The following is a 57671-nucleotide window of genomic DNA, read 5'->3' as shown; positions in this document are numbered from 1 at the left end:
CCCCATATAACGGCCATGCTGACGTGTCATAATTTCAAGGATAACACTTGTCTCACCATATTGGCGTGTGCCAAGTATAATGGCTTGTTCTTTCCATTTCATTTTATTTTAGAAAATCCAATCCCATTTCACGATAACGTTCTGGATCGCTGTCCCAATTATCACGCACTTTCACAAAGAGAAAAAGGTGAACTTTTTGATCCATGATTTCCATTAATTCCTTACGTGCTGCTTGACCAATTGCTTTAATTGTATCGCCTTTTGCTCCTAAAACAATTTTTTTCTGACTATCACGCTCTACATAGATGACTTGATTAATTTTAACGGAACCATCTGAACGTTCCTCCCAGTTTTCTGTTTCAACTGTTGAAGAATATGGAAGTTCATCATGAAGGCGAAGAAAAAGCTTTTCGCGCGTTATTTCAGCAGCAAGATGGCGCATGGGCATATCTGAAATTTGATCCTCTGGATAATACCATGGCCCCTCCTGCATCATGTTACTCAACGCGTGAAGCAAGTCCTTGCAACCAGAACCATTGAGAGCAGAAATCATAAATGTTTGCAAAAATGCAACACGCTCATTAATTTTGGCAGTTAACGATAAAAGAGATTCTTTAGCAACTGTATCAATTTTATTAAGGACGAGGATTTTATCCTGTTTAATGTCTTTTATAATATCTAACATTGTATAAACATCATCTGATAGACCATTTTGAACATCAATCAAAACTAAAAGAACATCAGCACTTTTAACACTTCCCCACGCAGTCGATACCATCGCACGTTCTAATGGTTTGTGAGGACGAAAAACACCTGGTGTGTCAACCAAAACAATTTGCGTATTCTCATGAATGACAATACCACGGACCAAAGCCCGTGTTGTTTGTACCTTATGAGTTACAATTGAAACCTTTGTCCCAACTAATTGATTTACTAATGTCGATTTGCCAGCATTAGGCATCCCAATAAGTACCACAAAACCAGAACGCGTTTTCATAGCGTCACCCATGATCATTTTTTCCTATTGTTTTCCATACACCTTCACGGCGTAAAATCTTCTCCGCTGCCATTCTTTCGGCATATCTCTTAGAACTACCCTGCCCAATTTCTGGAGCAAAACCAGCAACATTTACCTCTACCATAAAAACAGGATCATGATCTGGACCCGAACGTTTGATAATTTGATAATGTGGTTGTGCATTGCCCTGCATATGAGCCCATTCCTGTAACTCTGTCTTGGCATCACGTCGACCAGCATTCATCTGTTTTGCCCGACTTTGCCAATATCTTTGAATAAAAGGGCGAACGCTCTCCAATCCTCCATCTAGGTACATCACAGCAATCAAAGCTTCTACCACATCAGCATGCATATTGATGAGTCGACGCCCCTCGAAGTTTCTCATCTCGAAACCCACGTGAATCATTTCAGGCAAACCCATTTCTCGTGCAATATCGGCACATGTATGTGCATTCACCAAACCGTTTAAACGTACCGATAATTCACCTTCACTTGCCTGTGGGAAAAATTGATACAGCATTTCTGCAATCAAAAGCCCCAGAACCCTATCCCCTAGAAATTCCAGCCGCTCATAATTTCCCTGTTCCGAATCTTGGACACTAGAATGTGTTAATGCTCTTTTTAATCTCTCTTCATCTCTAAAGCGATGCCCCGTCAGCTTCTCCAGCTGATCAATCATTGGACGCTTCATTATTGATTCCTTGCTGTACAAGCGGTAAATCACGAACCTTATTGATAAAAGAAAATAAACGATTCCAACGTATATCAAATGGCCAACGCCAAATCTGCCAAGCACTTGAACCATTCCTGATAGAGAAAAAAATCACACTTGCTCGCCCAATAAGATTCTCCTCTGGCACATAGCCCACATCTAAACGACTATCGTCGGAATTATCACGGTTATCACCCATCATAAAATAATGCCTCTGTGGCACTTCAAAAACTTTCGTGTCATCAACTTGCGGAATAAAAGCTAAATCAAGTGTATCGTAGCTGACACCATTCGATAGTGTCTCACGATAGACGTCAACAGGGTGATTCACCTCTGTTATATCAGAATTATCAATCTTCCCCATAAAACGACGAGAAACAGCCTCATCATTAATATAAAGAACACCTTGACGAACTTGTACACGATCACCTGGTAGTCCAACAACACGTTTTATATAATCAATATTCGGATTACTCGGTAAACGAAAAACCACAACATCCCCACGCTGAGGCTGAGAGGACCAAATACGCCCCGAGAAAAGAGGGGGAGAAAAAGGTATGGAAAAATGAGAATATCCATATGCATATTTAGAAACAAATAGATAATCTCCCACAAGCAACGTAGGACGCATGGAACCGGAAGGAATACTGAAAGGCTGAAAAAAAAGTGTCCGAATAAGCGCTGCTAAAAACAGAGCCTGTATCAAAACCCAAATAAATTCAAGAAGCCCGCCTTTTTCTTCCTTTGTATACATTTTCTCTTTCTGGATCATTACAGATCACCTTCCCATCACAAATATAATTCATTCTCTATCATAATGTTCAAATAAAAAAAGCACAATCTCTCATACTATCTATCCACGCGGAAGTGCTTCGATAATAACAAATGCCTGAGCCCAAGGAAAATCATCTGTTATACTTAGATGAATGACAGCTTCATAAGAAGGAGGCAATAATTTTTGTAATTGCAGTTGCGCACGATCCGTTAATTTCATAATCGGTTTGCCGGATGGCAAATTAATAACCCCCATATCTTTCCACCCCACACCACAAGCGATTCCCGTCCCTAAAGCCTTAGCACATGCTTCTTTGGCCGCAAATCTTTTGGCGTAAGAAGAAGATCTTTTTTGAAGATTTTCAGATCTGATCTGTTCAATGTCGGTAAAAATACGTTGAACAAAACGATCACCATAACGGATCAACATTTTCTCAATGCGTCTTATATCAACCAGATCATTTCCAAGACCAATGATCATAAAAGATTACTCGACTTTTTTTTGCTATAAATGCTTTTTTTGATAATTTTTTTGTATCGCTTTTGTTGAAAGCGGGCAATGGCTCTATAAACACCTATATAAGATAAGCTGCTAAAAATAACACCTAAAAGAGTACCACCTAAAATCATCGGTCTCATGATTGAAACCCATGCCCCCTTGAAAAGCAAAGATACATTTGACAGTGTCAAACCATCAAACAGAGCGCGAATTTGCGAAAGAGAAATCTCATCTACATTGCTAAAAAATGATAAACAGAAATAGCCTATCTTATAATCGGCCATAACAATAAGCAAAAATGTAAGGGGATTAGAAAAAACCGTTCCAGTGATTGCTGCTGCAAAATTTGCCCGTAAAACCCAAGAAAAAAATATTGCTAAAACAATATGCATACCAAAGAGAGGCGAACAAGCTAAAAAAATCCCTATAGCAAATCCTAAGGCAACCTTATGTGGCGTTGCTGATATACGCAAAATACGTTTACGTATGTAGCTAAATGAGCGAGAAAATGAACGACGTGGCCATAACCAAAGTCGAATACGCTTTATAAAATCTATTGGTTCTCGACGACGAAAAAGCATATGATTCTCAATATACATCCTATGACAATGAAACAATTTGTACAATTCAAACGGATTTCTTTTAGTTTTTTTGCCTAAAAAACAATAGAAAGACAATTAAATATTCCGACTTCCTGGTTTGATCGCTGGGAGTGCTGCAAGTTCAGCAGGAAGCGCATCATGAGCGTAAGAAGCTATCTCATATTCAGCAAGTGCAATCAAGGGAACTCCAACATCAACTTTACCACCAGAACGATCAAGAATACACGCACTCGCCAAAACATCTGCTCCCGCAGCAACCAAAGCCTCAACCGTTTCACAAATAGAGAGACCCGTTGTAACAATATCTTCAACAATCACAACCCGTGCTCCCTTTTTTATTTCAAAACGACGCAACTCAAATACGCCATTTACACGCTCTACCCATAGAGAAGGAATACCAAGATGGCGTGAAGTCTCATAGGAGGGAATAAGACCACCAATCGCAGGACCAACAACATAATCAATATGCCCCTCAATCGATTCTCTGATTTTTGCGGCCAATCCACGACATAACTTCTCTGTCAAATCAGCATGCATAAATACTTTTGCCTTCTGCATATAAATAGCACTATGACGGCCTGAAGTTAAAATAAAATGTCCTTCCAAAATAGCATCTGCTTGTTTAAAAATAGTAATCACATCTTGTGTATTCATCGCAAAATCTCTCTTTTTCATCCATGAACCCGCCGTACTGCACTCACTGAACCTGCCTCTTTTAACTGAGAAAAAATACGATTCAAATGTTTTAAATCCCAAACTTCCAGATCCATCATAATTTCTGTGAAATCTGGTGCTGTATGAATAAGAGATAAATTTTGAATATTGGCATCATTAGCAGAAATTACTTGGGTAATTTCTGCTAATGAACCAGGGCTATTAACAGCCAAAATATTAATTCGAGCTGGAAAACGTTCACTCATTTGGGCATCAATATCCCAGCGAACATCAATCCATCGTTCTGGCTGATCATCATAGGCCATCAAAGCCGAAGACTGTATTGGATAAATGACAATCCCCGCCCCTGGTTGCATAATGCCAACAATCCGATCTCCTGGAACAGCTCCTTCAGGAGAAAAACGTACAGGAATATCACCACGGGTTCCTCGAATAGGTAATGCCTTAGATTGACGATTTTCTGCAGTTGCATCCTTTTCATTTTCCGGAACCTTAAAAATCATACCTTGAGCGTTTTCAATGTTAAACCAACCTTCTTCCCCAGGCTTAAAAGATGACTTTTGTACGACACGGTGATCTTGATAATCAGGATAAACTGCTTTAAACACATCTGTTGACGGCAACTCACCACGTCCAACAGCAGCCAATACGTCTTCCACATCTTTGCGTGCCAAACGTGGCAAAACTTGTTTAAGAATATCTTTTGAAAATTGTTTTCCCATATACTCAAATGAACGCTCAAGTATACGATATCCCAAACCTGAATATTGCTTCCGTACAGCCGCACGGGTTGCGCGGCGAATGGCTGAGCGTGCTTTGCCAGTTACCACAAGAAATTCCCACGCTGCTGGTGGAATTTGAGCTTGTGAACGTATAATATCAACTTCATCACCATTTTTTAATTTTGTCATTAAAGGCATAATGCGACCATTGATTTTTACCCCAACACAAGAATCACCAATATCAGTATGGACTGCATAAGCAAAATCAATAGGGGTCGCGCCTTTGGGAAAGGCAATCAATCGACCTTTCGGCGTAAAACAAAAAACTTGATCTTGAAAAAGCTCAAGCTTGGTATGTTCTAAAAATTCTTCTGGATTATCTCCATCTGACAAAGATTGAATCGTTTGGCGCAACCAAGCATAGGCATTGGTTTCGTTCGATAACTTCGCAGTTGAATAATTGGAACCATGATCTTTATAAATGGAATGTGCTGCAACGCCATATTCAGCAATTTCATCCATAGCAGCAGTTCTAATCTGTAGTTCAACGCGTTGCCTTGAGGGACCTACAATTGTTGTATGAATAGAACGATAATCATTCTGCTTTGGTATAGAAATATAATCTTTAAAACGACCAGGTACCATGGGCCATGTCGTATGGATAACACCAAGAGCACGATAACAATCATTTACTGTGTCAACAATAACGCGAAAGCCAAAAATATCGGATAATTGTTCAAAAGATAATGCCTTACTTTCCATTTTACGAAAAACGGAATAAGATTTTTTCTGACGGCTTTTAACATCTGCTTTAATGCCATTCTCGAAAAAGAGCTTTGCTAGTTCATTTTCAATCCTAGAAAGCAAATCACGATTACGCTTTGATAATTCAGAAAGTCGATTGGTTATCGTACGATAACCTTCTGGATTCAAATAAAAGAAAGAGAGATCTTCTAACTCTTCGCGCATATCCTGCATACCCATACGACCTGCAAGGGGCGCATAAATATCCATCGTCTCTTCAGCAATACGTCGGCGCTTATCGTCACGCATAACACCAAGGGTACGCATATTATGAAGACGATCAGCAAGTTTTACTAAAAGAACACGGACATCATCAGAAATAGCAATAAGAAGTTTACGCAAATTCTCTGCTTGTACGGCTTTCTTCGATACAAGGTCAAGCTTATTAAGTTTTGTAAGCCCTTCAACCAACTTACCAATTTCAGATCCAAAAAGTTGGTCAATTTCTGCTCGGGTAGCACTTGTATCTTCAATAGTATCATGCAAAAGAGCAACAGCAATTGTTGCTTCATCCAACCGCATATCTGTTAAAATAGTAGCAACTTCTAAAGGATGAGAAAAATAAAGATCACCCGAAGCACGTTTTTGATGACCATGCTTTCGCATTGCATAATCATAGGCTCTCTTTAACAGAGCTTCATCCACGTCAGCCTTGTAACGTTGAACACGCCCAACAAGCTCACACTGACGCATCATACGAGTATATCCTTTATATTTTCACAATTTAATCCTTATTGAATATGAATATTCTGTCAATAAAAGACAAGAAAAATAACCGCTACCGCATGACACAAGTATATTTGCTTTTGTAATACAAACTGCCGCAATTAATAATCGTCACTCTTCTCTGGAACAACCAAACCTTCAATGCCCGCTAGAAGTTCTTCTTCGGACATATGGTCGAATGAACTCCCCTCTTCCTCCATTGAGGCTCCAAAAATACTCTCAGATTCACCCGAATGCGTAATAAACTCACTCGCCATTTCTGGCTCATCCACTTCTACATGCTTTTGCAATGAATGAATAAGATCTTCTTTCAAATCGGCAGGCGATAATGTCTCGTCTGCTATTTCACGTAAAGCAACCACTGGATTTTTATCATTATCACGATCAACCGTAATTTGTGCACCCTGTGAAATCTGACGTGCCCTATGCCCAGCTAAAAGCACCAGCTCAAAGCGATTATCGACTTTATCAACACAATCTTCTACTGTTACGCGGGCCATTTATGCTTCTTTCTTAATATTAAAAAACTTCATAATGTGTATACAGTATATACAATAAACAAAATAAAACACAAGAAAAACAATGCAGGTTTTCATATTTTTTGCTCAAAGAGCTCATTTAAAACTTCTTGAAAGCTTTATAAAAATACACAACCTCTCTAACTTTGTTATAAGTATCATTTTAGAATAAGAAACTTAAAGAATGCTGGTTTCAAACAAAAACTATACTTGTTTGTTCAAATGATTCTCTCCTTTTGGGAGTACATCTTTTAGAATTATACGAGCCATTCAACTTATTAAAAGTCTTTTGCTCTCATGATAGTTGTCTTTACACATCATAATAATGTATTCATTAAAAACTGAACTTTTATTCCATTCGCGTCGTATTTATCCCTCTCTTATTTATCGGATAAATCACTTAAATGATTATGACTCTTTGAAAGCTAGAAGCAAGATTTCATATTCAAGTTTGTTATTAAATCATGCATTTGTATTCATTATAGTTGTTCACAAAGATAAGATCCGTCATATACCTTATAAATAACTCAAAAGAATTTTTATAAAAAGTGATGAATAGCTCCCTATGAATTGTCAATCAACATTGCTGTGCCCAGAACCGCCACAAAATTGCAATTTATGCCCACGCTTGCATAAATTCATCTCTGACTGGCGCATAAAAGAACCAAGCTGGCATAATGCACCGGTGCGTCCATTCTTTCCTTATAAAGGTGCTGCTACAACGCGCCTTCTCATTGTTGGTCTTGCTCCTGGATTACGTGGAGCAAACCGAACTGGACGCCCGTTTACTGGCGATTATGCTGGACATTTGCTTTATTCCACTTTGAAAAAATTTGGTTTTGCCCAAGGAGACTTTGAAGAAAGAGCCGATGACAGTCTTGAATTAATTGATGCAGCAATTGTTAACTCAGTTCGTTGTGTTCCACCAGAAAACAAACCTACTGGTGAAGAAATTAATACGTGCCGATATTTCTTTTCACCTCTTTTAACAAATCTTCCCAAGCTTAAAGCTGTTATCACCCTTGGTACCATTGCACACCACTCAACACTTCGTGCCCTTAATGCAAAAATTCTAGCTCATCCCTTTGGACATGGAGAAATAAACAACATTGGTAGATTGCGCATTTTTTCAAGCTATCATTGTTCACGCTATAATACCAACACTGGTCGCTTAACGGATGCTATGTTCCATCAGGTTTTCGAAGCAGTAAGAACATATCTGGATCAATGCTGAAATCTCTTTCGTCATGCTACAAAAAGAATATACAAACAAATCTGTTATCCATAGCTTTTTAAAAGTCTTGCTTTTTCACGTCCCCAATCCCGTTTTTTCTCTGTCTCGCGTTTATCATGAAGTTTTTTTCCACGTGCCAGAGCAATTTCTAACTTAGCACGTCCTTTTTCATTAAAATAGAGTTTGAGAGGAACAAGTGTCATTCCTTCACGAGAAGTTGCGTTAAAAAAACGTGCCATTTCACGTCTTGAAATTAATAATTTACGCAAACGACGAGGCTCATGATTAAAACGATTAGCTTGCGTATATTCAGGAATATAGCTGTTTACTAACCATAATTCTCCATTTTCAAAGCTCGCATAACTTTCAGCAATATTGGCATGGTTAGAACGCAAAGACTTCACCTCTGCTCCCTGTAATACCAGACCAGCCTCAAGATTATCGAGAATTTCATAATGAAAACGAGCTTTACGATTATCAGCAATTATTTTTCGTACTGGCGCGTTCTTTTTTTTGTTCATGGCTACACTTTATTCTTTAAGCAAACCTGCATGTTGTAAAGCTGCATCAATAATCTTCTTGGTGGTATCGGCAAGTGGAACAATCGGTGAACGAACTATGCTACCACAAATCCCTAATTTTGCAGCAGCATATTTAATACCGGCAGGACTTGGTTCAATAAATACTGCACGATTGAGAGGCATGAGCCGATCATTTAATTCGCGTGCTGTCTCATAATCACCACGCAAACAAGCCGCATGAAGCTCTGCACACAGCTTTGGAGCAACATTGGAAGAAACCGAAATACACCCCACCCCCCCATGTGCATTAAAACCTAATGCTGTACAATCATCACCAGAAAGCTGTATAAAGTCTTTACCACATTTTTCTCGTTGTTCACTCACACGTTCAATTTTGCTCGTCGCATCTTTGACACCAATGATATTTTTAAAATCTTGGCACAGATCTCTCATCGTTTCCACGCTCATATCGATAACAGAACGACCAGGAATATTATAAATTATAATAGGTATAGAAATAGCCTTCGCAATGGAAGAAAAATGCGTGTACAAACCAACCTGATTAGGCCGGTTATAATAAGGAGTGACAACCAAAACAGCATCTGCACCCGCTTTCTCAGCATGTTGCGCAAGCTCTACAGCTTCACTGGTACTGTTTGATCCTGCCCCTGCTACAACAGGAACACGCTTAGCAACCTGTTCAACACATAATTCTATAACCCTTTTGTGTTCTTCATGACTTAAAGTCGGCGATTCACCGGTTGTTCCAACAGGACTTACACCATTAATACCTTGTACAATCTGCCACTCAACAAAATTGCAAAATGCTTTCTCATCAATAGTGCCGTTATCATCAAACGGTGTGATAAGCGCAGTTACGGCTCCCTTGAGCATGATAAACTCCCTCTAATGTTCTCTTGTTATTTTTTGAATAGCCTTTTTAAATTATCCCATGATAGAACATAATCTGGCTCTGTTATTGAAGCAAGATGAATTTCACAATAGCGCTCACTCGGTTTAATATGTATCTTCTTCAATTCTGATACCTCTATAAAAGATCAGCCTATGTTAACTCGTTTTTCACGCTTCTCTTCTAAAAATCTTGAGCGTTTCTCAAAAACAAGGTTTCAAGGTTTTTTCTTTATGCGTACCCTTTTTGCCCTCTTTTTTTTACAGACCTTTACTGTACTTATACTGGCAACCACCGTTTCATTTTCAAGTGTATGGGCACAAACACCCCTTTTGCATAGAAAAGTACCAATCCCTTTGGGGCGCCCCACCCCCTTTGTTTCCAAAAAAGAAAATGCAAAACCTCTTAGACAATTACACACGGCACCCCATAATTTTCCTGCACCTAATAATAATTCTAATCTTCAACAACTTAAAGCTGGTTTAGATGCACTTTTAAACAATAATATTGCAAAAACCATAAATCTGCGTAATTCACTGGTAAAGAATAGCCTTGATCGTCATATTTTGACATGGGCGATCGCTATATCAGGTCAAGCCAATATACCAAGCTCTGAAATATTCAATGCAATAAAAGAGCTAAAAGGGTGGCCTAGTATAGATATTATGCAACGTAATGCTGAACGTGCTTTTATTAATGAAAATAATTTCACCCACGCCATCCTTCAAAAATTTGCTCATCATCCCCCCTTAACAGCACAAGGCATGGCTCGGTTTTCTAAAGCGCTTATTGCAACTGGACAAAGCACTCGTGCGCGACAAATTATTGCCCCATGGTGGCATAACACAAAACTCAATGCAAAAGAAGAAGAGCTGATTCTTAAAAATGCCAGTGTTGTGCTAAAACCTATCGATCATTTAAAACGTATGCAATTTATGCTTTATGCTCATCGCTTTGATTCAGCAGAGCGTGTTGCAAAATTAGCTCGTGCTCAATCTCTTTTTAATGCTTTTGTAGCCGTTGAAAAAAATGATCCTAAAGCCACGCAAAAATTACGCGCTGTGGAGAGAGCATGGCAAAAAGACCCTCTTTTACAATTTGCTCAAATTCGCCATCTTAGACGAACTGGACAATATGATATAGCTGCAACACTTATGATGAGAATATCAAAGAATGCATTAAACCTGATGAACTCTCAAGCATTATGGAAAGAGCAACGCGCCCTTTCTCGAGAAATGCTTGATTTAAACAAACCTCAAATCGCTTATCAACTCGTTACTATGCATCATGGTATGACATCTTTATTGACAGTGGATGCTGAATTTCATGCAGGGTGGTATGCACTAAGGTTTCTTCACAATCCTAAATTGGCAATGCACCATTTTTCACGTATTCCTCAATTATCTTCTGCACCTCTTTCAGTATCCCGTGGCTACTATTGGATGGGACGAGCAGCAGAAACCCTAGGTGAACATAAAAATGCCCAGAGTTATTTTCATCGTGCTGCACATTTTGGGGCAACTTATTATGGTCAATTAGCAGCCTCATGGCTTAATCAAAAAAAGCTTGACATTTCTTTTCCCAAGCCAACAGCTACTGAACGACAACGTTTTAGTGCACGAGAAGCTATTAAAGCAATTCAACGTCTTGAAGAAGCAGGCTATGCTCATTTAGCTAAATTCTTTTATAGAGAACTTGGTAAAAAAATAGAAAGTCCTGGAGAGTTAGCTCTTCTGGCTGTGATGGCTGAAAAAAATGGTGACTATTATACCAGCCTCAAAATCGGGAAAACGGCTGTTTATCAAGGGAAAAATGTTGGTGCACTTTCCCATCCTATAGGTGCTATACCAACCTCTGCTAAGGTTTCTGGTGCAGAACAAGCGCTTGTTTATGCCATTGCACGTCAAGAAAGTGAATTTAATCCAACTGCCATATCAAAAGCAGGCGCACAAGGTATACTTCAATTGCTGCCGACCACAGCAAAAACACTTGCAAAGAAGTATTCAATTATATGGTCACCCAAAAAATTGAGCAGTGATGCCAGTTATAACGCTATATTAGGGGGCTATTTTCTCAATGAACAATTGGAACGTTTTAATGGCTCCTATATACTCACTCTTATCGGTTATAATGCAGGCTCCCGTCGTGTTGATGAATGGATAAAACGTTATGGTGATCCTCGGAGGCAATCCCTTGATAAAGTTATCGACTGGATTGAACGCATTCCCTATACAGAAACACGTAATTACGTCATGCGTGTCATGGAAAATTATGGGGTTTACAAAGCCAGGCTGACGGGAAAAACAGACATAAAGGCCTATCTTCTTTCCGGCCGATGAAATGAAATAACTCCAATTTGCCCCCAAAATGCTTACTCTCGTTTTTCATCATATATGTTACAATATTGTAGCAATTATAACATAAGGTATGAAGAGAATTAACCCGCGTTCTTTGAAAATCAGTTAAATATCAATGACACTCTTATAATTTTGTTCACTTTTGATGGAGGGGGAGGAGGAAAAGAGCCTACACGCTGAAGTGCTTTCATCGCTAATCGATCAAGTTCTGGATCACCTGCAGAAGCGACAACACGACTCGAAAAAACACTTCCCTGTTCATGCACTCTAAATTCTAATGTCACTGTCCCTTTTGTACGACTGATACGCTGTCCTACAACGTAACTTTTTTGCTTTTCTAATTGTGCCTGTACCTTTGTCAACCACTCTCTTAACAATGCATCTGCACGCGCTGTTGTATCACCGCCCTGAGCAGCGATAGACGCGCGGATAGCCTTCACAGCGGGCTGTTTTACCACCGCCTTTTGTGGTATTGCTTTTTTATCACGCGCTTTATGCTCACCTTTTTGAGGTAAAGGCTCCTCCAAAGATTTGAGAACCGTAAAATCATCCTTTTCTAGAGTATGCTGAAGCTCTTCCGGTCGAACCTCATCTACTTCTTCTAATGTTTCTGACTCCTGTAATATTTCTGACTCCTGCTCTGACAAATCAGACGACAACTCTTCTGGCTCTGTGCTAACATTCGCTAGATCTTTATCAATATCTAGCGAATCCGTTTCAATATCGGAATAAAGAGGCTCTTGAACAAACGTCAGCATAATCGGGAGTGAGAGCATACCCTTCCCCACACCAGTATCGCAAAAGTAAAACTGTGCTCCCAATGCCATATGCAAAGAAAAGGCGCAAATAAACCCACCAATCCAAAGAGTTAATAACCGCCTTGTATTTGTAAAAATCATTGTTTCTTCCGCTGATAGTTTAAACTTAATATCGGTATTACCTTCATTAAAACAGGCTCTTTTGAAATTGCAACTTTTTTTTCTTGACTGATTTTGTCATGTTTAATATGGTTTCACCGTGGTTTTGTGCTGAAGTCAAATCACTCTTGCTTGACAGGCTAATTTGTTATCGGTAAGTCAAGCGTTTTTGTATGTGAAGTTTCAAACCAGAGAGGGGTCGTTTTAAGAAAAGGTTATGATGTGTTATGCGAATAAGACGAAAAAATATCCATAAGAGCTGCATAATTTTAAGTGCATTGTCGGTCTGTATCCCTTCATTTGTTTTTGCACAAAACAGTAATAAAAATGATCTGATTGAGCTTAAACCAATTGTTATTAAAGGGAAAAAAGACTCTTCGGATTCAGTAAGTATTCTGACCAGTCGTAACACCGCTAAGGATATTAATGGAAAACAAATAAGTGATGTTCATGATATTAGTCGTCTTGATCCGTCTATCACTTACAATACAGATAAGAATAGTTTTGTGCTTCGTGGTTTAGATGCACAGCGTGTGCTTACCACAATGGATGGTATTGTTGTTCCATGGCTTGATGATATATTGCGTAAAAATCGTGGAAGTAGTGGAAATACAACGTTTGATTTTAGTGCCCTTTCCGCATTTGATATTATTCAAGGATCAGATTCTAGTCTTTATGGATCTGGTGCTCTGGGAGGGGTCGTTGCTTTGCGTACTCTTAATCCTGAAGATCTCATTACTGGAGAAAAGAGTTGGGGTAGTCTTATAAAGGGCGGTTATGATTCTGTTAATAATAGTTGGCGTGTGAATCAAGCTTTTGCTGTACGTAATTATCAAACATTTTTGCTTTTCCAAGGTTCTTATACAAAAGGTCATGAACGCAAAAATATGGGGACCGTCGGGGGATATGATGAGCGCACACGTAAAAATCCCACTGATTTTGACCAAAATAATTTCCTTTTTAAAGTTCATCAATACTTTAATGACAATCATAGACTTGGTTTTACAGCCGAACGCTTTCATTATAATAGAAACACCCATTTATTAAATATAGGCAAAAGGTATGTTCCAGGTTCTGCTTATGAACAAGACAATAAACATCGTGAACGTCTTTCTTTGTCTTATAATTACAATGGCAATGGGGATACGTTTTTTGATGCATTTCATGGGAAACTTTATTGGCTAAAACAATCAAATAATGATATTACAACTGGCGTTCGTGTTAGAGCTCCAAAAGGAGACTATTTAAGGGATAATCTTGTCAATAATACTAATTATGGTTTAAATGTTGATGCCCACAAACAAGTGAATATTGGTACTGTAAGCCACACATTAAAGCTTGCCACAAATGCTTTGTCATCAAAGTGGCATCATTATTTGCTAGGCAAAGATAATTGTCATTTGAAAGAAAATGAACGCGGATGTCTCTTTGTTCCTGCTAACCGATCAGATTCACCAGATACGCATAGCTATAATTTTGGTTTAGCTTTTGAAAATGAAATTGGTTTTGCAGATAATCATTTCCGTGTAACACCTGGAGTTCGTTACGATTGGTATAAGTATATCCCTCAAAAAACTTCTTCTTATGAGAAAGCTCTCATTTCAGATCCTTTTCCTCCTGAAAGAAATGGGGCACATTTTTCTCCTAAGTTACGCATAGAATGGGACGTTCGTAATCAAGTAACATTGTATGCTCAATGGGCACAAGCTTTCCGTGCGCCACGTGTTTCAGAACTTTACGTCTCTTATATCAAACCTTCTGCTTATTATGTAAAAGGAAATCCTGATCTTAAAGCGGAAACAAGCAATGGATATGATGTCGGACTACGGTATGGAGATGCGAATTTTGGTGGTTCACTCAGTGCTTTTGTTAATCAATATAAGGACTTTATAGATGCTATCGATATAGGTCCATCAGAAGAATTTATGTTTGCACGTCGACATTATATGAATCGTTCACGTGTACGTATTTTGGGTGCTGAAGCAAAGGTACATTTGGCTCTTTATAGTGGTTTCCATAGCAACTTCTCTCTTTCTTATTCGCAAGGAAAAGATCTTGATAAAAATGAGTACCTTAACTCAATTTCGCCTTTGAAAGCGGTTATCAATTTAGGATATGGGCAAGAAACTTGGGGAACGGATGCTGTACTTACTGTAGTAGCCAAGCGTGACAAAGTTTCTGGAAAATCTGACTATCAGAAAGTTCCTGGCTATGAAGTTGTTGATGTATCAAGTTGGTGGAAACCTTTTGGTGAAAAGGGGCCAATTATAAGAGCGGGTGTTTATAATCTTTTCAATAAAAAATATTGGAATATATCAGATCTTCCCTCGGGTGATAGTTCGACACCAAAAGACTATTATAGCCAGCCTGGTCGTAATTTTAAAGTGTCGTTTATGCAAAAGTTTTAGTCGCTTCTGTTGACCATGAGATCAATGGGAAATTGTATCAGTAAAGGGATGAATTATTGTGTTTCTATTCTCATTGTTCTTTAAATTACAAAGACTTGGAAGGAGCGCTTTCACTCCTCTCGGTTTATTAATTTGGGGTTGTTCTGCTGTTGATAATAAGGGCTTATTTGCAATGGAGTGAAACATTCGTTGAGAATGGGGCAATCCATTGCCTTAGAATTGTGAAATTTAAAAAGTTAACTCTGTACAAGTAATATTAAGGAAAGTCTATGTCATATACAGCTGAAATGATTATTCGTTTGCGTGAAGAAAAAAAAGAAATGCGAAACCGCGATTTTGCGGTTTCTATTGGCATATCTGAAGCAGAACTTGTTGCTGCTTATTGTACAATTGGAAAAGCAAAAAGACTCAAAGCTGATGTTGCAACTTTCTTAGAAAACGCTCCTCAGCTTGGAACGATTATGGCTTTGACACGTAATGAACATGCTGTTCACGAAATTACAGGATGTTTTGAAAAAGTTGTTCAACATGAACACGTCCCTATCACACTTGGTGAAATCGATTTGCGTATTTTTTCAAAACAATGGAAATTCGGTTTCGAGTATGAAGTGATTGTTCTTGGAAAACCTACAAAGAGTTTGCAATTTTTTGATCAATATGGTGTCGCTATTTTAAAACTCTATGCTAAAGACACAACGAATATGGAAGAATGGGGTAGACTTATTGAACAGTTGCTTCATGAGGACCAATCATCTGTTCTTGATGTCCTTCCTGCTTCTACTCCAATCCAATATAACACAACAGAGTTGGATGTTGAGAAGTTCCAAGATCGTTGGAGGAATATGACCGATGTGCACCAACTTCATAAGATTATTTCTGAGTTTAAAATTAATCGACATGATGCTGTAAAATATGCAGGTCGTGAGTTTGCTTATGAATTAAAGGTGGAAGCTGTTGAGATGATGCTCGAAAAAGTTGCAGAGCAGGAAATACCTATTATGTGCTTTGTTGGTAACAGGGGATGTATTCAGATTTTCACTGGGCAAGTGAAAAACATTAAGCAGGTGGGACCGTGGCTTAATATTCTCGATCATAAATTTGACCTGCATTTACTTGTTTCCGGTATTGAAAACGTATGGTGTGTTCGCAAACCTACCAGTGATGGTTCTGTCAGTTCACTTGAAGTTTTCGATAAAAATGGTGAAATGATTGTTCAATTCTTTGGTATGCGCAAGGAGGGACAGAAAGAACGTGAGGATTGGCGCTCATTATTGAATAGTTTGCCCTCATGTCAAGAAGCAATAATCGCGTAGGAAGGTAAAATCAAAGATGGCTATACTTTTCTTACGGAGCTTCTTCAGTATTTTGATACTGCTTTCTTTTTTTGTTTTTTCTCAAACAGTAATCGCTGAGCCTACAACACACTTTTCTGAAAATGCAAAAATCGTTTCTATCGGTGGTTCTCTTACAGAAATCGTTTACGCGTTAGGAGCTCAAAATCAACTTGTAGCTCGTGATAGTACAAGCGTTTATCCGCAAGAAGCACTCAAACTTCCTGTCCTTGGATATATGCGTGCCTTATCACCTGAAGGGGTTCTCTCGCTTGCTCCAGAAGGCATATTGCTCATTGAAGGAAGTGGTCCTGCTTCAACAATTGATATTCTTAAAAAAACTTCTATCCCTATAGTGATTGTACCAGAAAACTACTCTCGTGAAAGTGTTATAGAAAAGATTCGCATCGTTGGAAAAGCCATTCATCGTGAAGGACAAGCAGCTGCATTAATTGAAAAAATAAGCCGTGATTTTGTAGATAATGATGCACTTTTAGCAAAAGTAACAAAACCAAAGCGTGTCCTTTTTGTTCTATCTGTACAAAATGACCGCGTTATGGCATCTGGAACAGATACAGCAGCCGATGGTATGATAAAGCTTTCAGGTGGTATCAATGCCATCTCCGATTATAAAGGATACAAACTGCTCAATAGTGAAGCGTTATTGAAAGCAAACCCTGATGTTATCTTACTTGTAAAGCATGGTGGAAAATCCACTAACATTGAAAAGATTTTAGCTATACCAGCAGTTCAAGCAACGACTGCTGCGAAAAATCATGCCATCGCACAGATGGATGTTATGTATCTTTTAGGATTTGGTCCGCGTACTGCAGATGCATCAAGAGAACTTATTAATATATTTTATGGTGCAAAACAAAATGGTAAGAGCTGATAGAAATGTTAGATGATATATCCATAATGTATGCACCTGAGACAAAACAGAGTAAAAAAATCAACTGTACAAATTTGAAAACGATTGTCTTACTAGGTCTCATTATATTCCTTCTCTTAAGTATTTTGGGTGGACTTTTGAATGGTGCTTCAAAGGTTTCTCTCTTTGATTTCTTTCATATTATGCTTACACAAGATTTTTCAGTAAGTAGTAAAACGCGTGATTATCTCATATTTGTTGATATTAGGCTTCCCCGTGTTATCTTAGGGTTATTGATTGGAGCATCTCTAGCTGTTTCTGGTGTTCTCATGCAGGGACTTTTCCGCAACCCTCTCGCAGATCCTGGAATTATAGGTGTATCAGCAGGTGCTGGTCTTGGTGCTGTTTTGGCAATTGTTATCGGTATCGCCTTCCCAGTTTCATTAGCATCTTTTTTAGAGCCTTATAAAGTTATCATAGGTGCCTTTTGTGGCGGGCTTCTCTCAACAATTGTTCTTTATACAATAGCAACACATCACAGTTGTACTTCTATTGCGACCATGCTTCTTGCCGGTATCGCTCTTGGTGCTTTAAGCAGTGCTGTTGTTGGAACATTGCTCTTTATCGCAAATGACCAACAATTACGTGATATTACTTTTTGGAATCTTGGTTCTCTTGCGGGTGCAACATGGCTAAAAGTTTGGCTTATTCTCCCTTTTATCTGTGTTGGTCTGCTTTTTTCTCCCCTTTTATCACGCGCACTTAATGCTCTTGCACTTGGAGAAGCCGTTGCTGGTCATATTGGTTTCCATATCCAGCGCGTTAAAAACATTGCCATTTTCCTTGTTGCTCTCATGTGTGGTAGCGCTGTTGCTGTCAGTGGTGGTATTGGTTTTATTGGTATTGTTGTTCCACATATTTTACGTCAACTTATTGGTCCAGATCACCGCTACCTCATCCCCTGCTCTGCTCTTTTGGGAGCAGCATTGCTTATTTTTGCTGATACCTTTGCGCGTTTAATTGTTGCTCCAGCAGAATTGCCAATTGGAATCGTTACAGCACTTGTTGGCGCTCCTTTCTTCTTGTGGATCCTTATACGCAAACGAGGAGCAAATTTTTCATGATTGAAGCAACACATATTTGCGTTCAACGCGGAAAAAAACAAATACTCAACCACATCAATTTTCAAGCAAAAAATGGTGCTCTCACTGTTATTATCGGTCCCAATGGCTCTGGCAAAAGTACTTTCATTAAAGCATTGAGTGGAGAGATTCCCTACAGTGGAAAAATGACTTTAAATGGTCATGATGTTAGCCAAACAAAAACGTCTGAAATGGCAAAGATGCGTGCCGTGTTACCACAATCAACAGTGCTTGCCTTTCCATTCTTAGTCCATGAAGTGGTTGCGCTTGGTCTCTCTGTAAACCAATGTACTATTTCCAAAGTTGAATTGCAAAATCTTACCCAAAAAGCTTTAGACCGTGTTGGTCTTGCTGACTATAGCACCCGATATTATCACCAACTATCGGGAGGAGAACAGGCTAGAGTGCAATTGGCTCGTGTCCTTTGCCAAATATGGGAACCGGTTTATCGTGGAATTCCTCGTTGGATGATCTTAGATGAACCTATTGCAAGCCTCGATATTCAACATCAAATTGTCGTTATGGATATTGCCAAGAATTTTTCCCGTTGTGGTGGTGGCGTTCTTGCTGTTCTCCACGATCTCAATCTTGCCGCACATTATGCAGATAAAATGATATTGCTAAAGCAAGGAGAAATTCATTGCGAGGGAAGTGTCTCTACTGTTTTGACAACACAAAACCTCCGTGAGGTTTATCACTGTGCTTTAAATGTTTCTGAATTACCTAAAGCAGATGTACCATTCATACTCCCTCAAACTGCATCCTGCCTATGACAAAATGTTCAATTTTTTTAATTAAAAAATTAAGCCATATGACAATATGACAAGTTGAAATATACAGATACGTTAAGAAGTCATTTTGTTTTAAATTAGCAACTACTTTTCATTAATACTTTGATTTATAAAATGATTGCTTTTTGTATTGAATGAGAGCATCAAATATCAGCATGTTTCTTTGTTTTTATCCTTGTTCATAATTAAAAGACACCACTTCACACATCATACAAGAAAAGAATGTGTGCGTAAAAAACTTTTGAGAAAGTACTTAATATTACCCTCTTATGAACCGTCTTAATGTAAAATAAGACGCATCTGGAAATTGAAAAAAGAAAATAATCTATCACATAAGAATAATTGCCGATTCATGATGAACTGCGCATTTGAAAAAACTCCATATATTTGACAATATAAAAATTAAAAACTTAACTGAAAACGCTGCACAAACTTATGATGGTGTGCGGATAAATTAATCAAGCTCATATATGGTAATGCTATCCTTTATAATGATATCTCTGTCATGGTAAGAATAAGTATATGGAATCTCACATCATTAACGCATCTTTATCATCTGATAATATTCCTTTATCATGATCTGAATCTTGAATTTTAAAATAAAACATATTGCTAATTAAATTCTTGAACGCAGAGAGCTCTTCTTTCTAAAATATTTCATTCAAATCTGTATCTTTTTATAAAAGCAATTTGTATTAACAAATAAAACAATTGTATTTGCTAGTTACGTGCTTTATCAAATGATACACTACTGAGGCTATTTCTGATATGTAAATAGAGATAATCGTAGTGGGTTGGTCAAGAAAAATAATAACTAAAGTTATTATAATAATAGCTAAATTGGTAATAATGTTTTAGTTTATGAAAATACCATAATGAAAAATGCGCTTTTATACGGATCATTCCCTTTGCCATAAATTCGAAGGGCTTTTATAAACTTTTTCGTACGCTCGTATTAACAAAAAAATGTAATTTTAAGTGTTTTTTCTTGTAATAGGTTCCACATCTCACCACGTAACCTCTAAAATGACCAACCTAAAAATCGTTAAATATCGTTTTTAGCATTCTCAAATATTTCAATGAATGACATATGAATCATTTATGGCTTGCATAGCAAATGACGCCGATTTGCTCCGCATCATTTGCTATCATCAATAGCGGATAGTTTATTAATTATCCAAAAACCTCATGATTTTATAGCATAAACAACTGTTGCATTAACAGGTCGCGTTTCTGTTTCACCTGTCGAAGAAATGGTTATCTTATGGGTGTGCGCACCAGCCGACTGCGTCCTGCCTGTCATGACTTCATAGTGATAAAAGGGATTCCTTCTACCAATGTCATTGGCACTCCATCCAACTCCATTATATTGAAAGTTATGCGTATGCCCACCTGCTTCCTCAATGGTGCAAATATGCGTATGTGATTTTATGCTATCTTGTTGCTCATCTGCAAACTGTCGATTTGTATCTAGACCACGACCATCATCAAAACCACGTAAAAACAACCCTCTAAAGTCTGGAACTTTAAAGGTTGTATTGCTGTCTTTTCCCCATTTATCGCCTATTGCCTTAAACAATTGCGGATAATCTTTACGCTCATATGTTGCACCATCGCATAAAAGCCAACCCTTTGATACCTCTTGCATAGCAAATGTCGCAATAAATCCTGAGGGAAAAGTTTCTACCTTTGGTGGCGGAAGAGGTGTAGGGTTTAGGAGATACCAGCCATCATGATCTTTTATTGAAATGTTGCCATTATATACCATTTCATAAATACCATTTGTTTGTAGTTCTCCACCTTCTAATGGTATAATACCTGTATCGCTAGCTTTATAGATGTGCTTTTCTCCTATATTATTAACGATTATTTTCGTCATGCCAATGTTTACACCACGGGCTTTAAAACGTATGATGATATCATTCTTGTATTTCTCTATAGGTGAAACTGTCTTTAACGTGATTAATGTTGTTTTGTCTTCTGCATTAATCATAAAATTTGAATCAATAGAGCCACCATTATCCGCAAGATATTCACGTATACGCTGCATCATCGCCCGTGCACTATCATTGACAGAACTAGGTGGTTGACCTTCCGCCCAATTAATAATGCTATCTGAATGCGCATTTTCATCAGCCTTTAGCGACCAATCATAAATATTAGACATTATATCCCCCCATTATTTTAATAACCTTTCTCGTCTTTTGCATCAGAATGCAGCTCTCCTGTTACCATTCGTTGATACATCACATATTGCTGCTCTATCCGTGTTTATTCATTTATTTGTCTTTCTGCCCTCCAATTCAATAAATCAAATCCACCACAGTTTTTTATAACACTAACACCAATACATTCACTTGCAACGTGATGACATCTTAGGCATCACCACTGTTGTTGCACTGTGGTTATACAGCTTCATTTGTCAGTCTTGCGTGTTTGTAAAATGTGTAAATATTGTTCACAAAATCCCTTATTGTGGATTTCATACGATCATCTTTAAAATGTCATGGTTTGTTAAATTTATATAAAATACTGACGTATTTGAAAATACATTCAATTTTTATTGTTTTTAGTAGCTTTATGTTTTTTCATAAAAAAATATTTTATACTATCTCTCGTTATGTTTCCTCGCTATGCTTTGAATAAACAACCTCTGTTTTTTATCTGTAGTTGTAAAACTTTCAAAGTTTGTTTTTCTTCATTCTCATCGCAACTGTATTGTTATCTATATCAAGAAAACTTAAAATTCTGCTTTGGACTCTTTGCATGCCTCATCATTTTGTATTGACATGCAAATACCTCTTTTAAACACTTTGTTCCATTAAGTTTGTTCCTAAAAATGTTTGTGAAATAAATATCAGCACTCTTTTGAGCGCCTCCTGTTCATAGTCTAGCACATCATAGATGTATATGGCATTCAATATTGTAAATTCTCCATATTTCAACTTAACTTGGAAAAATATATATTCAATATACTCATGATGTATCAAATATCTTCATCAAACCTGAAGGATAAATTTCTTTACATAAATTGGAAAGCGCCAAATCTGCGCCTCACCCCTTTGTAAAACGCGCATCACTGACTTTTGAAAACACCCCGCTGTAACCACCTACTCGCTCCCCATACTTAGTACGATTACCTATTTGTATTATTCTATTATATATAGTTTTTTTTTGCAAGAGCAATAAATCCATCTGGACAGAACCTTACAATTGTAAGCATTCTCCCTCCTTATAGAAATATTTCACCAAACTGTTTTAATAACTAATCATATTTTAAGAAACCAATATAGAAACATACCTTCCATCAATGAACTGACAGTATTATGATCATGATTTGAAAGATAATACATCACTTTGAGAATTCAATTAACAATTTTATGCTTTATAAGAATATTTCAAAAAAATGTAGTTATTAATTGTCAACACAAAATCTATATATTGTGTTTTTATATTAAAACGTCTCATATAGTGTATATAAGAAAAATGTACTTTATATTGATATAAACAATAAAACTAAAAAATATAGTTATTAATAAAATTTTTATTAATAATCATAAATAATAATAAAATAGTATTATATATTTTTATAAAAATAATACTAATTTAAAAATAAGCTCTACTGTCTTGGTAATTATTCATAAATATTAATAAGAAAAAATAATTTTTCTAGAATTACTAATAATAAAGCATTTATTATTTTACAATAAATTCTTGAATTGAATTTTTGTTTATACAAGCCTTTAATATTGTTTTTTCTACTTCATAGTAGCTGCTTTCATTTCTAACAAATATAGAAAAATCGTTAAAAACATATCTTTACGATTGACAACACAAACAATTAAGCCAACCATATCCTTGCGAATAAAAATTCTTTAAATGGGGGGAACGCAAATGTTATAATTGTAATCAATTTCTTCAATCAAGTTTCTTCATTTTTATTTGCAGCATCTCGATATAAAAGCAGTATTATATCTCTCCTTTGTTCAAATGTGCGTGCTAATAATTTGCATATATCACCCTTAATACTGCAACTTTTTTTGAACTTTGTGTCTATAAGGAAAAAAATTATGCAGAAAAAGATTCCATCAATTAATTGCAGCCCCTTTCCAGCTTCACGTAAAGTGTATCAACAAAGCCCTCTTTTTCCTGATGTGCGTGTTCCATTACGACAGATTTCCCTGACCAATGACAGCGGTGAAGAACCTTTAAACATCTACGATACTTCCGGCCCCTACACCGATCAAAATATGATCATTGATATTACAAAAGGCTTGCCCGCAATTGGCTCACCTTGGCTTGCTAAACGCGCTGATACTGAATCTTATCCTGCACGATCCATCAAACCTGAAGATAACGGATTAACCTATGATACGCCTTCCACACCAAGCTTTGAACAAAAGCGTCCTATCTTGCGAGCCCAAAATGGCAAAGCAATTACACAAATGGCATATGCACGTGCTGGTATTATTACCGAAGAAATGGAATATGTCACTATACGAGAAAATGAAGGAAGCATAATAAAAGATCAGAAAAACATGCTCTCAAATGAAAAATTTAATGGATCAATACCCCAATTTTATACTGCCGAATTTATTCGCAATGAAATTGCCCATGGGCGTGCTATTATTCCTAAAAACATTAATCATCCAGAGTGCGAACCAATGATTATTGGACGTAATTTTCGTGTTAAAATTAATGCCAATATTGGTAATTCAGCCGTGACATCCTCTATGGCAGAAGAAGTTGATAAAATGGTTTGGGCCACTCGTTGGGGAGCTGATACAGTAATGGATCTCTCAACAGGGCGAAATATTCACAATATTCGTGAGTGGATTATTAGAAATTCACCTGTTCCAATTGGGACAGTTCCTCTTTATCAAGCACTCGAAAAAGTACAAGGTATTGCTGAACATTTAACATGGGATATTTTTCGTGATACCCTTATCGAGCAAGCAGAACAGGGTGTTGATTATTTTACTATTCATGCGGGCTTAAGATTAGCATTTATTCCTCTCACCATTGACCGCGTAACAGGTATTGTTTCACGAGGTGGTTCTATTATGGCAAAATGGTGTCTCCATCATCATAAAGAAAGTTTTCTCTATGAACATTTTGATGAGATTTGTGATATTGCACGCACCTATGATATCTCTCTTTCCTTAGGAGATGGATTGCGCCCTGGTTCCATTGCCGATGCCAATGATGAAGCTCAATTTGCTGAACTGGAGACTTTGGGAGAATTGACAAAAATTGCTTGGGAAAAAGACGTACAGGTTATGATTGAAGGACCTGGACATGTTCCCATGCATAAAATCAAAGAAAATATGGAGCAACAATTAGAACTCTGTCATGAAGCACCTTTTTATACTTTAGGCCCACTTACCACTGATATTGCTCCTGGTTATGACCATATTACATCAGCAATTGGAGCAGCTATGATCGGATGGTTTGGAACAGCTATGCTCTGTTATGTAACACCTAAAGAACACCTAGGACTCCCCGATAAAAATGATGTTAAAACTGGCGTGATCACTTATAAAATTGCTGCCCATGCCGCAGATCTTGCCAAAGGATTACCTAGAGCACAATTGCGCGATAATGCTCTTTCACGTGCAAGATTTGATTTTAGATGGCATGATCAATTTAACCTTTCTCTTGATCCAGATACAGCCTGTACCTTTCATGATGAAACCATGCCTAAAGAAGCTCATAAATTGGTACATTTTTGTTCCATGTGTGGACCAAAGTTCTGTTCTATGCGTATTTCCCATGATATTCGTGATACAGTCGTGAGAAAAACAAAAGATGAAGGTATGATTGCTATGGCAGAGAAATATCAAAAGAATGGTGACCTTTATATGGAAGTCGCGCCTCTTCAAAAAAAGAGAGTAAACAGTTGAAAAATATTCTTATCAAAGGTGCAGGTGTAGGAGGGTTAACAGCTGCCTGTATGTTACAACAAAGGGGTTTTTCTGTTACTGTCTCAGCCCCCCCTCATTCTCCTATAGGGACTGCCAGTTGGTATGCCGGAGGAATGCTAGCGCCTTACTGTGAAAGAGAAAACGCTGCACAAATTGTCGAAGACATCGGCATACAAGCTATAGAATGGTGGCATAAAATACTTCCTCATCTTGTTATACAAAAGGGTACTTTAGTGGTTGCACCAGCACGAGATAAGGGAGAACTTGAACGATTTTCAGCGCGTACACATAGCCATAAAATTCTAAATGGTGAAGAAATAGCACATCTTGAACCAGATCTTGCAGAACGTTTTAATAACGCACTTTTTTATGAAAATGAAGCACATCTTGATCCTCGTAAAGCACTTATCACTTTAAAAGAAGATCTTATAAAAAATGGAACATGTTTTGTTGATGTGGAAATATCTGAAACAGATTTTGATCTTATCATTGATGCAACTGGAATAGCACGTTTAGGAAAAGACAAAAAGTTACGCGGCGTACGTGGTGAAATGCTTCTCATACGTAGCAGAGATATTAAAATTTCTCGTCCAATTCGTCTCCTTCATCCACGGTTTCCTCTCTACATTGTCCCACGGCAAGAAAACATTTTTATGATTGGTGCAACTATGATTGAAAGTGACTTTGATGGTGCCATTTCGGTAAGATCAATGATGGAATTACTCAATGCAGCTTATACCTTGCATCCTGCTTTTGCTGAAGCTGAAATTCTTGAAACTGGTGTTGGCGTACGACCATGTTATCCTGATAACTTCCCTTCAGTATGCAAACATGGTAATCGTATTTTTATTAATGGATTTTATAGACATGGTTTTCTTTTGTCTCCAGAAATGGCAAAACGCACGGTGAAATTGACATTGGAATAAAACATGCAAATATTTGTCAATGGTGAAACAATTCAAACAGAAGTTATCACTCTCAATCTTTTACTTGAAGAATTGGGTTATAAGGGAAATTGGCTCGCTACCGCTGTTAATGCAGAAGTTGTTCCTGTAAGTAAGCGAAGCAAATTTATCTTGCATGAAGGTGATAAAATTGAAATTTTAAGCCCAATGCAAGGAGGCTAAAATGATGCTGAATCTTTATGGACGTAAATTCTCTTCTCGTCTTATGTTAGGTACAGCACAATATCCCTCACCCGCAATCCTTCGTGATGCTATTTGTAAATCGGGTACAGAAATTGTAACAGTTTCATTGCGCCGAGAAACAGCCGGTGGAAAACAAGGGGGACAATTTTGGCAATTTCTGACAGAACTGGATATAACGGTGCTTCCTAATACTGCTGGTTGTTACACTGTTAAAGAAGCTGTTACAACGGCAAAACTTGCACGAGATCTCTTTAAAACCTCTTGGATTAAACTGGAAATTATCGGCAATCCCGATACCCTACAGCCAAATGTCTTTTCCCTCATCGAAGCAGCGCAAATTTTAAACAGTGAAGGTTTCAAAATTTTTGCCTATACAACCGATGATCTCATTGTTGCTGAAAAACTTCTCGACGTTGGATGCCAAGTTATTATGCCTTGGTGTGCTCCTATTGGATCTGCCAAAGGTCCTCACAATACTGATGGACTATGTTCTATTCGTGCCTACCTTCCTGATGTTACACTTGTTATTGATGCCGGCATTGGGCGCCCATCACATGCTACTGTTGCTATGGAACTTGGGTATGATGCAGTGCTTCTTAACACCGCGGTTGCTAAAGCAGGTGATCCTGTCTTAATGGCTGAAGCATTTTCTAAAGCGGTTCAGGCAGGACGTATGGGATATAAAGCCGGACTTCTCGAAGCACGCAATGTCGCAGTTCCTTCAACACCCGTTATTGGAAAAGCTGTCTTTTCATGAAACTGGATCCATTTTATCTCATTGTTGACAGTGCGGATTGGGTCGAACGTTTGGTTCCTCTTGGCATAAAACTCGTACAGTTGCGTATGAAAAATGAAAATCTTGAAACAATCACTCAACATATTAGGCGTGCAAAAAACATATGCGATAAATGGGGAGCACAACTCATTATTAATGATTATTGGACAATAGCTATTGATGAAAAATGCCATTTTATTCATCTTGGGCAAGAAGACTTAAGCAATGCTGACCTTACCGCAATTCGTAAAAATGGTATAAAGTTTGGTCTTAGTACCCATGATAACCGAGAATTGAACATCGCACTTTCTGTTCATCCTGATTATATCGCTCTTGGTCCTATTTATCCAACAATCTTAAAAGAAATGAAATGGAATCCTCAAGGGCTAGAAAAAATCAAACAATGGAAACAACGGATTGGTACCTTACCTTTAGTGGGCATTGGTGGTTTAACACCAGAACGTGCTGTTGGTGTTTTGAAAGCAGGGGCCAATAGTGCTGCTGTTGTCACCGATATTATCCTCCATAAAAAACCTGAACAGCGTGTAAAGCAATGGATAAAGGTGACACAAGCATGGCGTTAAAGCCTTCTATTCTTATTGTGGCAGGCACCGATCCAACGGGAGGGGCCGGTATTGTCCGTGATATAGAAACAGCAGCACATTTTCAAGTAAAAGCCAATTTAGCCATTACCTGTGTTAACGTCCAAGATGATAATCACGTTGCTGAAATTGTTCCAATGAGTGAAAAACTCGTTGCCGCACAAATGCGCAGTGCTCTAGAAGCCTATCCAATCAGTGCAATAAAAATCGGCATGACAGGTACAAAAGCAATTATAGTAGCAATCTGTAATGTGCTCGAAGACTATCCCCATATTCCAGTTATTTTTGATCCTGTACTTGTTGCCTCATCAGGGGGACAATTAACAACAGAAAAAATTATAGACGTTATGATCAATAGACTTCTCCCTCACGTTGATCTTTTAACACCCAATAGAGAAGAACTTTCTCTTCTCAGCCAAAGCCCATTGGCATCTCATAATAAGCAAGCAATACAACAAGCGAAAAAAATTCTGTTGTTTGGACCACACTCTCTTTTGATAAAAGGTGGACATGCAGATGGTCCCCTTGCAACGGATAGCTTCATTGATAAAAATGCAATCATCAATATTTCTACTCCGCGCCTAACAGTCACAATGCGTGGAACAGGTTGTATCCTTTCAAGTGCTATTACAGCGCAATTAGCATTAAATGAATCTATGATTCAAGCCATAAAAAATGCAAAAGCATATATTCACACATTACTGTTAAATCATCACCAGAAATATTCTTAAAAATTCAGTATGATGTCATAATCTGTTGCTCACTTTTACATTTTATATAGATTGTTTTTTATAAATATGTCTGTAGAGATACTGAATTATTTCTGTTAAGATAAAAGAATATTTTATTTTTGATTAAAGTCTGAGAAATATAACAATGTAAGAATTCTTTTATGAGCTTACAGAGTTATAATGCTGTTGTCTGAATTTATACCCCTTGCATTAAGTAAAGAAATAGTACAGAGTATTCCTGTTGTCTTAACTTATAATATAACCATTAAGAATACACAAAACTGCGAGTTTCCCTATTTTAGAGTTTTTCTTTTTTGTCAAAAAAAGGCTATCATTGTTTCAGATATAAATTTACCAAAGAACACATCAAAAGCTTGAAGAATAAGGTTGTCTGGTCTATTGTTTATAGATCATTAGAAAAGGTAAAATGCTAAATCAAACATCATATTCAATCTCATATGAAGAACTTTTAAACTTTTATAAAGAAAGTGGTGCGGATGCTGTTCTAACAGATGTGCCTATTGATCGCTTTAATCAAGCTGCTTGCTTAGACAAAAAAGCAACACAAGCAGTAAATGTTTCTCATAATCAACAAACATCACCAACAATCAAGTTAGAGAAACAGACATGGCTTCACCCCACTATTATGCAAGGTGAACTTTCCGCTATAGAAAGTGCCAAAAGTGCAAATACACTTGACGAACTAAAATCCGCTCTTCTCGCATTTAACGGCTGCTCATTAAAATTAACAGCAAAAAATACCTGTTTTTCAGATGGAACAGCGGGAAGCCCGCTTATGCTCATAGGAGAAGCACCAGGACGAGAGGAAGATATACAAGGACTTCCTTTTGTAGGAAAAGCAGGAATGTTACTCAATAAAATCCTCGCATCAATTGGCTTAACAAGAAATAATGTTTACATAGCCAACACTATCCCCTGGCGTCCACCAGGAAATCGCACACCAACGCCAAGAGAAGTCACGTTATGTCGCCCTTTTATTGAACGGCAAATTCATTTAGCTAAACCTCGCATTCTTGTCGCACTTGGCGGTATTGCCACACAATTTTTGACAGGTGCGCAAAATGGAATTATCCGTACTCGAGGGAAATGGCACACCTATGAGAGCGAAGACAACATAAAAATCCCTGTTATGCCAACCTTTCATCCTGCTTATCTTCTCCGAACGCCTAGTCAAAAAAAACTTACATGGATAGACTTTTTAGAAGTAAAAAAACGTTTAGATAGCCTTTTGTAAGCCCTTAAGCTTTACCTTTTCTTAAAATATTAACATTTTTTCAGTTCTTTAATTTTTAAAATACTCGTCAGGAAAAATTATGCCACAATCAACCGTCCCCATTTATCGTTTAGAAGATTATCAACAAACCCCTTATACTATTCCCAAAATACAATTGCATTTCCGTTTAGCACCAACAAAAACTTCTGTTACAGCGATATTGTCTATTGAACCTCGTCAAAATACAAAAGAATTCACACCTCTTATCCTTTCTGGTGATGATCTTACCTTAATTTCTGTCGCTCTTAATGGTGAGGAATTATCTGAGAATGCTTATAAAGCTACTCCTTCACGTTTAGAAATTACCACCCCACCAGCTGTTCCTTTTACATTGCAATTGGTTACCGAACTGAATCCTGAAAGCAATCGCCAACTTATGGGGCTTTATCTTTCAAATGGTGTGTATTGTACACAATGTGAAGCGGAAGGTTTTCGTCGCATTACTTACTTTTATGATCGCCCAGATATTCTTTCTACCTACAGGGTAAAAATTGAAGCGAATTCTCACACTATCCCTATTTTACTTTCCAATGGAAACCTCGTCGAAACAGGTACTCTTGAAGATAATTATCATTTTGCCATTTGGGAAGATCCTTATCCCAAACCATCTTATCTCTTTGCTCTTGTTGGTGGTAATCTTGATAAGTTAGAAGACCATTTTATAACTGTATCTGGTCGACGTATCGAACTTGGTATCTATGTTGAAAAAGGAAAAACCAAACGTGCAGCCTATGCAATGGATGCTCTTAAACGTTCCATGCGTTGGGATGAACAACGTTTTGGACGCGAATATGATCTTGATGTTTTCAATATCGTTGCTGTTTCCGACTTTAATATGGGTGCAATGGAAAACAAAGGGCTTAACATCTTTAATGACAAATATGTTCTTGCCGATCCTGAAACAGCAACTGATCAGGATTATAGGAATGTTGAACGCGTTATTGCGCATGAATATTTCCATAATTGGACTGGTAATCGTATTACTTGCCGTGATTGGTTTCAGCTCTGTTTAAAAGAAGGCTTAACAGTCTATCGTGATCAAGAATTTTCTTCAGATCAAAATGTTCGTAGCTTACAGCGCATTGAAAATATAAAAACATTGAAAGCTATGCAATTTACTGAAGATTCTGGTCCTCTTGCCCATCCTGTACGTCCTCGTCAATACAGCCAAATCAATAACTTTTATACCACGACCGTTTATGAAAAGGGTGCAGAAGTTGTTCGCATGGTGCATACTCTTTTAGGCCCTACTCTCTTTCGTAAAGGAATGGATCTCTATTTTCAACGTCATGATGGACAGGCTTGTACAATTGAAGATTTTATTGCCTGTTTTGCTGAAGTCTCTCATCAAGACTTCTCACAATTTATGTTGTGGTATGAACAAGCGGGAACACCTCATGTAGAAATTGATCACCATTATAACGATGGCATTTTAACAATTCATGCAAAACAGCATATTCCAGCAACACCACAACAAAACACAAAAAAGCCAATGCTTATCCCTATTGCATTTGGTTTGTTAGGACATCATGGACAATCTCTCAGCTATGAAGCTGATGCGGATATTCAATCAGGCATTATGCTTCTATCCCAGGAAAAGCAAACCTTTACATTAAGGGGACTGCGCGAAAAACCTGTTTTATCACTGCTAAGAGATTTTTCTGCACCTATCAATCTACAAACTCCATTCAATGAAAGCGAACTTATCTTTCTTGCACAAAAAGATGACAACCAGCTGAATCGTTGGCAATCGCTGAACCATTTGATGACGCAAGCTCTGATTCAAGCTCTTCAAGATAAAACACAAGAAAAACAGGATATGCCTCCTGCTTTGCTAAAATTGATCGAAAACATCCTTACAGATGAAAGCCTTGAGCCAGAATTTCGTGCATTTTGCTTAAGTTTACCAAGCGAAGTTGAGCTTGCCCATATAATTGGTAAAAATGTTGATCCAGAGCATATTCACCATGTACGCAATCAGTTTTTAGCTTCCCTTGCACATACACATCAAGTGCTTTTCACAAAAGTTTATATGCAAATGGAGAGCAATGAACCCTATTCACCTAATACTGCACAAGCTGGGAAACGAGCATTACGGAATATAATACTCGACTATCTTTCCATAGCAGAAGCCAAGCCACACCGTGCTGCCACACAATATGCAACAGCTGATAATATGACTGACCGCATGGCTAGTATAACCATTTTAGTCCGGCGCTTTAACGAAAGTGAGCAAGCGCAAAGCGCCTTAAATGATTTTGAAACCCGATATCAACATGACCCTTTGGTTATGGATAAATGGTTTTCTATTCAAGCAATGGTTGCAGGAGCATCAACACTTGACCATGTTCAAAAACTCATGCAGCATCCGCTTTTTTCACAAGATAATCCTAATCGGGTACGAGCTTTGATTGGTGTCTTTGCCTCTTACAATCTCACGGGTTTTCATAGAGTTGATGGTGCCTCCTATCGTTTTCTTTGCCAAATCATTTTGGAAATTGACAGAAAAAATCCACAGCTTGCTTCACGATTACTCACCATGATGCGTTCTTGGCGACAATTAGAACCCATTCGGCAACAAAAATTTGAGACCGCATTAAAAACAATTGCAGAAGCCCCCCAATTGTCAAGTGATGTGGCGGAGATTATCTCTCGTCTGCTCGCTTAAAGTATAAAAATATTTTATAATCAGTATGTTATAATATAATTGATAATATAATATCAACGCATTACGCGAAAATAATTAGCCTATAAACAGGTTACTTCCATCTGTTTATAGGCTATTTTGAAATTCTTTTTTTTCATAATCCACATTCCATAAAAGTAAAATAGCTTTTTTTAAAAAAAGACTGGACAGAGGACTCCTGTTTTGATTCATTGCACCCTATGGGGTTTTACTATGAATATTGAAACAGTTTTTAAAACGCATTATTCCATAATTAAAGGAACGAGCAATGGCTGAAGTGGATGCATATAGTGCACCAACACAGGTGTGTGCTGATTCAAAGTCAAGTGCTCAAAATCATAAAGCACGGACAAAGCGTATCCCTCTACTTTTGAGTTTAGCCTATCAAAAACTTCTCTTGATTGAACCGTGGCTGCGACGTTCAGTTCTCTTTGTTATTATGGCATTTCTTGTTGTGCTGGCAACAATTCGTTTTGTATCAATCTATGAGTGGCGTCATGCTCTTGAGAACAACACACGCTCTACCCTTACTTTGTTAGCCTCTCATATCAGCAATACAATTGATCGTGACCTACTTGCAACTCCTGAGAAAAGAAAAAGATCTCCTCTTTCTCACGATCATTTGCAAAATATCCTGACCAATTTATACAATCAAGGTCTTGTTAGCCCCAATACTATTATTGCTATAATCGATCAAAAAGGCACTGTTTTAGCTTCATCTAGTTCAGAGATCATTTTAGAAAAACCCTTACAGGATTTTACCTCTGAAAGTATTGCCTTACAATCTCTTGGACAACATGCTGGAATTATGGAAATTACCATAGGAAAAGATGTTCCTGCCCTTGCTTCATTTCACCAAACAGAAAATGGACAATATGGCGTCTTTATCAGCGAAAAGAAACAACATACCTATATGGAATGGCGCAAAGTTTTCTCTTTAAATATAACTCTTTTTATAGGAACTAGCAGTGTTATTCTAGCACTCCTCTATACTTATTACAATCAAATTGTGCGAGCACGCAAGACAGATTTAATTTCAGAAAAAATTCAAAATCGCATTGATATGGCAATGATGCGTGGACGCTGTGGGCTGTGGGATTGGAATATGGCGAGCGGGCGCGTTTATTGGTCACAGGCAATGTATGAAATGCTAGGCTATGTGCCTCAAGATGCACTGCTGTCAATTTCGCAAATTACCGCCATTATCAACCCAAATGATGCTAATTTTTTCGATCTTGCGCAAGAATTGATGAGTGGTCAGAAAAAGCATATCGATATTAATGTCCCCATGCGACATGCCGATGGTCACTATGTATGGATGCGTATTCGTGCGGAAGTAACAGATGAAGAAGAACCCCATTTGGTTGGTATTGCTTTTGATATTAGTGAACAGCGTCAACTGGCAGAAGAAACAGCGCAAGCTGATCTCCGTATCCGTGATGCTATTGAAAATATTTCAGAATCTTTTGTATTATGGGATGCAGAAGAGCGTTTAGTTATGTCAAATAGCAAATTTTGCGAATATGCCGCTATCCCTAAACAGGTTTTACAATCAGGAATCCAACGTGCAACCGTTGAAGCCATGGCTCGCCCAGCAATCAATGAATATCCTCTCAAAGATGATGGCACTGGGAATCTAACCAGTATTCGCCAAACTGCAGATGGTTGTTGGCTTAAAATTAATGAACGGCGTACTCAAGATGGAGGACTGGTTTGCATTGGTACAGATATTTCTGAACTTAAACAACAACAAGAAAAATTTGAAGACAGTGAAAGAAGGCTTTTTTCTTTCATTCAAGAACTCAAACGTGCTCGAGGCAGTGCACAACAACGTGCAACAGAAGTGGAAAAACTGAATAAAAGTCTGAAAGCAGAAAAAGAGCGCGCTGAAAGTGCTAATAAAGCTAAATCAGAATTTTTAGCAAATATGTCCCATGAATTGCGCACTCCACTTAACGCTATTCTCGGCTTTTCAGATATCATGTTGCAATCCACCTTTGGTCCTCTTGGATCGCAACGCTATAAAGAATATATGCATGATATTTACAATTCAGGAGCCCATCTTCTAACCCTTATCAATGATATCCTTGATATGTCCAAAATTGAAGCTGGAAGATTTACCCTTGATTGTAAAAATAGTGATCTAGAGCCAATTATTAGCGAAGCAACACGAACACTCGCACCACAAGCACAAGAAAAAAATATTTCTATCACAACCAATATTGCACCAGAACTCCACGCAGAAATCGATGGACGTGCCATGAAACAGATCTTCCTTAACCTTATCTCTAATGCGGTTAAATTCACACCTGCTGGTGGACGTATTGATGTGTGTGCTTTCAAGAAAAAAAATAATCTTATCTTTAAGATTAAAGATACAGGTGTTGGTATTCCTCAATCAGCAATAAAAAAACTTGGGCAACCTTTTGAACAAGTTGAAAATCAACTCACAAAAACCCATACTGGATCAGGTCTCGGGTTAGCCATTTCACGCTCCTTGCTAGAGCTACATAAAGGGAAACTTGAAATTATCTCTAAAGAAATGAAAGGTACAACCGTCATCATTACAATGCCAATTCAACAAAGTTAAATGTGTTTTAAAGACCTTCACCTTTTTCTCGTTGTAGCAAAATCTTCTTCCGCCCAATACCCCAGCGGTATCCAGAAATAAATCCATTCTTACACACCACACGATGGCAAGGAATGATTAATGCTAACTCGTTAGCTGCACATGCATTCGCAACTGCACGAAAAGCATTTGGCATACCAATGCATTGCGCTAATGCTTTATATGAAATTGTTTCACCACAGGGTACTTCACATATGAGCGACCATACTTTCTTTTGAAAAACTGTACCATTTATATCTAAAGAAAAAACAGATTTCTTTGCTAACTTCGGTGTTTCTATCATTGCGACAATATAGGCAATTTCCCTCTCAAATGTATAATCATCATCCACTTTTCGTACATCAGAAAAACGTGCCGTAAATTCTCGTAATAATTGTTCTCTACTCTCTCCTAATGCTATATTACAAATTCCTTTATGAGACTTTGCCACCAAAAGCACTCCTATTGATGTGCTTTTTAGACAAAATATTCTCTGTTGCAGAATTTTTAGCATTTCGCTTTTTTGATATTTGAATAGATTCAATGAAATAAAGCAAGAGAATTTTCTTATCACACTCTTTACACGATAAAAAAAGAGAAGCCGCCTGAAATTCGTCTCCTCAATCATTCATTTTCAATTATACTTTAATCGTTTGAAAAATGAAATCATAAAATAAAACAATGAAAAACTGGATTCTCTTTACGGACTTGTCCTTATGACTGCAAGAAACCAAATAATTACCTTAAAGCATGGAATTCTAGCATATGAGAACGAATTCCGTAGATCTTTTTATTTAAAACGCAAAAAATTGTTATCTTTTGGCAAAACATTATTCCGCACAGCATGAAAAACATAAAAAATCTCTCAAAAAAAGAATAAATGAAACTTTCATGAGACGGTTATTTATTATACCGCCTTCGCGCTTTAAAAGAATTTGAAAATGTTAAAAAGGCAATCTTAATAACTCTATCGAAAAGGAAAGAAAACTATCATATAAACGTCATTGCTGAGTTTGTGATAAAATCCGTGTGTTTCAAAATGCACGCGTGTATGGAAAAGTAAAAAGCTTTTTTTGACATCTAATGTATATGTTAGCAATGCTGTGATTATTGGAGATAATGCACAAATTTATGATAATGCCTGTGCGAATGAACGTGCTCATATCACTGATGATGCTCCTATCGATGACAGTGCAAAAATAAGTGGCGCTGTTCGCATCTGTAATAAATCTTTTGTGTATTTAATAATGCTGCTGTTTGTTGCTACCGTATCTGGCTATTCTTATACTCATAGTGCTATTTCTTATAACAGCTGATAATAATATTTTAGATGAAGTATTTTCCAGATTTTATAATGAATCTGATTTCTATACTCATCATCAAACACTCAAAAATTAGTTATTCGATAATGTTTTAAAATATATTGATATAGATTTTTTCTATTAATTTGTCTTTACAAACTCTATTTACTATCCTATTCATCGAGCTTTCTATTACAAAATGCTCTATATTTGTAACATATTTCGTTATCTAAACAAAATATTTATGACATACAAAACAGAAAAGACTATTACTCAAAATAAGATGATATTTTTCTTTTTAGAAATATTCTCCAGCATATATCTGAAAAATAAAAGCCCCATTCGAAAATGGGACTTTAAAATCATTTCATTGTGAAACAGTTTAAAATTTATATGCTACGCCAACACGGAAATCATTCGTTTTATAGCGCATTTCAACTTTATCATGTACGAACTTCTTCTTGCCGAAATCTGAGTAACGGTATTCCGCACGCATAACAATATTATCGGTCATTGCAAAATCAACACCGCCTCCAAGAGTATAACCAATCATGGTCTTTTTCTCATCTTCCAACCAGTCAGAAAGGTTAATTGCTCTCTTTTCTATATCAGAATCCTTGGAAAAGATACTACGAAGCTGCGTATAAGCAATACCTCCGGCCACATAAGGCATAAAACGATCAATAGAGACACCAAATCTCACCCGTGTAGCACCAGCCCATTTTTGTTTTAGAGTATGATAGATAATTTCAGAAGATGTCTCTGGAGGAGGAGGAGAAGGGTCTTCTCGAGAACCTTTCGCTCTCATTGATTTTTCTGAAGATTGCGCTGCTTCCTCAGTTTGACTCCCTTTTGGTGAACCTACCTCCTTTGTATCCTTTTTATTAACCCACATGATATCCGTATCAATACCTACAATAAAACCATTGTCGACATCAATATTGGAACCTGCATAAATACCACCTATAAAACCGGAAAGTTTAGGTAAATATTCCTTGTCAATCGGAAACCATTGCCCTGTCTTCTCATCTCTTAAATAATTTGCACGGGTTTTACTTGAAAAATTACCAATTTGACCTCCAAGGTAAAAACCAGTCCAAGAAAAAGATGGAGCTGCAATAATAGGTACAACAGATGCCGGCTGTTCTGGTATCCTAACATCCGCTGCCTGTACTACAGAAATTAAAGTTAAAGAAAAAAGAGAAGTTGTGATTAAGTATTTTGTAGTCATAATTGCTCCCCTAAAAGCTAATGTGACATGTAATAATGAAATATTTTCATATTTTCTTCAAAAAATCTGTAGTAAAAATGATACAGTCATAGAAAAAATTAAATCTCTTTTGAAAATAACAAGCATTTTTTAGGAAACTATGTTGTAATGGCTCTTTTTAAGCCATTATTATAATTTAGTTTATTTTCTATATTATGTGAGAGGTTTTCGTCTCAATTTTTGAAATTTGAAAAGATGTTGGCTAGATCATTCATCAAGCTTTCTGTCTTACTTTTTCCCAGTATAGTTTCGTTATCAGTGTGGTAGAAAACAATACTTATAACCTCATGATATTTTATCTCAATTTATGTCGTAAAAATACTTGCTCAATCTCTTTTGAAAAAACTTTGTAGTCTCCTTTAAATTCTGCTTAAATTCATGAAATGTATTTGATTTAATATGCGCTCTAGGTGAATAAGCACTCTCGTGCCACAATACGCATTCAATGGAAAAGCTAATAAATAATATCATTTACCAAAAATTTTAAAAAGCGCATTTCACCTTTCTCAATAAACTATAAAACATAGAATGAATTTACCATAGAAACTCTTTCAGCTTTGTCATTGTGCCGTTTAACATTCGAATACCCATCAAAAAATGTTGCTTATCAGAAAAAAACTCTTAAGTGGTCGAGAATTTCTTTATAAGAAAAAATATCTTCAAGAAAACATTCAAGTTTTTTCTAAGTAAGTTTTTATTGGCAATTCTGAAGAAATGATTGTATCTAACATTTCATCAAAAACATGGGATGTACATATAATAATTTCTGCAAGACGTGGAGAAGCTCCCATGATAATTACCAACATATCTAAAAGAGAAGGATTAGACTGTAAAAGACTAAAAAGCTGAATTTCTAAAGGCAATTCTTGTAAAAAATTGTCAAAACATAACATCACTTCATTCGCCCGTTTTGTCGCGCTAAAAGCTTTCAAAAGTGCAGATGTTAATTACGTCAATTTCTCACGCACTTGCGTCTATTGTGTTGCTTTATAAAACCTAAAACGGAGTATGCGCATAATACGACAAATATCACTCGCTCTTTCAAAACCTAAAGGGCTTATTGCCAATTTTAAAACCAATTTCTTGCTCGTTCTCAAACAACACCGCATAATGTTTTTCAACAACCTAAAGCGCTTTTAATAAATTGCGGATAAAACTGTTCCTCTCTTGGTTACCTCTTCATTAGGCAACACTGGTAAATTGAGAAACGTTCTTGGAGAAAAGATGCTATTATTGATCCGTAAGTATCTAAATACAGTGTTTCACATTTCATGAAAAACTGTAATTTTTTATAAGGCCACTTCTCGTTTTATCCCTGTTCCAATCAAACGTGCAAAGTTCTGTTAACATTGAAACTGTCTGACGTCTCCGGCATTGAAGAAAACGCTCACCTGTAATGAGTTGTGTGTTTGAACAAAAAACTCAATCTCACGAATACTATCTCTTTCTAACTGTATATGATAGACATAAGCCGCAATTTGACTGTAATTTTATACGCATGGATTTGGCGTTTAATTGAATGGATATCAGCAATAGCAGCGTAATCCAAATATTTCCGCCATACATAAGAAAAAAGCTCCTTGAGAAAATTAACCCTATCCTCTTATCTCCAGCAACTGGGTGTGCTTTCATCATAGCTGCTCGCTCCCAATTTCGACTACGCCCCTCATAACAACACAATACAGTCCTTACTGGTAAAGCCAAAGGAGTTCAACTTGGATCTGATCGAAGCCTAAAATCGAGAGGAAAAACATATCCTTCTCCAGCACATTCTTCAATGATACGGATTAATAGACGTAGCATTTTAGAAAATAAATCTATGCTCTCAGAAAGATTCTCAATACGAGATGACATTTCATCAATGAAAACAATACGATCAATCTCAGAAGAATAATTAAATTCTTCTGCCCCTAACTTTTCCATTCCTAAAACGATTAAGCCACAATCTTTTTCTACACTCTTACGGCTTAACAAATTTATTTTACCATGTTCATGTACTTTACTTAAAAGAAAACGTAGAGCTACACCTAATGCAGCTTCTTCCAAACCTGTCAACCAAACGCACGAGGCTTCGTAACAAGCCGGCACCATCGTTATATTTGCCAGCCCCCAATGTTGCGACAGCCCTTGCATTAAGACGGTTCATAAGGGCTATTTTTAGTCCTTTCTTATACAAATTTTATCCACATACTGATCCCGCTTTTGACGTGCAAGCGAATGATTTTGTTTGATGCAACATAAACAGATTTGAAATGAGAGAATCTTATTGTATCCAAGCTTCTAATTCAATATGAATAACGATAGATTATCATTATAAATCAATATGTTATATTAAGTAAAACACCACATTTAAATCAGCTAAAGAAATGAGAACATGTGCTTCCCGTCTTTTGCGCTTTAAAGCAATCATTGGTGACGTTTCGTGTATAACTCTTATCAATAAGCACAATGTTATCTATAATTTCGTTTAGCATTGTTTCTCTATCAATAAGGACCTCAGATCAGGTGGATTGTCCATTAAAACTTCACATAACAAAGATGATAAGATCATCACCGCACTTATAAATTTAATCTGCTTTTCCTTATCTGCAATAAAGGAAACAAGTGACTCTCAATTTTCTTTTCTTGCTTGTTCTTCAATTTCTTTCATCCATCGCGAGCCTCTGTTATCAAGAGTCTATAAGGGGAGAAGCTGTGTTTTTAAAAAAGTATTTTTCATCTATTCCCTTGAAAAACATATTCGCTTCTTTCTCTTGCTTTATACTCTAGGGGAAAATAGTCATCAATATATCAAATTATGAAACAGAAATATTTTTTAAGGAAATAATAAAACAGCCCTCAACCCTGGATTGGCATTTTCAAGTAACAATTCACCTCCGTGAAGTTTCATAACAGCTTTTGCGATACTTAAACCAATACCAAAACCAGGCTGTGTACGACTTTCTTCAAGGCGAACAAAGCGTTCTGTTACTTTTTCACATTTATCCGCTGCAATTCCTGGACCATTATCGCTTACAACAACCAACAAACGCTCCCCACGATATTCCATCGATAAGAAAACCTTTGCCTCCCTTCCATCTTTAGGGGCATATTTAATCGCATTATCAATAAGATTAAAAATCGATTGTGCAATAAGCTCACGATTTAATTTCAGCTCTTTATCAAATGTATCCCCTAACCGAAGCACAACACCTGATTCTTCAGCAAAAGGTTCATAAAGTTCAACGGCATCTTCAAGGATCAGCTTCATATTCATAACCTCAAGATGCTCAATTGCACTGCTGGCTTCAATACGCGAGATCATCAAAATCGCATTAAAAGTACGAATAAGTTGATCTGATTCAGCAATAACAGTATCAAGTGCTTGACGATATTCAAGCTTTGTCTTTTGCCCAGAAAGCGCTTCTTCAGCCCGATTTCTAAGGCGCGTTAGTGGTGTTTTTAAATCATGAGCAATATTATCAGATACTTGACGCAAACCAATATTTAATTCTTCAATGCGATCTAACATAACATTAAGGTTAGCGGATAATCGATCAAACTCATCCCCTACTCCAGAAACAGGTAGCCGCCCACTGAAATCTCCCTCCATCAAACGCTGTGAGGCAGCTGTGACATGATCAATCCTTTGTAATGCTCGCCTCCCAACAAAAAACCATATGAGTAAAGCCCCTCCAACCATTGCAACAAGAGCAATCATAACTGCTTTACGAATAACCGCCGCAAAACGTTCTGGCTCGTCTAAATCTCGTCCTATAAGAACCTTCATACCATTGGGTAAATCAAAAACAATTGCCAAAGCGCGATGTTCACTTGTTTTGCCATGTTCTCCAAAACGTGAATATAAAAAGGAATTGGCAATCAAGCCATTATGATTCAAAAGTCCTAATTCAATACGTGCAACATTGCCTGCTAAAATACGCCCCATAGGATCAGCAACAAGATAAAGAAAAGCACCTGGTTGACGAGAACGATAATCAATCGTGCGGATTAATAAAGGGAGCCCACCATAATTATAAGCATCTTCGATATATCTTAATTCTTCATGTAAAGCTTGCTCCGTTTGTTCTGTTAGCAACGAAGCAGAAAAATCCGTCATATAAAGAGAAAGCCCTGTTGCAACCAACCCGAATAATAAAATATAAAGTGCTGAAAGCCTTAAGGCTGTTGTACGCATAATATTGAGCAGACGATTCATATTTTTTTATCTGGTGCTTTCAGCATATAACCAGCTCCCCGTACAGTGTGGAGAAGGGAGACATCAAAATCTTTTTCAATTTTTGCTCTCAAACGAGATATATGAACATCAATGACATTTGTTTGCGGATCAAAATGATAATCCCAGACATTTTCCAAAAGCATAGTACGTGTCACAACTTGACCAGCATATCGCATCAAATATTCAAGGAGACGAAACTCTCGTGGTTGCAGGAGGATATTTCTGTCACCCCGTTTTACTGTATGTGCTAACCGATCAAGCTCAAGATTGCCTACACAATACACTGTTTCTGCTTCTTTAGGATTTTTCCGACGCTGCAATACTTCAACACGGGCAAGAAGTTCAGAAAAAGCATAAGGCTTTGTCAAATAATCATCCCCACCTGCACGCAAACCCGCCACACGATCATCCACTTGCCCTAAGGCCGAAAGGATGAGCACTGGTGTTTCATTGCCTTTAGCACGCAATTCAGAAATAATAGAAAGACCATCACGATGTAAAAGCATTCGATCAATAACCATGACATCGTAGTTTTCCGTTTCAGCTAAGGCGTATCCAGTATCCCCATCATAGGCAACATCAACCGAATGCCCCGCTTCCAAAAAAGCTTTTTCGAGATAACGCCCCGTCTCACGATCATCTTCGATAACGAGTATCTTCATAAAACGCATCTCCGTTATTTTTATAAAATCGCCTTATAGGACAGAAGTCTACAAAACCTCTGCCCTACTAGCAACAAAGGGTTATTTTTTGAAAATTGGAAGAGCAACAAAACGATTTTGCTCATTTGTTCGTACTTGTAGCAGTATGGCTTTTCGTCCTAGCTTTTGAGCACTCTTGATTGCATTGGTAATATCTGAAACCTTTTTAACAGATTTATTATTAACTGTTACAATCACATCACCAGGACGTATTCCCTTATCTGCCGCATCTGAATCCGAATCCACATCTGTTACAACCAACCCTAAATCATCATCAGAAGGAGCAACAATCAAACCATAATCTTCCAATGTCTCATCTGAATCACTATCAGCTCGCTCATTTGAATATTTTGTACTCTCTTTTTTATTTTCATCTTCAGGCATCGAAGCGAGTTTAACCTTGATATTATCTTCTTTACCAGATCTCCAGACTCCCAAGGTTATAGTTTCTCCAGGTTTAATATTGGCAATACGCTTCGCTAGATCACGAGAATCATTAATTTTTTCCCCATTCACGGAAAGAATGACATCACCTGCCTTGATGCCAGCCTTTGCTGCTGGTCCTTTTAATGGATCAGTAACCAAAGCACCCTTCGCTTCCTTTAAACCTATCGAATCGGAAATTTCCTTCGTCACAGGCTGAATCTGAACCCCAAGCCAACCACGCTGGACGGAACCTTTTTCGATCAGTTGTTGTACAACTTGTTTTGCTGTTGTTGCCGGAATAGCAAAAGCAATCCCAACATTTCCTCCAGAAGGAGAGAAAATCGCGGTATTAACTCCCACAACCTTACCATTAAGATCAAAAGTTGGACCGCCAGAGTTTCCTCTATTAACAGCAGCATCAATCTGAAGAAAATCATCATAAGCACTCGTACCAATATCACGTCCACGTGACGAAACAATACCTGCTGTCACAGTTCCACCAAGACCAAATGGATTACCAATGGCAATAACCCAGTCACCAACGCGAAGCTTTGAATCATCACCAAAGTCAACATAAGCAAATTTTCTTGTGTCATTTACTTTCAAAACCGCAAGATCAGTTCGCGGATCTTTCCCAACGAGTTTTGCATTTAATTCTGTACCATCATCAAGAATAACAGAATAACTTGTACCTTCAGAAATCACATGATCATTGGTCACAATATAACCATCAGAAGAGATAAAAAAACCCGACCCAAAAGCTATAGGACGCAGTCTATTTGAACGTTGTGAAAACTTATTTTTAGGTTTATCGTTATCAAAAAAATCTTTAAAAAACCTCTTCAAAGGATGTTGATCTGGTAATTGGTCAAAACCAGGACCACTAAAAAAGTTATTAAAGAACCATTCTTCTTTCTTTTTATTGCTTTTTACTTGCACTGCTACAACCGCAGGTTTTACTTGAGCGACAATATCGGCAAATCCCTGCTGTTGCATTAATGAACTAAAGACAGAATTTGCATGAGCCGTCGTTGTCCACAAACTTGATCCACAACCACTAAAAAACAACGCACTTTCCAACGCAGCAGAAAAACTTACTGCAGCTAATGTTTTAAAGAAAGTTTTTTTAACCATTTGGTATATGCTCCTATTCAATCATATTTTTATCCCAATTCCGCTCCCTTATAAAATAGCAGACCTTACCGTTTTCTGTCTAAATTGTTAAAGTTTTGTAAGGTTTCAGTATATAACTACCTATTCTTATCAATACGGATAAAGAACCAATTGGAACGACTTAAATTTCTCTGCATAAAATATCTCTTTTAACGCAACAGTCTTTTAAACTGTTTCTATGCCTCAGTCTTTAAGATCATTATTTTGGGGGGGAGTGATATTTTATCCGAAAAAATAGAGCACTTGCAATGGTGATTATCATTATCAAAGGAAACAGCCATAAAAACAAAGTTGCTTTATTAAATGGCGGTTTCAAGAGAATAAACGCACCATATCGCTCAACAAGAAAATCAATAACTTGTTGATTCGTATCCCCCATTTTTAATCTTTCTCGAATCAAAAGTCGTAAATCACGTGCTAGAGAAGCATCTGAATCATCAATCGATTGATTTTGGCAAACTGGACAGCGCAAATGTGATGAAATATCTCGTGCACGTTCTTCAAGCACTGTATCCTGCAAAATTTCATCCGGTTCTACTGCCATGACTAATCGTAAAGAAAAAATCACGATTAAAAAAACTAAAATCCAAAGTAATCTATTTTTCATCTTAATGTCTTTTCAGAACATTGAAAGTAAGTTTTCTATTATGCACCCTCATGCGAAACCAATATCCCAGAAAAGAAAGGCATCCACCTATAGCCATCATCAATCCTCCTAACCAAACACATATTATGTAAGGCTTCCACCATATATGCACAACGACTCCCTGCCCCTCTATACGTCCTGGCACAATATAGAGCTGAGATAAGTCATAACTTTGAATACCAACTTCCGTTGTCGATGTATTTTGACTTGAATAAAACCGCTTTGATGCTGTTAGATTACGCACAGCATTGTTATTTTCATATATTGTAAAATAAAATTCCATTGCTGAGTAATTCGGACCAACGCCATCGCGCACTTCATCTAAATGAAGAGTTTTACCCGCTATCGTTACCATATCTCCTATCTGCATGGTTAGAATACGCTCTTGCCCAAAAGTTGATACACAGACAATACCAAATAATGTAACGCCTAACCCCATATGCGCCATTGCCGCACCAAACACCGACCATGGTAATCCAATAAATCTCTTAACCCGCACCTTCAAAGTGATCTTATGATGTCCACTCTTTTCCCAAAGATCTGCTAAACTGCCTAAGAAAACAAAAGCTGAAAGCCCAATTCCTAAAATGACAAAAATATCGTGCAAAGAAACTGCATAAAATGCGATAAAACAAGCTATACAAACTAATGCAAAAACAAACCAAAGCCGCTCAAGAACTGCGAAAAAATCACTCCGTTTCCATGTCATCATGGATCCAAATGGAACCAATAATAACAATAACATCATTAAAGGCCCACAGGTCAGGTTGAAAAAAGCGGCTCCTACAGAAATTCTTTGTCCCGTTAATGCTTCAATCAAATAAGGATAAAGTGTACCAATCAATATTGTCGCTGTTATCGTTGTGAGCAACAAATTATTTAAAACAATAAAACCTTCACGTGAAATTGGTTGGAAGAATCTTCCTGCTGTCAAAACAGGTACGCGCAAAGCAAAAAGAAATAAAGCACCTCCCGTGAAGAAGAATAAAAGTGCAAGAATTGCTCTTCCTCGTGCTGGATCGACAGCAAAACTATGAATAGAGGTTAAAAGACCAGAGCGAACAAGAAAAATTCCTATAAGAGAAAGGGAAAAAGTAACAATAGCCAAAAATAAAGTCCAACTTTTCAATGTTTCCCGTTTTTCAAGAACAAGAGCAGAATGTAAAAGGGCCGTTCCTGAAAGCCAAGGCATAAATGAAACATTTTCAACGGGATCCCAAAACCAATAACCACCCCATCCTAACTCATAATACGCCCAATAGGACCCAACCATAATACCCAATGTCAAAAAACACCAAGAAAGTAAAAGCCAAGGACGAAGCCAACGCGCCCAAAATCTATCAACATATCCTATTATCAATGCAGCCACTGCAAAAGAAAAACAAAGTGAAAAACCAACATACCCTAAATAAAGAAGTGGTGGATGAATTGCTAAGGCGATATCCTGTAAAAGAGGATTGAGATCTTTTCCCTGTAATGCCGGTGGATTAACACGTAAAAAGGGGTTGGACATAAAAAGGATAAATAAAAGAAAAGCACTTGTAATCCAACTTTGGCATATGAGAATAAGAGCCTTAAAATGCTCAGGTAAATGTTGGCTAAACAATGCCACCAATGTGCTAAAAAAAGAAAGACTTAAAACCCATAGCAACATGGATCCTTCATGGTTTCCCCAAACACCAGCAATTTTATACAGTATTGGTTTTTCTGAATGAGAATTCTCAACCACATTCAAAACAGAAAAATCAGAGACAATGTAGGCATGAACAATAATAAAAAACGATAAGAATAATAATGTAAAAGTAATATATGTTAGGGAAACAGCTGCTTGTATGAGTGAACGCTCCCTCCACAAAAAACCTAAAGAGGGTAAAAAAGCCCCTAATAAACTTACTGCAAAAGCAGCAGATAAAAAAATATGACCCAGTTCGACAAGCACAATCGAATTACTTCTCCACACTGTGATGCTTGTTCAAGCGATCAGCTGTTTCTTTTGACATATAAGTCTCATCATGTTTTGCTAAAATACGCGTGCCTATAAAAACACCCTGTTTATCAAAATATCCTTCTACAATAATCCCCTGCCCCTCACGAAAAAGATCTGGCAAGATACCATTAAAAATTACTTTTTCATGTTTTGTGTTATCCGTTACAAAAAAAACAACACCCATCTCTCCAACGTATTGAACAGTCCCCTTTTCAACAAAACCGCCTAAACGCAAAGGGTGTCCCGATAGAATATCTTCTCTTGTAATTTCAGATGGTGTTCTAAAAAAACTTACCGTATGACACATTGCATAAATAATAAGACTTATTGCAATTGTTATCACCAAACAACATGATAAAATGATCAGCAATCGATTTTTTTTCCGCTGCTTTAAAATAACTGTTAATGAAGAAGTATGGAACGGAGAACTGTTCATAAACTGTCTACGGAAATTCTTTTATAAATACGGTGTATAAACATTGATTATTAACATGCCTTATCTTTCGAGATAAGCTTGTCATATCTTGTATACGGGCGCAACTTTTTATCCAAGATCTTTACTACTTTCAAATATCCCTTCTGATTTAATCCTCTAGACTGTCTTAAATTACCTTTCTTAAGATTCTAATTGGATGCGTTCCGTAATTGCATAATCATGGTTTCAACACGTGATCGTCCTGTAAAATCTTTAGGCATTGTATCAAGAAAATTTTGTAAAGATTGCACTGCCTGTACAGACTTACCTGCCTGATGAAGCGCTTCAGCAATTAATAAACGAGGATAAAAATCTTTTGGCGCTAAATCTGCTGCTTTTTGAAAAGCATTTTGTGCTTCTTGGGTAATCATTCCACCCTCATAACCAACCAAAGCCACCCCATACCCAACTAGTCTTGGAGCTGTTTCTCCATTCAAGTGCAGCGCATCTAAATAAGCATTCACAGCATCCTGAAATTGACCTTCCTCAAGATACCCTACTGCTAATGCATCTGCTAACTTACCATCATGAGGTGTACGAAAAAAAAGGGTTTGTAGGCGAACAAGTTGTTCACGCTTGCTAAGTGTTTTGGGATCCTTATCCATGAGTTCGCTAAAAAAATAACTCTTAACTTCTGGATTGCCTGTAAGACCATAAATACTCCAAGTGATAAGAAAGACAAATAAAATACTCAAGTCCTTAATATGTTTACTCTTATAATATGCGAAAGCTTTATCAGACTTAACCGAATACATACGGTTTCTTTCACTCTCACTGCCTTGAACGCTTAATCCTCTTTTTGCACCATAGGAAGGAAGCGAAAGAAAAAGAATACTCGCTAAAAAAATGAAAAAAAATGCTATCAAAATTAAGAAGAGCATATCATTGTGCACCCAAGACAAAAATTAAAAAAACAAGCCAATTTACTCTCCCTCTTATTCACAAAGACATTGACGTAAAATGATAAAAGCTCATTTTTTCATGAACTATATTGTCAAGTTTATCATTCATTTTTCTCATAGAGATCAATAACATAAAAAAATATTTTTGCTCTTCTATTATAAGCAGATATACTCTTTAAATTCTGAAAAGACTCTTTGCTTTTATATAAAAACACTGCTGTACACTTATAAACTCCAATATACATGCCTCTTAAGCAAAAAATATTTATCTCCGTCTTGGTAATACAACTTTCGCACACAATCCTCCCAAGGCAGAACGCAATAAAAAAAGCTTTCCACCATATTCATTAGCCATATCTGAAACAATTGCTAACCCTAGTCCTGTTCCTGGCTTACTTTCATCAAACCGGTGCCCTCTTTTTAAAGCATCATCAATTTTATCTTCTGTTAAACCAGAGCCATCATCTTCTACGAGGATATTAAAATATTCTGTTTTTTCAAGATCTTCTTCTAAACCACAAGAAACCAGAACTTTTGTACGAGACCACTGCGCAGCATTCTCAATCAAATTCCCTACAATTTCCTCTAAATCTTCTCTTTCACCAGAAAAAATAATATCAGCAGCATCCATGATAAATTGAAACTGTTTTGCAGGATTAAGCTTTTCCATCACCCGTACCAAACGATCAACCACTCTGCGAACAGAGGTATGATAAATGATACTATCGCGTTGTGCTGCAATCCGCGCGCGCTGAAGATAATGATTTATTTGGGACTGCATGATTTGCGTTTGTTCTCTCAATAAAAGAGCCTGTTCTCCACATATCTTATCAACTTCATTCATCATCACTGATAATGGCGTTTTTAATGAATGTGCAAGATTTCCAACCTGTGTGCGAAACCGTTCAATAATACGTTGATTATTATTGATGAGAGCGTTCATCTCTTGTGCTAACGGCATCACTTCACTGACTAAATCTGTATTTACATAATGAACCCTACCTTGGCGAATATCATTCAATGCGCGTCGAATAAGCTTCAACGGTTGAAAACTAAAGAAAATAAGAGCAATATTGATAAGAACACTTCCTATACCGAAGCTCCAAAGAAAAATTTGTAAAGTCCGTTTAAATTCTCGTACTTGTGCATGTGCTTCATCGATATTCCCTATGAGACGAAAACGTGCAATATGATTTTGATCATCAAGAACAACATCGCTTTCAATGACTTGTAGATTCTGATCACTCTCTCCTTTTACCCGATAAGAGCGAAAGAACTTATTGTCAAAAGGTATATTAATATCGCTTGGTGAAAATATGCTCCCTGTTCCTAAGGATGGAGATGTCAATCTTCCTTTTAGATTATGTGATACCGCCACAACTTCCCAATACCATCCTGTTGTTGGATCGGAATAACGAATATCATCAATCCCAACACTGCCTCTCAAACTTCCCTCTGGTGAAACCGTTACCGTTGCAATGAGGCTATAAAGCTGAGTAGAAAGAATACGCTCTAGATTTTGTTCACTTGAACGCTGATAAAATAAAATACTCACTGCAGAAATGGATGAAAGTGAAATAACAACCCATAATGTTGATAAGACCATAACGCGTAAACTGAGAGATCTACTAATGAAAAAAAAGAGCCTTTTCAACCGGTTATTCTTTTTAAACACATTCATTGATCACCTAGCGTTCTCACGCGATAGCCCATTCCTCGAATAGTCTCAATCAAATCTACTCCAAGCTTCTTACGTAAGCGGCCTACAAAAACTTCAATTGTATTCGAATCCTTGTCAAAATCCTGATCATAAAGATGTTCGATAATCTCGGTTCTTGAAACCACCCTATCACCATGATGCATGAGATATGAAAGAAGTCTGAATTCATAGGATGTTAATTTCATCAATTGACCAGCAACAAAAACACGAGAAGTCTTGGTATCTAACACAACACTACCACAGCATAACGTGCTCGTTGCATGCCCTGTTGCACGACGAATTAAAGCCCGCAACCGTGCCATGACCTCTTCCAAATGAAATGGCTTCACAACATAATCATCAGCGCCTGCATCAATGCCACGTACCTTATCAGACCAACGATCTCGCGCCGTTAGTATTAAGATAGGCATGGCGTATCCCTCGTGGCGCCACTTTTCAACAACACGAATTCCATCTATATGGGGCAATCCTATATCAAGTATTACAGCATCATAAGACTCTGTGCTCCCTAAAAAATAAGCCTCTTCACCATCAAAAGCACTATCTGAAACATATCCTGCATTTTTTACCGCTTCTGCTAATTGATGGTTGAGATTTTTATCATCTTCGGCAATTAAAATACGCATGATAACATCTAAAAAATACTAATCGACGGGAACAAAAACTTCAATACGGCGCAACTTTTCACCATTTCGCGCAGGTACAACAACCACAATGTCACACATATCTTTTCCATCCTGAACAACCGGTTTTGAACGTACTAATACCCCTTTTTCTTGGGTGGAAACCTTTTTGCCGACCTCAGCACACTCGGAAGCCAGAACAAAATCTGCCCCCCCAAAAATTGCTATGATCATGAATAAGAAATGTTTTTTCATCATAAGTATTTCATAATCTATTTTAGATGAATATAGGATGAATAATGGCTTTTTGTGTATTCAAAAAATTACACTGGAGTCATGATTGATCCTCTGTATAACAGAATAATAGGATTATGGTATCCACAATTTAAAAAATTTCAAACTAAAATCTTTTTAATAATGGTAAAATAGTGAATAGACCAAACTTTTAAACAAATCATAAAATCTAATACATTCTCTACGAGAGAATAAATAATCATCATTCTAAAATAAATACTTTTCTAATTAGCGCTATAGCAAAAAATGACTTTTGCTCCATATAATTATTATTCAATTTATTTTGTTGCATTGCTTTGCCATAGGCTCTTTTTAAATGTTTTATTTTTTTAAAAAAAAGAAAAAAAAACATCATAAACCATTCCATAGTCCTGCACTCATTGAATTAGATGCACGCTTTGATACAACCCTTTATCGACTCCGCTCTGCTAATCGTTTTTTCTGGAATAGGGCAAAAATCATCTCACAATCTTTGCGTATGCATGGCTGGAAACGCTTTATAGTAGAAATTCTTGATGAAACACTCACATTGGGATTGATTGGTTTTACTCTTTTCACTGCTGTTGGTATTTCCGTTCTTGAATTAACAAAAAAAGATTGGTCTTTGCCGAAAAATTTTTCTATTCTTTTTCTAGATCGTTATGGAAACCCTATCGGTCAGCGTGGTGCTTTACCAACTGTGTTTGTCCCCGTTGAAGAAATGCCTGATTATGTTGTTAAAGCTGTTCTTGCAACCGAAGACCGTCATTTTTTTGATCACTGGGGTATTGACTTGCAAGGATTGACGCGAGCAATCTTACAAAACATGCAAGCTAAAAGCGTGGTTCAGGGAGGCTCAACTCTTACACAACAACTGGCTAAAAATTTGTTCTTAACCAATGAGCGAACCATAACACGCAAAATCAAAGAAGCCTATCTTGCTCTTTGGCTAGAAGCAAACTTTAGCAAAAAACAGATTTTGCAATTTTATCTTGATCGCGCATATATGGGAGGAAATAATTTTGGTATTGCTGCTGCTGCAAAATTTTATTTTGGAAAAAACATCAGCAATATATCCCTTAGCGAATCCGCTATGTTAGCTGGACTTTTTAAAGCCCCGACCAAATATGCTCCTCATAGTCACCTCTTTGCTGCCCAAACACGTGCTAATGTGGTACTCGCTAATCTTGTGAATAGTGGTTTTATGACTGAGAGCCAAATTATCAACGCCCATCGTCATCCTGCTAAGGCACTTCCAAAAATAAAAAATACTCAACCTGATTATTTTCTTGATTGGGTATTTGGTGAAGTCAAAAAAATGCGTGATCAACTGCCAAGTCACAATTTAATTATCCAAACCACTCTTGATCCGAATATTCAAAAAGCAGCAGAGGAATCAATCACATATCATTTACAGCAATATGGTCAACAATATCGTGTCACACAAGCCGCCACTGTCATACTCGACAATAACGGCGCTGTACGTGCAATGGTTGGAGGAGTAGATTATAATAAAAGCCAATTTAACAGAGCAACACAAGGCGGCAGACAACCTGGCTCTTCATTCAAACCTTATATTTATGCACTCGCAATGGAACATGGTCTGTCTCCCTCAACAATCGTCTTAGATGCTCCTATCAATTGGGGAGGCTGGTCACCTAAAAATAACTCTGGTCGTTATCTTGGTAAAATTGATTTGGCAACGGCTTTAGCCTTTTCCATCAATACAGTTCCTGTCTATCTTACCTATCAATATCTTAACCGCGATACAAAACCCATCATAGAACTTATCAAAAATATGGGAATTGAGGCACATATTTTATCCCATAAAACAATGATTTTGGGTACATCCAATATGACTCCCATGGATCAAGCTACCGGTTTTAATGTCTTTGCTAATGGAGGAATGGCTGGAAATCGCCACGGCTTCACGCAAATCAGGACAATAGATGGGCGGGTGATATGGGACTTTGAACATAACGGCAATAAACCACATCGAGTCCTTACTAGCCAATCAGCAGCTTATATGAACCAAATGATGGTTGGTGTTACCACACGAGGATCAGGTAAACGTGCTGCTCTCCCCATGACGCTTGTTGCTGGGAAAACTGGAACATCACAATCCTATCGCGATGCGTGGTTTGTTGGCTTCACCGGTAATTATACTGGAGCTGTATGGATGGGCAATGATAATTTTTCACCAATGAATCGTGCTTTTGGTGGCGGTGTTCCTGCCATGATATGGCACGGTATTATGCTTTCTGCACACCAAAATATCATGCTCAAACAGCTCTATGGTGTTGAACACTCTCTCCTCCCTTATCAACCATCAACACATCCTTCTAATAATGAGCCTGAACTTGTCCCCCCAACACCCTATATGCTCTCCTCTGAAACATTGGATATTGTACGTCTGATTAACAATGCTCTGAAAAAGCCACCTGCTATTTCTTTGAAACAGAAATTTATCGGAGCTACAAAACTTTGAATTCAAGATATCCTATCATGTTTTTTAATATCACCATTTCCTTTTTTATCTTCGCTTTTGCCATTTTATGTGGAACGCTGAGTGTCGATTATGTGCTCAATTCCTTTCATCATTTTGGACTCTTTAGAATTGGAAAATGGAGTGCTTATCCACAAATGGGAACCGCCAATATGGATCCTTATACCCGCGCCCGCACCGCTAAACAAGGCATTGTTTCACTCGGACGCACAGAAGGACTTGTGTTTCAAATTTGGAAAGATAACTATGGGCGTCCATTACGCCCTTACTGCCATTACTTACTTAAAGGCGCTATCCCTGACGCTCGCCTCTTTACACTTTATACAGCTGACAAATCCCTAACGCCCTATACTTCATCCCAAAAAATACCTTTTGAACTCCACACGAACGCTATTACTTATGAGCATGATGGCTCATTGCACATCAATATTTCACCTACACCGCAAGCCGGCAATTGGCTTGCAACAGTTAGTCAAAAAGAATTCGGGCTTATTCTTACCTTATACGATACCTCAACCATCTCTGCAACGGCATTACAAAAGCTTACAATGCCATCTTTAGAACAAATTCCATCAGGACAAATGAACTGTGATTAGATTCATTCACACCGCGCTTCTTGCAATCATTGGCGCTATTATCGTTCATATTTGCGTTCTCTTTCTGATCCCCTATTGGGCACAAAATAATATATGGACAGCACTTAAAAAATCCGGTGCACCTTATCAATTTGTTGCTTTTACTCCTGATAATCCTATTCAACAATCTGCTGATCCACTCTTTCTTCTTAAAGTCTGCAGATTTGATCTCGAAAATGGCCCTGTTCATTTAAGAGCTTTGAAAACACGACAATTTTGGTCACTAGCAGCTTATACACAAGACGGAATTATTTTTTACAGTCTAAATGACCGAACAGCCCCTGATAATACACTCGATCTTATTATTGGAAAACCAATACAAATAATAGAACTCAAAAAATCAAAACCTAAAAAAAATGCCAGTTCAGTTTTAGTTGCTAAAAATTTGAATGAAGGTTTTGTCATTTTACGTATTTTTCTTCCTTCTTCACTAGCAAAAAAAGAAAGTGAAGCTTTTCTTTCATCTGCGACCTGCCGCATATTTTATGAATAAAAATGGACTAACCTCTTATTTGTACAACACCTTACTTTCTATACAAAATAAATGAAGCCTATCAAAATGGTTATCTTTTTTCTCTATTAATCGAATATTCGAATTTAGATTTGTCTGATTGTAGATCCCTAAATTTTTTATTGAGGTAGAATGAAATCTCTATTGCACATAATCATATCATATTTGATACGCATTATCTGACAGAAAAAACTCCCCGTAATCAGCAAAGAAAAATCAGGAGTAAAGTTCTAAAAAATATGCTGCTAACGACTGTAAGTTTGCTATTTGAGTTTATTTCTTTTTATTTACAAACATTCCCATAAAATTCGCATCAATGACATGATAAACTTTAGAAGAAATACTGATTGCCTTCAATGAAGTGCGAAAATAAGCGCTGGAAACTTATAAGACATTACGCATCCTTGACCTCAAAAATAAGTGCTTTATTTTTCTCTTATAAGCATAAGCTTTTTGTAAGATATACACTCTGAAAAAACTTGGCTTATAGTTTACAATTGAGGGGAAAAAACTTCATGAAGAAGAGATATGTTCGGTTCGTTTCAAGAGCAGCAGTATGGTCTCCTCGATTTGGTGGATTAGCGTTCTTTATTTTATTATTTTCAGTCATTTTACAACGTTTTTCCGTCATTAACGTAACCGACTTCATAATTTTGATAGGTATCTCTACTAGCTGTGTGATTATTTCTCTTTTTCTTGCTTTAAAAGCACTTTACAGCTTATGGGCCTATGGAGCCCTAGGGGGAATGAAAGCTTTAAAAGGGATCATTTATTCACTCATAACTGCTACACCATTGATGTTATTTTTTGTACTTTGGTTTACCTTACCTGCTCTTTACGATATTTCTACCGATACACAAAGACCACCTGTTTTTTTTCGCACAGCACGCCCTAGCAATGCTTTGCCACTTAAGAGTGTCTTGATCAAACAAACGGCATTACAAATGTCACAATGGCCAGAAATATCAGGGCGCCGTTATGACGAACCACCTCATCGTATTCGCGAATCTGTTCTGAATGTATTAGCTGCTTACGATTGGCCTATTGTCGCTCAACGAGAATTTAAAGGCGAAGAACATGAGATTTATATCGAAACGATAGCAAAAACTTTTTACCTTGGCTTTATTTCAGACATTATGATTCGCTTAACTGATGAAGGTGATACCACCTTTGTTGATATGCGTTCTGCTTCACGTTATTTGCCAAGAGATTTAGGATCCAATGCTGCTTTTATTATCGATTTCATGGATGCACTAGATACAGAAATCGCCTCACTTCCTCTCTCACAAAATGGTGGATAACAACCAAAAGATATAAGCTACTTTACTTTATAAAAACAGCTTATTTTTCAATAAATTATAATATATAAGAAAATAATCACTTTTCAAAAGCTATAAACTGAGAATTCTTATACAAAAGATAATAATCTAAATACCACACACTCTTAAAGCAATAAAAAAGCACTCCTAACGATAATTGCTAATATTTAAAGACACTATTCAAATTCTATCAGTAAACATTTTTTTAAAGATGAATCATATATAAAAATAATAATTATTTTTTATAATAATATCTAATAATAACAAATAAGTTTTTATTATTTATTTAAGTTATTAAATAAATTAATTTTATAATATATATTGATAAAAATATTTAATTCTATATATAATTAATTTTATAAATAAATAATCATTGTTCATACAAATAACGTATACAAATAAAAACTTTCATAGATAATAATACAATGAATATAATGAACCAAAATGTGCTTAACAAAATTTTTTCCAAATTTCTTTGTTACTATAACCTTTAGACTTATAATGTAAAAACGTTGCATAGAAAAATATAAATAAAGCAGATGTAGAAGATAATAATTCTGCAATAATACGAATAAGATCACTCATAAAAAAATCTTTACAAATGTATAAAATAATTACTAAAAATAATTCTTACTTAAGCTGATGAAAATTTCATATTCTAATAGACATATTGTATTTATAATAACATTTTCATTTTAAGATGTCTATCTATTTTGTGATATGATTTTATATAAATAATATTTATTATAATAAATAAAAATTATTTATCATGAGTAATATTTTTTAATCCAATTATAATACACAAATTTAAATTATAATATAATAAGAATAAATCTGAAAAATTATAAAGCTTCTTATAAGAAATATTTTATTATAAAAATAAGATACGAATAATAAATTATAATTATTCGTAAACTAATGATAATAACTTAATTATATATTATTTTAAAATTCTCATATATTCAATTAATAGATTTGCAGCATAATATAATATAAAAAACCTAATTGTTATTAATATTGTTCTTTTTATACTCCAGTTCTTAACCTTTAAATCTATTGAAAAAAAACATTAAAAATCCATATATAAACGTTGCCAATAAAGAGCTAGTAAAAGTATTCATAACAAAAAAATCCAAAATAAAATATCTATTATCATACACAAAAATATCCCTGAAATCAGTTGAACCATAGCTTTAAAGTATGTTTACAATATTAACTGATTTCAGAAATATCTTTATAGCTATTTTCTAAATAAATTAAAAACAGTGTCCCTCCACTTTACGGATGGCATTGTTGGTACTTATCGACCAAGCCAGTAGCAGCTCCTCCTAATCCCCCTACTATTGCGCCTTTAATGCCATTCATACCCACTTCATAAACATAACCACCCGGACCACAACTATCAGAGTGAAACCAACTTGATGAATGTGAGCTGCTGTGTGAATCATGTGATGAGCTTGAACTACCCATTTTAACTTCTCCTTAAGTTATTAAAATTACGTATCATAGTGATACACTTGAAACGGTTATCATGCTATTTAGAGCACTGTTAAATACAATTATAAGTTAAAATAAAATAAAAATAATGCATACATAATAAATACAGTATGTGTTTATTATGTATATGTAAAAATATATTTTAATTAAATAATAATAAGCTCTACAATACTGTTAAAATATGCGA

47 protein-coding genes and 2 pseudogenes (1 of these 49 running past the window's edge) are annotated in these 57671 nt (G+C 36.9%); 21 read left to right on the top strand and 28 right to left on the bottom strand.

The genetic code is table 11. The features are described from left to right. The 9 genes from recO to rpoZ form a co-directional block, all read right to left on the bottom strand. A protein-coding gene (recO, locus tag PVV69_RS03475; protein ID WP_273756459.1) for a DNA repair protein RecO crosses the window boundary here: on the bottom strand, positions 1-102 show its 5' portion. The gene continues 645 nt to the left of window position 1, outside the view; 102 of the gene's 747 nt are visible here — the first part of the coding sequence; the start codon lies at positions 100-102; the stop codon falls past the left edge of the window. Position 103: 1 nt separating this feature from the next. Next, entirely contained in the window at positions 104-1009 is a 906-nt protein-coding gene (era, locus tag PVV69_RS03470) for a GTPase Era (RefSeq protein WP_273720529.1), read from the bottom strand. Then, the gene (gene rnc, locus PVV69_RS03465) at positions 1002-1709 is read right to left on the bottom strand and encodes a ribonuclease III (RefSeq protein WP_273756458.1); all 708 of its coding nucleotides are present in this window, start codon (positions 1707-1709) and stop codon (positions 1002-1004) included. Before rnc ends, era begins: the two co-directional genes overlap by 8 nt. After that, positions 1690-2502, bottom strand: a complete 813-nt coding sequence (gene lepB / locus PVV69_RS03460; protein ID WP_273756457.1) for a signal peptidase I — start codon at positions 2500-2502, stop codon at positions 1690-1692. The genes rnc and lepB overlap by 20 nt, the downstream gene beginning before the upstream one ends. Before the next feature lie 81 nt (positions 2503-2583). After that, complete coding sequence (gene acpS / locus PVV69_RS03455) at positions 2584-2985, bottom strand: holo-ACP synthase (RefSeq protein ID WP_273720524.1); 402 nt, start codon at positions 2983-2985, stop codon at positions 2584-2586. Further along, positions 2982-3584 (bottom strand): DUF2062 domain-containing protein, encoded by a 603-nt coding sequence (locus tag PVV69_RS03450; protein WP_273756456.1) that lies wholly within the window; start codon positions 3582-3584, stop codon positions 2982-2984. Before PVV69_RS03450 ends, acpS begins: the two co-directional genes overlap by 4 nt. 96 nt (positions 3585-3680) lie before the next feature. Beyond that, entirely contained in the window at positions 3681-4259 is a 579-nt protein-coding gene (gene pyrE, locus PVV69_RS03445; protein ID WP_273720521.1) for an orotate phosphoribosyltransferase, read from the bottom strand. A 17-nt stretch (positions 4260-4276) separates the two neighbouring features. Further along, complete coding sequence (locus PVV69_RS03440) at positions 4277-6502, bottom strand: bifunctional (p)ppGpp synthetase/guanosine-3',5'-bis(diphosphate) 3'-pyrophosphohydrolase (protein WP_273720519.1); 2226 nt, start codon at positions 6500-6502, stop codon at positions 4277-4279. A gap of 131 nt (positions 6503-6633) precedes the next feature. After that, entirely contained in the window at positions 6634-7032 is a 399-nt protein-coding gene (gene rpoZ / locus PVV69_RS03435) for a DNA-directed RNA polymerase subunit omega (protein WP_273756455.1), read from the bottom strand. Positions 7033-7615: 583 nt separating this feature from the next. On the opposite strand from rpoZ, the gene PVV69_RS03430 reads away from it, so the two are divergent. Further along, the gene (locus PVV69_RS03430; RefSeq protein WP_273720517.1) at positions 7616-8284 is read left to right on the top strand and encodes a uracil-DNA glycosylase; all 669 of its coding nucleotides are present in this window, start codon (positions 7616-7618) and stop codon (positions 8282-8284) included. 44 nt (positions 8285-8328) lie between these two features. On the opposite strand, the gene smpB is transcribed toward PVV69_RS03430, so the two are convergent. Next, a complete protein-coding gene (gene smpB / locus PVV69_RS03425) occupies positions 8329-8805 on the bottom strand; it encodes an SsrA-binding protein SmpB (protein WP_273720516.1) in 477 nt (158 codons plus the stop codon). Between the two features lie 9 nt (positions 8806-8814). Further along, positions 8815-9699: a 4-hydroxy-tetrahydrodipicolinate synthase gene (gene dapA, locus PVV69_RS03420; protein ID WP_273756454.1), complete on the bottom strand. Its 885-nt coding sequence runs from the start codon at positions 9697-9699 to the stop codon at positions 8815-8817. A 249-nt stretch (positions 9700-9948) separates the two neighbouring features. Between dapA and PVV69_RS03415 the strand changes: the two genes are divergently transcribed. Further along, positions 9949-12054 (top strand): lytic transglycosylase domain-containing protein, encoded by a 2106-nt coding sequence (locus PVV69_RS03415; RefSeq protein ID WP_273756453.1) that lies wholly within the window; start codon positions 9949-9951, stop codon positions 12052-12054. A 119-nt stretch (positions 12055-12173) separates the two neighbouring features. Here the strand turns inward: PVV69_RS03415 and PVV69_RS03410 are convergent, their stop codons facing one another. Then, a complete protein-coding gene (locus PVV69_RS03410) occupies positions 12174-12971 on the bottom strand; it encodes an energy transducer TonB (protein ID WP_273756452.1) in 798 nt (265 codons plus the stop codon). 245 nt (positions 12972-13216) lie between these two features. Between PVV69_RS03410 and PVV69_RS03405 the strand changes: the two genes are divergently transcribed. The 5 genes from PVV69_RS03405 (at position 13217) to PVV69_RS03385 (ending at position 19514) form a co-directional block, all read left to right on the top strand. Next, entirely contained in the window at positions 13217-15397 is a 2181-nt protein-coding gene (locus PVV69_RS03405) for a TonB-dependent hemoglobin/transferrin/lactoferrin family receptor (RefSeq protein WP_273756451.1), read from the top strand. 269 nt (positions 15398-15666) lie between these two features. Next, complete coding sequence (locus PVV69_RS03400) at positions 15667-16710, top strand: hemin-degrading factor (protein WP_273756450.1); 1044 nt, start codon at positions 15667-15669, stop codon at positions 16708-16710. Between the two features lie 16 nt (positions 16711-16726). Further along, a complete protein-coding gene (locus PVV69_RS03395) occupies positions 16727-17620 on the top strand; it encodes a hemin ABC transporter substrate-binding protein (protein WP_273756449.1) in 894 nt (297 codons plus the stop codon). A 5-nt stretch (positions 17621-17625) separates the two neighbouring features. Then, the gene (locus PVV69_RS03390) at positions 17626-18723 is read left to right on the top strand and encodes an iron ABC transporter permease (RefSeq protein ID WP_273756448.1); all 1098 of its coding nucleotides are present in this window, start codon (positions 17626-17628) and stop codon (positions 18721-18723) included. Then, entirely contained in the window at positions 18720-19514 is a 795-nt protein-coding gene (locus PVV69_RS03385) for a heme ABC transporter ATP-binding protein (RefSeq protein ID WP_273756447.1), read from the top strand. The genes PVV69_RS03390 and PVV69_RS03385 overlap by 4 nt, the downstream gene beginning before the upstream one ends. A gap of 1204 nt (positions 19515-20718) precedes the next feature. Here the strand turns inward: PVV69_RS03385 and PVV69_RS03380 are convergent. Further along, positions 20719-21699, bottom strand: a complete 981-nt coding sequence (locus tag PVV69_RS03380; protein WP_273756446.1) for a phage tail protein — start codon at positions 21697-21699, stop codon at positions 20719-20721. Positions 21700-23602: 1903 nt separating this feature from the next. Between PVV69_RS03380 and thiC the strand changes: the two genes are divergently transcribed. The 9 genes from thiC to PVV69_RS03335 all read left to right on the top strand — a co-directional run bounded on the left by thiC (position 23603) and on the right by PVV69_RS03335 (position 35282). Further along, positions 23603-25435, top strand: a complete 1833-nt coding sequence (thiC, locus tag PVV69_RS03375) for a phosphomethylpyrimidine synthase ThiC (protein WP_273756445.1) — start codon at positions 23603-23605, stop codon at positions 25433-25435. After that, the gene (locus tag PVV69_RS03370) at positions 25432-26382 is read left to right on the top strand and encodes an FAD-dependent oxidoreductase (protein WP_273756444.1); all 951 of its coding nucleotides are present in this window, start codon (positions 25432-25434) and stop codon (positions 26380-26382) included. Before thiC ends, PVV69_RS03370 begins: the two co-directional genes overlap by 4 nt. 3 nt (positions 26383-26385) lie before the next feature. Beyond that, positions 26386-26583 (top strand): sulfur carrier protein ThiS, encoded by a 198-nt coding sequence (thiS, locus tag PVV69_RS03365; protein WP_273756443.1) that lies wholly within the window; start codon positions 26386-26388, stop codon positions 26581-26583. A 4-nt stretch (positions 26584-26587) separates the two neighbouring features. Continuing rightward, the gene (locus PVV69_RS03360; RefSeq protein WP_273756487.1) at positions 26588-27361 is read left to right on the top strand and encodes a thiazole synthase; all 774 of its coding nucleotides are present in this window, start codon (positions 26588-26590) and stop codon (positions 27359-27361) included. Further along, positions 27358-27963 carry a thiamine phosphate synthase gene (locus tag PVV69_RS03355; RefSeq protein ID WP_273756442.1) on the top strand — a complete coding sequence of 202 codons (606 nt, stop codon included), beginning with the start codon at positions 27358-27360 and terminating at the stop codon, positions 27961-27963. Before PVV69_RS03360 ends, PVV69_RS03355 begins: the two co-directional genes overlap by 4 nt. Further along, positions 27954-28712, top strand: coding sequence for a hydroxymethylpyrimidine/phosphomethylpyrimidine kinase (locus PVV69_RS03350; RefSeq protein WP_273756441.1), 759 nt, complete (start codon positions 27954-27956; stop codon positions 28710-28712). Before PVV69_RS03355 ends, PVV69_RS03350 begins: the two co-directional genes overlap by 10 nt. Positions 28713-29139: 427 nt before the next feature. Beyond that, positions 29140-29967, top strand: a complete 828-nt coding sequence (locus PVV69_RS03345; protein WP_273756440.1) for a uracil-DNA glycosylase family protein — start codon at positions 29140-29142, stop codon at positions 29965-29967. 79 nt (positions 29968-30046) lie between these two features. Further along, positions 30047-32674, top strand: a complete 2628-nt coding sequence (pepN, locus tag PVV69_RS03340; protein ID WP_273756439.1) for an aminopeptidase N — start codon at positions 30047-30049, stop codon at positions 32672-32674. A gap of 286 nt (positions 32675-32960) precedes the next feature. Beyond that, positions 32961-35282 (top strand): ATP-binding protein, encoded by a 2322-nt coding sequence (locus PVV69_RS03335; protein ID WP_273756438.1) that lies wholly within the window; start codon positions 32961-32963, stop codon positions 35280-35282. A 7-nt stretch (positions 35283-35289) separates the two neighbouring features. Here the strand turns inward: PVV69_RS03335 and PVV69_RS03330 are convergent, their stop codons facing one another. Beyond that, the gene (locus PVV69_RS03330) at positions 35290-35814 is read right to left on the bottom strand and encodes a methylated-DNA--[protein]-cysteine S-methyltransferase (RefSeq protein WP_273756437.1); all 525 of its coding nucleotides are present in this window, start codon (positions 35812-35814) and stop codon (positions 35290-35292) included. Positions 35815-36373: 559 nt separating this feature from the next. Between PVV69_RS03330 and PVV69_RS03325 the strand changes: the two genes are divergently transcribed. Then, positions 36374-36616 (top strand): hypothetical protein, encoded by a 243-nt coding sequence (locus PVV69_RS03325; RefSeq protein ID WP_273756436.1) that lies wholly within the window; start codon positions 36374-36376, stop codon positions 36614-36616. 367 nt (positions 36617-36983) lie between these two features. Here the strand turns inward: PVV69_RS03325 and PVV69_RS03320 are convergent, their stop codons facing one another. From PVV69_RS03320 to PVV69_RS03260, 13 genes and pseudogenes are all read right to left on the bottom strand, one after another. Next, positions 36984-37832, bottom strand: coding sequence for an outer membrane protein (locus PVV69_RS03320; protein WP_273756435.1), 849 nt, complete (start codon positions 37830-37832; stop codon positions 36984-36986). Between the two features lie 597 nt (positions 37833-38429). Next, a pseudogene (locus PVV69_RS03315) lies at positions 38430-39947 on the bottom strand (bifunctional [glutamine synthetase] adenylyltransferase/[glutamine synthetase]-adenylyl-L-tyrosine phosphorylase); the annotation flags it as partial. Further along, a pseudogene (locus PVV69_RS10035) lies at positions 39946-40026 on the bottom strand (DUF4102 domain-containing protein); the annotation flags it as partial. The pseudogenes PVV69_RS03315 and PVV69_RS10035, both read right to left, overlap by 2 nt. 660 nt (positions 40027-40686) lie before the next feature. Beyond that, on the bottom strand, positions 40687-42069 hold the full coding sequence (locus PVV69_RS03305; protein WP_273756434.1) for a HAMP domain-containing sensor histidine kinase: 1383 nt from the start codon (positions 42067-42069) through the stop codon (positions 40687-40689). Continuing rightward, positions 42066-42752, bottom strand: coding sequence for a response regulator transcription factor (locus tag PVV69_RS03300; RefSeq protein ID WP_273756433.1), 687 nt, complete (start codon positions 42750-42752; stop codon positions 42066-42068). The genes PVV69_RS03305 and PVV69_RS03300 overlap by 4 nt, the downstream gene beginning before the upstream one ends. A gap of 81 nt (positions 42753-42833) precedes the next feature. Next, positions 42834-44351, bottom strand: a complete 1518-nt coding sequence (locus PVV69_RS03295) for a Do family serine endopeptidase (RefSeq protein WP_273756432.1) — start codon at positions 44349-44351, stop codon at positions 42834-42836. 238 nt (positions 44352-44589) lie between these two features. Continuing rightward, entirely contained in the window at positions 44590-44997 is a 408-nt protein-coding gene (locus PVV69_RS03290) for a cytochrome c-type biogenesis protein (protein WP_273756431.1), read from the bottom strand. Between the two features lies 1 nt (position 44998). Continuing rightward, a complete protein-coding gene (locus PVV69_RS03285) occupies positions 44999-46975 on the bottom strand; it encodes a heme lyase CcmF/NrfE family subunit (protein ID WP_273756430.1) in 1977 nt (658 codons plus the stop codon). A 7-nt stretch (positions 46976-46982) separates the two neighbouring features. Next, positions 46983-47459 carry a cytochrome c maturation protein CcmE gene (ccmE, locus tag PVV69_RS03280; protein ID WP_273756429.1) on the bottom strand — a complete coding sequence of 159 codons (477 nt, stop codon included), beginning with the start codon at positions 47457-47459 and terminating at the stop codon, positions 46983-46985. A 188-nt stretch (positions 47460-47647) separates the two neighbouring features. Beyond that, positions 47648-48379, bottom strand: coding sequence for a cytochrome C biogenesis protein CycH (locus PVV69_RS03275; protein WP_273756428.1), 732 nt, complete (start codon positions 48377-48379; stop codon positions 47648-47650). A gap of 286 nt (positions 48380-48665) precedes the next feature. Beyond that, the gene (locus PVV69_RS03270; protein WP_273756427.1) at positions 48666-50081 is read right to left on the bottom strand and encodes a sensor histidine kinase; all 1416 of its coding nucleotides are present in this window, start codon (positions 50079-50081) and stop codon (positions 48666-48668) included. Further along, a complete protein-coding gene (locus PVV69_RS03265) occupies positions 50078-50746 on the bottom strand; it encodes a response regulator transcription factor (RefSeq protein WP_273720468.1) in 669 nt (222 codons plus the stop codon). Before PVV69_RS03265 ends, PVV69_RS03270 begins: the two co-directional genes overlap by 4 nt. A gap of 18 nt (positions 50747-50764) precedes the next feature. Next, positions 50765-51001: a hypothetical protein gene (locus PVV69_RS03260; RefSeq protein ID WP_273720467.1), complete on the bottom strand. Its 237-nt coding sequence runs from the start codon at positions 50999-51001 to the stop codon at positions 50765-50767. 352 nt (positions 51002-51353) lie between these two features. Here PVV69_RS03260 and PVV69_RS03255 point away from each other — a divergent pair, with 352 nt between their 5' ends. The 4 genes from PVV69_RS03255 to PVV69_RS03240 all read left to right on the top strand — a co-directional run bounded on the left by PVV69_RS03255 (position 51354) and on the right by PVV69_RS03240 (position 55969). Continuing rightward, on the top strand, positions 51354-53504 hold the full coding sequence (locus PVV69_RS03255) for a transglycosylase domain-containing protein (protein ID WP_273756426.1): 2151 nt from the start codon (positions 51354-51356) through the stop codon (positions 53502-53504). Between the two features lie 17 nt (positions 53505-53521). Further along, positions 53522-54118 carry a DUF1214 domain-containing protein gene (locus tag PVV69_RS03250; RefSeq protein WP_273756425.1) on the top strand — a complete coding sequence of 199 codons (597 nt, stop codon included), beginning with the start codon at positions 53522-53524 and terminating at the stop codon, positions 54116-54118. Next, positions 54111-54650, top strand: coding sequence for a hypothetical protein (locus PVV69_RS03245; protein ID WP_273756424.1), 540 nt, complete (start codon positions 54111-54113; stop codon positions 54648-54650). Before PVV69_RS03250 ends, PVV69_RS03245 begins: the two co-directional genes overlap by 8 nt. A 533-nt stretch (positions 54651-55183) precedes the next feature. Continuing rightward, positions 55184-55969 carry a DUF1499 domain-containing protein gene (locus tag PVV69_RS03240; RefSeq protein WP_273756423.1) on the top strand — a complete coding sequence of 262 codons (786 nt, stop codon included), beginning with the start codon at positions 55184-55186 and terminating at the stop codon, positions 55967-55969. A gap of 1296 nt (positions 55970-57265) precedes the next feature. On the opposite strand, the gene PVV69_RS03235 is transcribed toward PVV69_RS03240, so the two are convergent. Further along, positions 57266-57457: a hypothetical protein gene (locus PVV69_RS03235; protein WP_273756422.1), complete on the bottom strand. Its 192-nt coding sequence runs from the start codon at positions 57455-57457 to the stop codon at positions 57266-57268. Positions 57458-57671 lie beyond the last annotated feature (214 nt).

Source organism: Bartonella sp. MM73XJBT (assembly GCF_028618465.1).
GTDB lineage: Bacteria > Pseudomonadota > Alphaproteobacteria > Rhizobiales > Rhizobiaceae > Bartonella.
The sequence above is the reverse complement of the archived record's forward strand: the minus strand, read 5'-3'. Positions and strand labels throughout refer to the sequence as shown.

Coding starts and splice junctions, on each gene's coding strand:
- era (WP_273720529.1), bottom strand. CDS start 1,009: ATGGGTGACGCTATGAAAACGCGTTCTGGTTTTGTGGTACTTATTGGG.
- rnc (WP_273756458.1), bottom strand. CDS start 1,709: ATGAAGCGTCCAATGATTGATCAGCTGGAGAAGCTGACGGGGCATCGC.
- lepB (WP_273756457.1), bottom strand. CDS start 2,502: ATGATCCAGAAAGAGAAAATGTATACAAAGGAAGAAAAAGGCGGGCTT.
- acpS (WP_273720524.1), bottom strand. CDS start 2,985: ATGATCATTGGTCTTGGAAATGATCTGGTTGATATAAGACGCATTGAG.
- PVV69_RS03450 (WP_273756456.1), bottom strand. CDS start 3,584: ATGCTTTTTCGTCGTCGAGAACCAATAGATTTTATAAAGCGTATTCGA.
- pyrE (WP_273720521.1), bottom strand. CDS start 4,259: ATGAATACACAAGATGTGATTACTATTTTTAAACAAGCAGATGCTATT.
- PVV69_RS03440 (WP_273720519.1), bottom strand. CDS start 6,502: ATGATGCGTCAGTGTGAGCTTGTTGGGCGTGTTCAACGTTACAAGGCT.
- rpoZ (WP_273756455.1), bottom strand. CDS start 7,032: ATGGCCCGCGTAACAGTAGAAGATTGTGTTGATAAAGTCGATAATCGC.
- PVV69_RS03430 (WP_273720517.1), top strand. CDS start 7,616: ATGAATTGTCAATCAACATTGCTGTGCCCAGAACCGCCACAAAATTGC.
- smpB (WP_273720516.1), bottom strand. CDS start 8,805: ATGAACAAAAAAAAGAACGCGCCAGTACGAAAAATAATTGCTGATAAT.
- dapA (WP_273756454.1), bottom strand. CDS start 9,699: ATGCTCAAGGGAGCCGTAACTGCGCTTATCACACCGTTTGATGATAAC.
- PVV69_RS03415 (WP_273756453.1), top strand. CDS start 9,949: ATGCGTACCCTTTTTGCCCTCTTTTTTTTACAGACCTTTACTGTACTT.
- PVV69_RS03410 (WP_273756452.1), bottom strand. CDS start 12,971: ATGATTTTTACAAATACAAGGCGGTTATTAACTCTTTGGATTGGTGGG.
- PVV69_RS03405 (WP_273756451.1), top strand. CDS start 13,217: ATGCGAATAAGACGAAAAAATATCCATAAGAGCTGCATAATTTTAAGT.
- PVV69_RS03400 (WP_273756450.1), top strand. CDS start 15,667: ATGTCATATACAGCTGAAATGATTATTCGTTTGCGTGAAGAAAAAAAA.
- PVV69_RS03395 (WP_273756449.1), top strand. CDS start 16,727: ATGGCTATACTTTTCTTACGGAGCTTCTTCAGTATTTTGATACTGCTT.
- PVV69_RS03390 (WP_273756448.1), top strand. CDS start 17,626: ATGTTAGATGATATATCCATAATGTATGCACCTGAGACAAAACAGAGT.
- PVV69_RS03385 (WP_273756447.1), top strand. CDS start 18,720: ATGATTGAAGCAACACATATTTGCGTTCAACGCGGAAAAAAACAAATA.
- PVV69_RS03380 (WP_273756446.1), bottom strand. CDS start 21,699: ATGTCTAATATTTATGATTGGTCGCTAAAGGCTGATGAAAATGCGCAT.
- thiC (WP_273756445.1), top strand. CDS start 23,603: ATGCAGAAAAAGATTCCATCAATTAATTGCAGCCCCTTTCCAGCTTCA.
- thiS (WP_273756443.1), top strand. CDS start 26,386: ATGCAAATATTTGTCAATGGTGAAACAATTCAAACAGAAGTTATCACT.
- PVV69_RS03360 (WP_273756487.1), top strand. CDS start 26,588: ATGCTGAATCTTTATGGACGTAAATTCTCTTCTCGTCTTATGTTAGGT.
- PVV69_RS03355 (WP_273756442.1), top strand. CDS start 27,358: ATGAAACTGGATCCATTTTATCTCATTGTTGACAGTGCGGATTGGGTC.
- PVV69_RS03350 (WP_273756441.1), top strand. CDS start 27,954: ATGGCGTTAAAGCCTTCTATTCTTATTGTGGCAGGCACCGATCCAACG.
- PVV69_RS03345 (WP_273756440.1), top strand. CDS start 29,140: ATGCTAAATCAAACATCATATTCAATCTCATATGAAGAACTTTTAAAC.
- pepN (WP_273756439.1), top strand. CDS start 30,047: ATGCCACAATCAACCGTCCCCATTTATCGTTTAGAAGATTATCAACAA.
- PVV69_RS03335 (WP_273756438.1), top strand. CDS start 32,961: ATGGCTGAAGTGGATGCATATAGTGCACCAACACAGGTGTGTGCTGAT.
- PVV69_RS03330 (WP_273756437.1), bottom strand. CDS start 35,814: ATGCTAAAAATTCTGCAACAGAGAATATTTTGTCTAAAAAGCACATCA.
- PVV69_RS03320 (WP_273756435.1), bottom strand. CDS start 37,832: ATGACTACAAAATACTTAATCACAACTTCTCTTTTTTCTTTAACTTTA.
- PVV69_RS03305 (WP_273756434.1), bottom strand. CDS start 42,069: ATGAATCGTCTGCTCAATATTATGCGTACAACAGCCTTAAGGCTTTCA.
- PVV69_RS03300 (WP_273756433.1), bottom strand. CDS start 42,752: ATGAAGATACTCGTTATCGAAGATGATCGTGAGACGGGGCGTTATCTC.
- PVV69_RS03295 (WP_273756432.1), bottom strand. CDS start 44,351: ATGGTTAAAAAAACTTTCTTTAAAACATTAGCTGCAGTAAGTTTTTCT.
- PVV69_RS03290 (WP_273756431.1), bottom strand. CDS start 44,997: ATGAAAAATAGATTACTTTGGATTTTAGTTTTTTTAATCGTGATTTTT.
- ccmE (WP_273756429.1), bottom strand. CDS start 47,459: ATGAACAGTTCTCCGTTCCATACTTCTTCATTAACAGTTATTTTAAAG.
- PVV69_RS03275 (WP_273756428.1), bottom strand. CDS start 48,379: ATGCTCTTCTTAATTTTGATAGCATTTTTTTTCATTTTTTTAGCGAGT.
- PVV69_RS03270 (WP_273756427.1), bottom strand. CDS start 50,081: ATGAATGTGTTTAAAAAGAATAACCGGTTGAAAAGGCTCTTTTTTTTC.
- PVV69_RS03265 (WP_273720468.1), bottom strand. CDS start 50,746: ATGCGTATTTTAATTGCCGAAGATGATAAAAATCTCAACCATCAATTA.
- PVV69_RS03260 (WP_273720467.1), bottom strand. CDS start 51,001: ATGATGAAAAAACATTTCTTATTCATGATCATAGCAATTTTTGGGGGG.
- PVV69_RS03255 (WP_273756426.1), top strand. CDS start 51,354: ATGTTTTATTTTTTTAAAAAAAAGAAAAAAAAACATCATAAACCATTC.
- PVV69_RS03250 (WP_273756425.1), top strand. CDS start 53,522: ATGTTTTTTAATATCACCATTTCCTTTTTTATCTTCGCTTTTGCCATT.
- PVV69_RS03240 (WP_273756423.1), top strand. CDS start 55,184: ATGAAGAAGAGATATGTTCGGTTCGTTTCAAGAGCAGCAGTATGGTCT.
- PVV69_RS03235 (WP_273756422.1), bottom strand. CDS start 57,457: ATGGGTAGTTCAAGCTCATCACATGATTCACACAGCAGCTCACATTCA.